Origin of the sequence: Pseudomonas sp. NBRC 111132 (assembly GCF_001320565.1) — a bacterium.
GTDB lineage: Bacteria > Pseudomonadota > Gammaproteobacteria > Pseudomonadales > Pseudomonadaceae > Aquipseudomonas > Aquipseudomonas putida_P.
On sequence record NZ_BCBI01000036.1, the window covers coordinates 1 to 57,671 of the forward strand.

A 57,671-nucleotide genomic window follows, 5' to 3' on the forward strand; every position below is an offset into this window, starting at 1 on the left:
ACATCACCAGCCTCGGCAGCGTCCCCGGGAACAGCTGCTCGAAGCCACTCATGGGCGGGCCAGGGCCAGTTCGGCGCGCATCTTGGCGATGACTTCCTGGTAGTCCGGGGCGTTGAAGATCGCCGAGCCAGCCACGAAGGTGTCAGCGCCAGCGGCAGCGATCTCGCGGATGTTGTTGACGTTCACGCCGCCGTCGATTTCCAGGCGGATATCACGGCCACTGGCGTCGATCAGCGCACGCGCTTCGCGCAGTTTGTCGAGGGTGCCGGGGATGAACTTTTGCCCGCCAAAGCCTGGGTTGACGCTCATCAGCAACACCATGTCGATTTTGTCCATCACATACTTCAGGGCGTCCAGGCTGGTGGCCGGGTTGAACACCAGGCCAGCCTTGCAACCACCGTCCTTGATCAGTTGCAGCGAACGGTCGATGTGCTGTGTGGCTTCCGGGTGGAAGGTGATGTAGGTGGCGCCGGCTTCGATGAAGTCGCCGATGATACGGTCGACGGGGCTGACCATCAGGTGCACGTCGATCGGCGCGGTGACGCCGTACTTGCGCAGGGCGGTGCAAACCATCGGACCAATGGTCAGGTTGGGGACATAGTGGTTGTCCATGACATCGAAGTGAACGATGTCTGCACCCGCAGCCAATACCTTGTCGACGTCCTCACCCAGGCGGGCAAAATCGGCGGAGAGAATGGAGGGGGCAATAGCGTAGGGCTGCATGGCGCACCTGTTGGCAGAATCACGGTGGCGCGCATTGTAACTCAGGGAAACGGATAGAGGCTGATTGGTATCAATCCATGTCGACCAGCTGTTTCAACCTGTACCGGCCTCTTCGTGGCTAACGCCGCGAAGAGGCCGGTACAGGCACCTCCTCATCAGGCCGGCTGTTGGGTCCTCAGCTTCTCGCTGCGCCCACGCAGCCACTCCAGGGTCAGCAGCAACACCACCGAGAAAGCAATCAGCAAGGTTGCCGCCGCAGCAATGGTCGGGCTGAGGTTTTCGCGGATACCGCTGAACATCTGCCGCGGCAGGGTCGCCTGCTCCGGCCCGGCCAGAAACAGTGTTACCACCACTTCGTCAAACGAAGTGGCAAAGGCGAACAGCGCGCCCGAGATAACACCGGGTGCAATCAGTGGCAGGGTCACTCGGCGGAAGGTCAGCAGCGGCGAGGCACCCAGGCTGGCCGCCGCGCGCACCAGGTTGTAGTTGAAGCCCTGCAAGGTTGCCGACACGGTAATGATGACGAACGGCACACCCAGCACCGCATGCACCAGAATCAGCGAGGTAAAACTGTTGCCCATGCCCAGTGGGGCGAAGAACAGGTAACTGGCGACCCCGATGATCACCACCGGGACCACCATTGGCGATATCACCAGCGCCATCACCAGCGACTTGCCGGGGAAGTCGCCACGGGTCAGCCCGATGGCCGCCAGGGTGCCGAACACCATGGCCAGCACCGTGGCCGCCGGGGCGACGATGATGCTGTTCTTCAACGCCCGCATCCACTCGGCCGAGCCGAAGAAGTCCTGATACCACTGCAGCGAGAAGCCCTGCAGCGGGTACACCAGGAAGCTGCCACTGTTGAACGACAGCGGCACGATCACCAGCACCGGCAAGATCAGGAACAGCAGGATCAAGCCACAAAGAATGCGCAGGCTATAGAACCAGACCCGTTCCACGGGCGACATGTATGGGCTCAGCATGACAGGCTCCTCAGCTCAGGCGCAGGCGGCTGGCGCCGACCAGCCAGCTATAGATCAAGTACAACAGCACAGTCGCCAGCAGCAGCAGCCCGCCCAGCGCGGTGGCCATGCCCCAGTTGATGCTGGTGTTGGTATAGAAAGCGACGAAGTAGCTGACCATCTGGTCGTTCGGGCTGCCGAGCAGCGCCGGGGTGATGTAGTAGCCGATGGCCAGGATGAACACCAGCAGGCACCCCGCGCCAACGCCGGCATAGGTCTGCGGGAAGTACACCCGCCAGAAGCTGGCGAACGGGTGGCACCCCAGCGAGATCGCCGCGCGCATATAGCTGGGCGAAATGCCCTTCATCACGCTGTACAGCGGCAGAATCATGAACGGCAGCAGAATGTGCACCATGGAGATGTACACACCGGTGCGGTTGAACACCAGTTCCAGCGGCTGGTCGATGATGCCCATGGCCATCAGCGCACTGTTGATCAGGCCGCCCGACTGCAGCAGCACGATCCACGCCGCCACCCGCACCAGGATCGAGGTCCAGAACGGCAGCAGTACCAAGATCATCAGCAGGTTGCTCTGGCGGGTCGGCAGGTTGGCCAACAGGTAGGCCAACGGATAGGCCAGCACAAGGCAGATGGCGGTAATCACCACACCCATCCACAGGGTGCGGGCGAAGATATCCAGGTAAATGGCCTGGTCCGGGGTGGCCTTGGCCAGTTCGCCAAGGTCGTCGATACGGTGGTCGACAGAGGCCAGCAGGTAAAAAGAAGTCACCGAACTGGTATTGCGGCGTATGGCCTGCCAGTAGGCCGGGTCGCCCCAACGCTCGTCAACGGCCTGCAAAGCGTCTTTGTAAGAGGCAGGCTCAGCCTTGAATGGCAGTGCCCGGGCTGTCTTGGTCAACAAGCTGCGGTAGCCAGCCAGCTCCATGTTCAAGCGCTTGGAAAGGTCGCCAAGGGTCTGGTTCTTGCGCGATTCGGCCAGGTCCTGGCTCAGTGCCTTGTACACATCCTCGCCCGGCAGGCTCTTGCCGTCCCACTGGGTGATGATGTCTACCGTGCGTGGCAAGCCACCGACCACTTCCGGGTTGCCGACGCTCTTGTACAGCAGCGCCGCGATCGGCACCAGGAACACCAGCAGAAGAAACAGCGCCAACGGCGCGATCAACGCCTGCGCCTTCCAGCGGTTGACCCGCTCGGCGTGTTTGAGGCGCTGCTTGAGACTTGGACCTGCGCCTTCTTTTAGGGGCACTGCAATGGCCATGGCGAACTCCGCGAAACAGGGAAACGGGGAGCGCGGACCCAGCGGCCAGCGCCCCTTTGATGCGCCTTACTTCTTCGCCGCCCAGGCGTTGAAGCGTTGCTCCAGCTGCTCGCTGTTGTCAGCCCAGAAGGCCACATCGATCTGCACCTGGTTGGCGATGTTTTCAGGCGTGGTCGGCATGTCCTTCTTCACGTCTTCCGACAGCAAGCTCACGGCCTTGGCGTTGGCCGGGCCGTAGGCGATGTTCTCGGAGTAGATCTTCTGCTGCTCGGGTTTGACGCTATAGGCAATGAATTTCTTGGCTTCTTCGGCGTTCTTGGCACCTTTAGGAATCGCCCAGGCATCAAAGTCGTAGATACCGCCGTTCCACACCACTTTGAGGTTGCTTTCCTTCTGCACAGCGGCAATACGGCCGTTGTAGGCAGAACTCATGACCACGTCACCGGAGGCCAGGAACTGCGGTGGCTGCGCGCCAGCTTCCCACCACTGGATGTTGGGCTTGAGTTCATCGAGCTTCTTGAAGGCGCGGTCCTGGCCTTCCTTGGTGGCCAGCACTTTGTAGACGTCCTTGGGCGCAACGCCATCGGCCATCAGTGCGAATTCCATCGTGTACTTGGCGCCCTTGCGCAGGCCACGCTTGCCCGGGAACTGCTTGGTGTCCCAGAAGTCGGCCCAGCTGGTGGGGGCGGTCTTGAGCTTGTCGGCGTTGTAGGCCATGACCGTGGACCATACGAAGAAGCCTACGCCGCAAGGCTGGATGGCCCCAGGTACATAGTCGGCGTCATCGCCGAACAGTGCCGGGTCGAGTTCTTCGAACATGCCCTCATCGCAACCGCGCGCCAACTCCGGCGACTCGACCTCTACCAGGTTCCACGACACGCTCTTGGTGTCCACCATCGCCTTGACCTTGGCCATTTCGCCGTTGTACTCGCCTGCGACGATCTTGCCATTACCCGCCTTTTCCCATGGCTCGTAGAACGCTTTGACCTGGGCAGCCTTGTTGGCGCCCCCGAACGAGATCACGGTGAGGTCCGCGGCCATGGCCTGGCCAGCGGCGAACAGCCCCAGGGCCAGGGCGGTCAGTTTCAACTGCTTGCGCATTATTATTCTCTCCACAGTACAGGGTTGGTGAAGCAATCCATCAATGGGCTTCGGCAATCGGATCGAGCGCGCGGGCGTGCTCCACCTCCCAGCCCAGCGGTACCACATCGCCCACGGCCAATGCCGGGTCGAGCTCGGCAATCGGCTGTTTCACGAAGAAGTCGCCCTTGCCGCAAACTTCCAGGCGCACCCGCACGTGGTCGCCCAGGTAAATGAACTCGGCCACCCGGCCAGAGAAGCGGTTGACGCAGCTTTCGCTGTGGCCGTTCAGGCGCACACGCTCCGGGCGAATCGACAGGGTTACCGGCTCGCCGGCCTGGCCGACGTTCACCGCCAGCGCCTCGACCCGTTCACCGCGCGGCAACTGCACCTGGCAGCGTTTGCCATCGCTGGCCAGCAGGGTGCCGTTGATGCGGTTGTTTTCGCCGATGAAGTTGGCGACGAAGGTATTGCAGGGCTCTTCATACAGCGTGCGCGGGTCGGCAATCTGCTGGATTTCGCCCTGGTGGAACACCGCCACGCGGTCGGACATGGTCAGCGCTTCGCCCTGGTCGTGGGTCACGTACACCACGGTCACACCCAGGCGCTGGTGAATGTGCTTGATCTCCATCTGCATGTGTTCACGCAGCTGCTTGTCCAGCGCACCAAGCGGTTCGTCCATCAGCACCAGCTGCGGCTCGAACACCAGCGCCCGGGCCAGCGCCACACGCTGTTGCTGGCCGCCGGACAGCTGGCCGGGGTAGCGTTTGGCGAAGGCATCGAGCTGGACCATGTTCAGCACGCGCTTGACCCGCTCGCTGATGTCGGTCTTGCTCAGGTTGCGCACGGTCAGCGGAAAGGCCAGGTTCTCGGCCACGGTCATATGCGGGAACAGCGCGTAGTTCTGGAACACCATGCCGATATCGCGCTTGTGCGGCGGCACGTTGTTGATCGAGCGCCCGGCCAGCTGGATTTCACCGGCGGTGGGGGTTTCGAAACCGGCCAGCATCATCAGGCTGGTGGTTTTACCGGAGCCGGACGGGCCAAGCAGGGTAAGGAACTCGCCCTTGCGGATATCCAGGTTGAGGTCTTTGACGATCAGCGACTCGCCGTCGTAGCTCTTCTGCACACCACGGAAGCTGACCAGCGTTTCGCTGGTTGCAGCGTTCGACTTCGCCTCGCTCATGCCTGCACCTTCTTGTTGGATGACTGCGTAGGCAAAAGAGTAGAAGAGGCGCAAGCGCCCGAAAATCGGGGGTGCTGAGAGAATGCCATCATCCGGATGGAAGATTCGCTGTAGGGATTGCCCTACAAAGATGACGCTTTCAGGACACTGCCGCAGTCCTTGCCGGAGCGGCCTTGTGCCGCGAAAGGGCTACGAAGCCCCCCCACAATTCAAGCGAAAGCGCTGAAACAAAGGGGCCGCTATGCGGCCCTTTCGCGACACAAGGCCGCTCTCACAAGGACTGCGAAACCACTCATTGTCGCAATCAGACCAGCTTGTGCTCCATGGCGTACTTCACCAGCTCCGCCAGCGAGTTCACCTTCAGTTTTTGCATCAAGCGCGCTTTGTGGGTGCTGATGGTCTTGCTCGACAGCGCCAGTTGCTGGGCAATGTCGTTGACGTTGGCGCCCTGAGCCAGGCGTTCGAACACCGAGAACTCCCGCTCCGACAGCAGCGTGTGCAATGGCCGAGACTCGGTCAGGCCCACTTCGAACACCATACGGTCGGCCAGCGACGGGTCGATATAACGCCCGCCACTCGCCACCCGGCGAATCGCGGTCAGCAACAGCGCCGGGTCGCTGTCCTTGGTGGCATAACCCGCCGCGCCAGCCTTCAACGCCCGCGCCGCCATCTGTGCCTCGTCGTGCATCGACAGCATCAGGATTGCCGGAGCGTCGTGCAACGCACGGATCCGCGGGATCGCTTCCAGCCCATTCACCCCCGGCATCGAGATATCCAGCAACACCACCTCGCACGGCGTGTGCCGCAGGGTTTCGAGCAACTGCTCGCCATTACCGGCCTCCCCCGCCACCTGCATGTCCTTGGCCAGGCCGATCAACTGCTTGATACCTTCACGGACAATGGTGTGGTCTTCGGCCACCAGCACTCGAATCACGCTCGCTCTCCTACTCCAACGGAATGGCCACGCTCAGGCTGGTGCCCTCGCCCGGTTGACTGTCCAGCGCCATGCTGCCACCCAACATCAGCACGCGCTCGCGCACACCCACCAGGCCAAACGAGGTGGGCCGGGGCTGGTCGCGGCAAAAGCCCTGGCCGTCGTCACTGACCGTCATGCGCAACTGACCGTCCTGGCGTACCAGCTCGATCTCCACGCTGTGCGCCTGGGCGTGACGCATCACGTTGGTCAGCGCCTCCTGCAGGATACGAAACAATCCAGTGGCCTTGGCATCGCTCAATGCTGGCAGATTATCCGGTACTTGCACCAGACAGGGGATTTGCGTGCGCGCCTCGAAGCGCCGCGCCTGCCATTCGATGGCCGAGGCAATACCGGCATCGAGAATCGGCGGGCGCAAAGCGGTGGCCACATCGCGCACCAGCTGGAACAGCTGCGCGATCAGGCGCTTCATGCTGCTCAGGCGTTCGTTAAGGCCTGGGTCCAGCTCGGCGAATGCCAGCTCGCACATCGACACTTCCAGCTTGAGCACGGTCAGCATCTGCCCCAGTTCGTCGTGCACTTCCCGGGCGATACGGGCCTTTTCTTCTTCACGCACGCTCTCCAGGTGGGCCGACAGTTCGCGCAGCTGCTCCTGAGATTTCGCCAGGGCCAACTCTGCCCGCTTGCCTTGGGTGATGTCCCACACCACACCGTCCCACACCACCTGGCCGTTGCCCAGGCGCCGAGTACTGGCCTTGATGTCGGCCCAGCGCTGTTCACCCTGGCGAGTGAGGATGCGCCCCTGCCAGGACCAGTCCTGGTCGCTGGCCAGGGCCAGGTCCTGTACCCGATGGTAATCGGCGCGGTCCTCGGGGTGCACCAGGTTGCGCAGGCCCATCTGCGGGTGCTGAATCTCGCTGGGCGCATAGCCCACCAGGGCCTCGCTGCCCTCACTGATATAGGGGAACTCCAGGTCGCCCTCGGCCGGGTCGCGCTCCAGACGAAACACCAGCCCCGGCACGTTACCGGCAATGCCCTTGAGCCGTGCCTCGCTCTCGCGCAAGGCCGCCAGGGCGCGGTGGCGCTCGGTGACGTCGGCGAGATAGACCACCAGATATTCGGAATCACGAAAGCGCAGAAAACTCAGCGACAGCTCCACCGGCAGCACGCTGTGATCGGCCCGCCGGCACTGCGCCTCGAACTGGCCGGTACCCCCTGCCCCCGTACGCGCGCCCTTCCACAGCTCCAACCAGCGGTCCATGTTCAGGCTTGGTTCGAAGGTACTCAGCGGCCGCTCCAGCAGCTCGCCCTCGGCATAACCCAGCATGCGCTCGGCAGCGTGGTTGGCGTAGCGCACGTGGCTGTCCCAATTGACCCAAAGGATACCCACCGTACTCTGGTCGATGGCGAACTGGCTCAAGCGCAACGCCTCTTCGCGCACCTGCCGTTCCACAAGGCTTTCTCGCGTGGCCAACAGGCTGCGCTCCAGCTGGCGCTGCTGCCGGCGTTGCCATAGCAATGTGGCCAACGCGCACAGCAGCAGCATGCCGAACAACAAGGCCAGGTTCTGCCAGAAGCCCGGCGATTCACTCAGCCGTGGGTATTTGGGCTGTAACCAACGCTGGTGCAGTTGTTCCAGCTCCTTGGCTGGCAGCGCTTGCAAGCCACGCTCCAATACATCGGCCAACAGTGGCCAGTCGCGCCGTGAACCAATGCGCAGCAATTGCGGCAGGCCGATATCGCCGACCACTGCCAGCTCACTGAACTCGCTTTCGCGTGACAGACGGCTGAGCTGCGCTTCATCCAGCACCGCAAAGGCGGCCTGGCCGCCTACCACCAGTTGCAGGGCCTCACGCTCGTTGGGCACCCCCTGCAGGTTGAGGTTGCTGTAGTTGGCGCGCAGGTAGTCCGCCAGCTGGCTGGGCATGCGCACGGCCACCCGCTGTTCGGCTTCGAGTTTTTCCAGCTCCACGGCCATGGCCCCGGTGCGCGGCCCCACCACCAGTTGCGGCACACGCATGTATGGGTCGCTGAACAACCACAGGCGCAGGCTGGCCGGCGTCTGCGTAAGCCCAGGGGCGAAGTCGATTTCGCCGCTCTGCAGGGCATGCTCCAGGCTGGCCTGGTCGCTGAAGTTGCGCCAGGTGAGGTCCAGCCGCAGCGCCTGCGCCAGGCTGCTCACCAGCTCTACGTTGGCCCCGTACAGTTGCTGCAAGCGCCGGTCGAACTGGGCGTACGGCACCTGCAGCACCAGGCCCACCCGCAGGCTGCGATGGGTATCCAGCCACTGCTGCTGAGCGGGCTCCAATACCACGGCGGGCGGCGCCTCGGGCCTGGCCAATGCAATCAAGGGCAGCCACAAACAGCCGATAACCAACAGGCGACGCACTCGCTTCATCTACACGCTCGTCTTGGCAAAGGCGGCCATGCAGCATGGCCGTCACGGGCAAATACTATTAGGCTGCCGGTATCATTCTGGCCTTGGGTTGACGCATGTCCACACTTTATCGCACGGGGCTGGCAGTGTGCTGCCTGGCTTCGCTCCTTCCACTCGGTGCCTTGGCCGCCGACGCCGAAAAACCACCCGCGACTACCGCGACGCCTGCTGTCGAGCCCCCACGCCCGCCCTTGCTGGAGCGCAGCCAGGAGGATGCCCAGGCGCTCGAAAGGCTAGTGCCCAAGGCCGAACAGCAGACCCTGCAGGCGGGCGCCGACAGCTTCCTGGCCCTGTGGAAGCCGGCCAACGACAGCGACCCGCAAGGGGCGGTGATCATTGTTCCCGGTGCTGGCGAAACGGCCGACTGGCCCAATGCAGTTGGCCCGCTGCGGCAAAAATTCCCTGATGTCGGCTGGCACAGCCTGAGCGTCAGCCTGCCAGATCTGCTCGCCGACAGCCCCCAGGCGAGGGTCGAAGCCAAACCCGCTGCCGAGCCAGAAAAAGCCAAGGGCGAAAGTGCTCCGGCCAAGGATGTACCTGCCGACGCCAATGCCAATATCGCCCAAGCCACCGCGGCCGATGCCGACGCGGCGCAAAACACTGACGCCGAACAGGCCAGCGAACAGGCCGACCCAGCCGACGCCGAGCGCATTTTCGCCCGCCTGGACGCCGCAGTGGCGTTTGCCCAGCAGCACAACGCACGCAGCATCGTGCTGATCGGCCATGGCAGCGGCGCGTACTGGGCAGCCCGCTACCTGAGCGAGAAGCAACCGCCGCAGGTACAGAAACTGGTGATGGTCGCCGCACAGACACCGGCTCGCGTGGAGCATGACCTGGAGAGCCTGGCGCCAACCTTGAAGGTGCCGACTGCCGATATCTACTACGTCACCCGCAGCCAGGACCGCAATGCAGCCGAGCAGCGCCTGCAGGCCAGCAAACGGCAGAAAGACAGCCAGTACCGGCAGTTGTCGCTGATTGCCATGCCGGGCAACAAGGCTGCGGAGCAAGAGCAGTTGTTCCGCCGCGTGCGAGGATGGATGAGCCCGCAGGGTTGAGCTGAAATCGACAGGGGTGCTTCGCCCCCCTTTCGCGACGCGAGGCCGCACAAGTGTGGGAGCGGCCTTGTGTCGCGATGGGCGGCAAAGCGGCCCCGTTTTTACAGCCCCCGCCGCTTGCGGATCATGGCATACGCCTGATGCAACTCACGGGTACGCTCGGTCGCTTCACGCACCTGCGCGTCGCTGGCACCGGTACCCGCCAGTTTGTCCGGGTGATGCCGACTGACAAGCCGACGATACGCCTGCTTGACCTTGTCACTATCGGTATCCGCCTCCACCGCCAGCAAGCGCAACGCTGCCGCATAGGTCATGGGGACGCCTTCGGCTGCCGTCGCCTTGCGCGGCTCGTACTCCAGCGACATGGCCTGCACCTGGCGCCTGCTCATGCCCAGCTTCTGCCCCCAGTCCAGCAACAACTCACGCTCCTTGTTGCCCATCTTGCCGTCGGCCCAAACCATGCGCCAACAGGCACGCAAGGTGCCTTCCGCGGCATGCGGCTGCTGGCGGATACGCCGCAGGTGCCCGCCCAGCCGGTCCTTGCCTGCCTTGCCGCGGTTGAACGCATTGATAGCGCGCAGCCGGGCTGCCTCGGCCAGGTCCAGGCGCACCATTTCCTGACGCGCCTGCTGGATATGCAGCTCACCCACCCGACCATCGCACTTGGCCAGGCGCCCGAGCATCACGAACAGCAACTCGTCGTCGCGCAAGGCCGAGCGCCCGCCCAGGCGTTCGCGCATATCGTCCCAGCCTTGCAAGCGCAGCCGGCGGTCCATGGCCTGCCCAAGCAGCGCACCGAGCAAGGCACCCGGTATGCTCGCGACAGCAAAGCCGGCACCTACACCAATCACCGTGCCTGGCCACCACATGTCAGGCGCGCTCGCCAATCAAACGCTCAACCTCGGCCAGGCGTTCGAGCGTACCGACATCCACCCAGTGCCCACGGTAGTGTTCGCCAGAGACCTTGCCGGCCGTCATGGCCTGGCGCAGCAACGGTGCCAGCTTGAAGGCGCCCGCCTGGCAACCATCGAACAACGCCGGGTGCAGCAGCGAAATGCCACTGAACGTCAAGGTGCCCGGCGCGTCGTCACCATCGACCACCCGCTCACCCACCAGACGGAAGTCACCGCGCCCGTGATGGCCAGGGTTGTCGACCAGCACCAGGTGAGCCAGGCCTTGCAGGGGAGCCTGCAGACGCGCGAAATCGTAATCGGTCCAGACATCGCCGTTCACCAACAGGAAAGGCGCATCACCCAGCAAAGGCAGGGCCTTGAAGATACCGCCGCCGGTTTCCAGCGGCTCACCTTCAGGTGAATAGCGGATGTTCAGGCCGAAGCGGCTGCCGTCACCCAGATGGTCTTCGATCTGCTGGCCGAGCCAGGCGTGGTTTATCACCACGTCAGTGACGCCCGCTGCCGCCAGGGCGCGCAGGTGGTATTCGATCAACGGCTGGCCGGCGACCGGGACCAACGGTTTGGGGGTGTGCAGGGTCAGCGGGCGCATGCGCTCGCCCTTGCCCGCTGCCAGGATCATTGCCTTCATGCACGCGCTCCGGCCTGCAACTGCGCAATCAGCTCACCCAGCTCCGCCAATTCGGGCCGGCGACCGATCACTTCATTTATATAGGCGAAGAAACGCGGCACGTCGCCCAGGTAACGCGGTTTGCCGTCGCGGTGGCAGATACGGGCGAAGATGCCGATCACCTTCAGGTGGCGCTGCACGCCCATCAGGTCACTGGCGCGCTGGAAAGCTTCGAACTCAGCGTGCACCGGGATGCCGGCAACCTGCGCCTGCTGCCAGTAGTCACGCAGCCAGGTCTCGACCCGCGCCTGCGGCCAACTGACAAAGGCGTCCTTGAACAGGCAGGTGATGTCGTAGGTGACCGGGCCATACACCGCATCCTGGAAATCCAGCACACCGGGGTTTGGGGTGCTCTGCATCAGGTTGCGCGGCATGTAGTCACGGTGCACCAGCACCTTGGGCTGGGCCAGGGCACTGTCGATCAGCAGCTGGCTGACGCGCTGCCAGGTGGCTTTCTGCGCTTCGCTCAAGGCCAGGCCAAGCTCACGCCCCACGTACCATTCGGGGAACAGCTCCACTTCGCGGCGCAGCAGGGCATCGTCGTAGCTGGGCAGCGGGGCGTCCATCGGCAAACGCTGGAATTTCAAAAGCGCATCGATGGCATCGGCGAACAGGCCATCGGCGTTGTCGGCATTGATGATGTCAAGGTATGTCTGAGTGCCGAGATCCCCAAGCAGCAGGAAGCCACGCTCCAGGTCCTGGGCGTGGATCAGCGGCACATGCACGTCGGCGCTGGCCAGCAGGTGGTCAATGGCGACGAACGGTCGGCAGTTTTCCTGCGGGGGTGGCGCATCCATGATCACGAAGCTGTGGCCAGCCCCCTGCCAGCGGAAGTAGCGGCGAAAGCTCGCGTCGCTGCTGGCAGACGTCAAGCTGCCTGCAGGCACTTCGCCCCAGGCATTGTTGCGGAAAAGTTCATTGAGCTGCTCTTCGAGCCAGACCGTCAGTTGTTGCAGGCGTACATCGTGTTCAGGCATTACAAGGGTCTCCGACGGCCCTAGCCGTCAAGCGGGTCATGCTTTATTATCCAGCATCTTTTTCAGACCATCGAGAGGCGTGCGGCCCCACACGCGGGCAGATGGCACGCAGGAAGCCCGGACTAATAAGATGGCATTGAAATCCCCCGCGTTTCGTAGAAAGTTTCCGTTGCTGGTAACCGGCGGTCTGCTGGCCCTGCAACCTCTGGCCACCTCATATGCAGTGGCAGCCGAACAGTTCGACTGCCAAGTGTCCGCCGCCGGTGGCTGGGACTGCAAGCCCAAGGCCCCAGTCAACAACCTGCCGCCACGCCCGGTGCACGAAGGTGCGGCCGTCAGCTCCGGCACTGAAGCCGCCAGCGAAGGCGAAACCGCGGACCGGCCGATGCTGGTTACCGAGGCCAAGGGCCGTGCCCTGAAGTCGCGCAGCGAAGACTACAGCCACCTGGACTGGGTGCCGCGTGAAAAGCTCACCGCCGCGCAGCTGGCCGAAACCGGCCCGTACTGCGGTGGCGCCTATGTCGAGCCAACCCGCCCGGGCATGGCCGACACCACGCCGAAGGATGAGTCGCCGACCTACATCAACGCCAAGGTATCCAAGTACCAGCAGGAGCAGCAGATCGCTACCCTCGCCGGTGACGTGGTGATGCGCCAGGGCAGCATGCAGGCCGAGGCCGACGAGGCCAACCTCTACCAGACCGAAAACCGTGGCGAGCTCAAGGGCAACGTCAAGATCCGTGACAACGGGTCGTTGGTGGTCGGTGACGAGGCGCAAATCCAGCTCGACACCGGCGAAGCCCAGGTCGACAACGCCGAATACGTGATGCACAAGTCGCACATCCGCGGCAGTGCCCTGTACGCCAAGCGTGGCGAAAACGCCATCATCCGCCTCAAGGACGGTACGTACACCACCTGCGAACCGGGCAGCAACGCCTGGCAGCTGAAGGGCAACAACATCACCCTGAACCCGGCCACCGGCTTCGGTACCGCGACCAACGTTACGCTGCGGGTCAAGGATTTCCCGGTGTTCTACACACCGTACATCTACTTCCCGATCGACGACCGTCGCCAGTCCGGCTTCCTGCCGCCATCGTTCAGCACCAGCAGCGACACCGGCTTCATGCTGGTCACGCCGTACTACTTCAACCTGGCGCCGAACTACGACGCCACGTTGTACCCGCGTTACATGGCCAAGCGCGGCCTGCTGATGGAAGGCGAGTTCCGCTACCTGACGCCTTCGAGCGAAGGCCAGTTCGGCGGTGCGTACCTGAACGACAAGGACGATGATCGTAAACTCCAGACGGATTACGAAGATCAGCGCTGGATGGTCAACTGGCAGCACAAGGGTGGCCTGGACGAGCGCCTGATGGCCGAGGTCGACTACACCGACATCAGCGACCCGTTCTACTTCCAGGACCTGGAGTCTGATCAGATCGGTGTGGAAAGCCGTGACCTGCTGAACCAGCAGGGTGCTTTGACCTATCGTGGCGACAGCTACACCGCGCGTTTGAACGTGCATGCCTACGAAATGGCCACTATCTCGCAGATCACGCCGTATGATCGTCTGCCGCAAGTCACCCTCAACGGTATGCTGCCGTACCACCCGGGTGGTTTCGACTTCAGTTACGACACCGAAGCCGTGCGCTTTGATCGCGACTTGAAGACTGGTCCGGTCTTCAACAAGGATGGGGTGCTTGACACCACCGCTGGTACCAATGGCCAACGTCTTGATGAGAACATCTTCGGTCTCGCAAGGGCTAACGGTACCCGCCTCAACGTTGCACCTTCCATCAGCTTACCGATGGATGCCAGCTATGGTTACCTCAAGCCTAAGCTGACTTACATGTACACCCATTACGACCTGGACCTGGATAGCGAAGGCAAAAGCGACCTGGCCAATGCCTCGCAAGCCACCCGCGACCTACGCGGTGATTTCTCGAGCACCCAGAACCGCGATATCCCGATCTTCAGTGTCGACAGCGGCTTGTACTTTGACCGCAACACATCTCTGTTCGGTACGAACTACAAGCAGACCCTCGAACCGCGCCTGTTCTATCTCTATGTTCCGTACAAGGATCAGATGGACATTCCGCTGTTCGACTCAGGCGAAAGTCTGTTCAGCTATGACTCGTTGTTCCGCGAGAACCGCTTCAGTGGCACAGACCGCATCGGGGACGAGAACAAACTTTCGCTGGGGGTAACCACCCGCTGGATCGAAGAAAACGGCTTCGAACGCCAGAACTTCAGCATTGGCCAGGCGTACTACTTCAAGGACCGCAAGGTCCAGCTGCCAGGTATCGACTACCGTACCCGCAAAGACTCGCAGTCCGACGTTTCTCCATACGCGCTGATGTACAACTACTTCTTCAACCGCGACTGGCGCTTCAACTCGGACTTCAACTGGGACCCAGACAGCCGCAGCACCCGCTCGGGCAGCGCGATGTTCCACTACCAGCCTGAAGACAACCCGAACAAGGTGGTCAACGTCGGTTATCGCTACCGTAACGACACCATTGCCTACGACTCCCAGACCGGTACTTGGAAAGTGGGCGGTGGCGACTACGGCACCCCAGGTAGCCCGAACTACATCAAGGACTACTACAAGATCCAGCAGCATGACTTCTCGGTCATCTGGCCGATCGTTCCGCAGTGGAGCGTCATCGCTCGCTGGCAGCATGACTACAACCGCAACCGCACCCTGGAAGCCATGGGCGGTTTCGAGTACGACAACTGCTGCTGGAAGCTGCGCCTGATCAACCGCTACTGGATCGATTACGACGACTTCAGCCAAGCCCTCCCGGCGAACGAAAAAGGCGACCACGGTGTCTTCCTTCAGATCGTCCTGAAAGGCCTCGGTGGCGTAGTTGGCAACAAGGTCGAGTCTTTCCTCGACCAAGGCATTCAAGGTTACCGTGAACGTGAAGACCAAGCTTATTGATCGTCTGCGCCCAGTGTTGCTGGGCGCCGCTTTGCTGAGTGGCGCGGTGCATGCCGCGGTACAACCTCTTGATCGCGTGGTGGCCATCGTCGACAACGACGTGGTCATGCAAAGCCAGCTGGACCAGCGCGTCCACGAGGTGCAGCAAACCATCGCCAAGCGTGGCGGCGGCGTGCCACCCACTGGCGCCCTGGAACAGCAGGTACTGGAACGCCTGATCGTCGAGAACCTGCAACTGCAGATCGGCGAGCGCTCCGGCATCCGCATCACCGACGAGGAACTGAACCAGGCCATCGGCACCATCGCCCAGCGCAATGGCATGTCGCTGGACCAGTTCCGCGCCGCCCTGGCCCATGACGGCCTGTCGTTCGACGACGCTCGCGAGCAGGTCAAGCGCGAGATGATCATCAGCCGTGTACGCCAGCGCCGCGTGGCCGAGCGTATCCAGGTGTCGGAGCAGGAAGTGAAGAACTTCCTCAACTCCGACATGGGCAAGATGCAGATGTCGGAAGAGTACCGCCTGGCGAACATCCTCATCCCTACCCCGGAAGCCGCCAACTCGGATGATATCCAGAAGGCTGCGCGCAAGGTCGGTGACGTGTACCAGCAGCTGCGCCAGGGCGCCGACTTCGGCCAGATGGCGATTGCCAACTCGGCCAGCGAAAACGCCCTGGAAGGCGGCGAGATGGGCTGGCGTAAAGCCGGCCAGCTGCCACCTGACTTCGCCAAGATGCTCAGCAGCATGCCGGTGGGTGAGATCACCCAGCCCATTCGTATCCCCAACGGCTTCATCATCCTCAAGCTGGAGGAGAAGCGCGGTGGCAGCGAGAACGTGCTGCGTGACGAAGTGCATGTACGCCACATCCTGATCAAGCCAAGCGAGATCCGCAGCGAAGCAGCCACCGAGCAACTGGCCGAGCGCCTGTACGACCGCATCAAGAACGGCGAAGATTTCGGCGAGCTGGCCAAGAGCTTCTCGGAAGACCCAGGTTCTGCGCTCAACGGCGGCGACCTCAACTGGGTAGACCCGAACAGCCTGGTACCGGAGTTCCGTGAACAGATGGCCAACGCCCAGCAAGGCGTCGTGACCAAACCGTTCAAAACCCAGTACGGCTGGCACGTTCTGGAAGTGCTGGGCCGCCGCGCCACCGACAGCACTGAGCAGGCACGTGAGCAACAGGCCCTGAGCGTACTGCGCAACCGCAAGTACGACGAAGAGCTGCAAACCTGGCTGCGCCAGATTCGCGACGAAGCCTACGTTGAAATCAAGCTGCCTGGCGCTGACCAGGCCGCCCAGTGAAGCCCCTGCGCTTCGCCGTCACGCCCGGCGAGCCGGCCGGCATAGGTCCCGACCTGTGCCTGCTGCTCGCCGCAGACGCCCAGCCTCATCCCCTGATCGCCATCACCAGCCGTGACCTGCTCGCCGAGCGGGCCACGCAGCTGGGGCTGGCCGTCAACCTGCTGTCAGTAGCCCCAGGCCAATGGCCTGAGCAGCCGGCGCCAGCCGGTAGCCTGTACGTTTGGGATACCCCCCTGGCAGCGCCCGTAACATCAGGCCAGCTCGACAAAGCCAACGCCGCGTTCGTGCTGGAAACCCTGACCCGCGCGGGCCAAGGCTGCCTGGACGGGCACTTCGCCGGGATGATCACCGCCCCGGTGCACAAGGGTGTGATCAATGAAAGCGGTATCGCCTTTTCCGGGCATACCGAGTTCCTTGCCGAACTGACCCATACCGCGCAAGTGGTGATGATGCTGGCGACCCGTGGCCTGCGCGTGGCGCTTGTAACCACGCACCTGCCGCTGCGTGATATTGCCGACGCCATCACAGCCGAGCGCATCGAACGTGTAACCCGTATCCTGCATGCCGACATGCGCGACAAGTTCGGCATTGCCAACCCGCGTATTCTGGTGTGTGGCCTCAACCCGCATGCGGGCGAGGGCGGCCACCTGGGCCGCGAGGAAATCGACATCATCGAGCCGACCCTGGCCCGCCTGCGCACCGAAGGCATGGACCTACGCGGGCCGCTGCCGGCCGATACCCTGTTTACCCCCAAATATCTGGAGCACTGCGATGCGGTGCTGGCGATGTACCACGACCAGGGCCTGCCCGTACTCAAGTACAAAGGCTTCGGCGCTGCAGTGAACGTGACCCTGGGCCTGCCGATCATCCGTACATCGGTCGATCACGGCACCGCCCTGGACCTGGCCGGCACCGGCAAGGTCGACACCGGCAGCCTTTGCGTCGCGCTGGAAACCGCCTACCAGATGGCCGAGAACCGACCATGAACGAGCAATACCAACACCGGGCGCGCAAGCGCTTCGGCCAGAACTTCCTGCACGACGCCGGCGTCATCGACCGCATCCTGCGTGCCATCAACGCCAAGGCCGGCGAACACCTGCTGGAAATCGGCCCGGGCCAGGGCGCCCTGACCGAAGGCCTGCTGGGCAGCGGCGCACAACTGGACGTGGTGGAGCTGGACAAGGACCTGGTACCGATCCTGCAGCACAAGTTCGCTGATCGCGGCAACTTCCGCCTGCACCAGGGCGACGCCCTGAAGTTCGACTTCAACCAGCTGGGCGTGCCGCCACGCAGCCTCAAGGTAGTGGGCAACCTGCCCTACAACATCTCCACCCCGCTGATCTTCCACCTGCTCAGCCATGCCGGGCTTATCCGCGACATGCACTTCATGCTGCAGAAGGAAGTGGTCGAGCGCATGGCAGCCGGCCCTGGCGGGGGTGACTGGGGGCGCCTGTCGATCATGGTGCAGTACCACTGCCGCGTGGAGCACCTGTTCAATGTCGGCCCTGGCGCCTTCAACCCACCGCCAAAAGTCGATTCAGCCATCGTCCGCCTGGTGCCGCACGAAGTGCTGCCCCACCCGGCCAAGGATGCGAAGCTGCTGGAGCAGGTGGTACGCGAGGCGTTCAACCAGCGTCGCAAAACCCTGCGCAACACCATGAAGGGCCTGCTCGACAGCGCGGCCATCGAGGCCGCTGGTGTGGATGGCAGCCTGCGTCCTGAACAGCTGGACCTGGCAGCCTTCGTGCGCCTGGCCGACCAACTGGCTGATCAGCAAGCCTGATATCACCTGTACCGAGCTCTTCGCGGTTAAACCCGCGAAGAGACCGGCACCGACAACAGAAAACCCCAAGCCCCTGCACCGCTGGCCCTCGCCCCTCCCAATGGCCTAGACTGCGTTATTGCGTCAGTTCGCCCAAGGCCCTTGCATGTCCGACCCCCGCTATCAAATCGACGTCAGCGTCGTGACCCGCTACCTGAAAGAACAATCCGACCCCGAAAACAGTCGTTTCGCTTTCGCCTACACCATTACCGTGCAGAACAACGGCTCGCTCAAAGCCAAGCTGCTGTCACGCCACTGGCTGATCACCAACGGTGACGGCGAAGTCGAGGAAGTGCGCGGTGCCGGCGTGGTCGGCCAACAGCCCAACATCGACCCGGGCCAGAGCCACACCTACAGCAGCGGCGCCGTCATCAGTACCCGCGTGGGCACCATGCAGGGCAGCTACCAGATGTTTGCCGAAGACGGTAAACGCTTCGACGCCGAGATCGCCCCGTTCCGCCTGGCGGTACCGGGGGCGCTGCACTGATGGCCACTTACGCCGTCGGCGACCTGCAGGGCTGCCTGCAGCCACTCAAGTGCCTGCTCGAGCGCGTCAGCTTCAACCCCGCCGTCGACCGCCTGTGGCTGGTCGGCGACCTGGTCAACCGCGGCCCTGAGTCACTGGAAACCCTGCGCTTCCTCTACTCGATCCGCCAGTCACTGGTCTGCGTGCTGGGCAACCATGACCTGCATCTGCTGGCCGCCTGGCACAACGTAGAGCGCCTCAAGAAAAGCGACACCCTGCGCGAAATCATCGAAGCGCCGGACGCCGACCCGCTGTTTGACTGGCTGCGCCAGCAGAAGCTGCTGCATTACGACGAGGCACGCGGCATCGCCATGGCCCACGCCGGCATTCCACCACAGTGGACGCTCGGCCAGGCCCTTGGCTATGCGGCCGAGGTGGAAGAAGCGCTACGCGATGATAGCCGCCTGAAGCTCTACCTGGACGGCATGTACGGTAACGAGCCGAACAAGTGGAGCAAGAACCTCACCGGTGTCGAGCGCCTGCGGGTCATCACCAACTACCTCACGCGCATGCGCTTCTGCACCGCCGAGGGCAAGCTTGACCTCAAGAGCAAGGAAGGCCTGGGTACCGCGCCCAAGGGTTACAAGCCCTGGTTTGCACACAAGGGCCGTCGCTCGCGGCACGTGACAATCATCTTCGGCCACTGGGCCGCCCTCGAAGGCCGCGTCGACGAACCGGGCATCATTGCCCTGGACACCGGCTGCGTGTGGGGCGGCGCCATGACCCTGTACAACGTCGACAGTGGCGAATACCACCGCTGCGATTGCGCCGACGACGGCACCCTGCGCCAACCGGCACAACCCACTACACTCAACGACCACACCTGAAGGAAGTAGTACCCATGAGCGAATTCAAGCGCATCCCTCCCGAGCAGGCCTTGGAGCTTCGCAAGCAAGAAGGTGCGGTTGTCGTCGACATTCGCGACGCACAAGCCTTCGCTGCCGGCCATATCACCGGTGCCCGGCACCTGGATAACCATTCGGTCGCCGATTTCATCCGCGGCGCCGACCTCGACGCCCCGACCCTGGTGGTCTGCTATCACGGCAATTCCAGCCAGAGCGCTGCCGCCTACCTGGTCGGCCAGGGCTTCTCCGACGTTTACAGCGTGGACGGCGGCTTCGAACTGTGGCGCGCCACCTACCCGGCCGAGACCGCCCAAGGCGCCGCCGAATAATTTTTTCATTTTTCCCGCAGCCCGCGCCCCGTGCGGGCTGGCGGGTTATCTGACGAACGGTAGTTGGTAACTTCTGCCCTCCTCGCCCCTTGACCTTGCAGATAACCAACTACGCTTAAGCTCAGGCCATCCAAAAAAGGGGAGAGCCGGTACACCGGCGTGCGGGTCATCGGTAGCGTTACAGGGTGTTCTGGGGGGTATACAGCAATCGGCGAACCCGGTTGCATGCCAGCATCAGCTGACTGATCCGGCGTCGTCTCCACGTATCGAGCGAGGTGACGTCATGAGTATTTTTAGCCACTTCCAACAACGTTTCGAGTCTACGCGCCAGGAAGAACTCTCGCTGCAGGAGTACCTCGAGCTGTGCAAAGGGGATCGCAGTGCCTACGCATCGGCGGCCGAACGGCTGTTGCTGGCCATCGGTGAGCCAGAGCTGATCGACACCTCTACCAACTCCAGGCTGTCGCGAATCTTCTCCAACAAGGTTATCCGCCGCTATCCGGCCTTTGCCGACTTCCATGGCATGGAAGAGTGCATCGACCAGATCGTGTCGTACTTCCGCCACGCCGCCCAAGGCCTGGAAGAGAAGAAACAAATCCTCTATCTGCTGGGCCCGGTAGGCGGCGGCAAGTCGTCGCTGGCGGAAAAGCTCAAGCAGCTGATGGAAAAGGTGCCGTTCTATGCGATCAAGGGCTCGCCGGTATTCGAGTCACCGCTGGGACTGTTCAACGCTACCGAAGATGGGGCCATTCTCGAGGAAGAGTTCGGTATCCCACGGCGCTACCTGAATACCATCATGTCGCCTTGGGCCACCAAGCGCCTGCAGGAGTTCGGCGGCGATATCTCCAAGTTCAAGGTGGTGAAACTCTACCCGTCGATTCTCAACCAGATCGCCATTGCCAAGACCGAACCCGGCGACGAGAACAACCAGGACATCTCTGCCCTGGTCGGTAAGGTGGATATCCGCAAGCTTGAAGAATACCCACAGAACGACGCCGATGCTTACAGCTACTCGGGCGCACTGTGCCGGGCCAACCAGGGCCTGATGGAATTCGTCGAAATGTTCAAGGCGCCGATCAAGGTGCTGCACCCCTTGCTCACCGCTACCCAGGAAGGCAACTACAACAGCACCGAGGGCCTGGGGGCGATTCCCTATACCGGCATCCTGTTGGCGCACTCCAACGAATCGGAGTGGCATACCTTCCGCAACAACAAGAACAACGAAGCGTTCATCGACCGTATCTACATCGTCAAGGTGCCGTACTGCCTGCGCGTCAGCGATGAAATCAAGATCTACGACAAACTGCTGGTCAACAGCTCGCTGTCCAAGGCTCATTGCGCACCGGATACGCTCAAGATGCTGGCCCAGTTCACGGTGCTTTCACGCCTGAAAGAGCCAGAGAACTCCAACATCTACTCGAAGATGCGTGTCTACGACGGAGAAAACCTCAAGGATACCGATCCGAAGGCCAAGTCGATCCAGGAATACCGCGACTCGGCAGGCGTTGACGAGGGCATGAACGGCCTTTCCACTCGCTTCGCCTTCAAGATCCTCTCCAAGGTGTTCAACTTCGACCCACACGAAATTGCCGCCAACCCAGTGCACCTGCTGTACGTGCTGGAGCAGCAGATCGAGCAGGAACAGTTCCCGGCCGAGGTGCGCGAACGCTACCTGCGCTACCTGAAGGAATACCTGGCGCCGCGCTACATCGAGTTTATCGGCAAGGAAATCCAGACAGCCTACCTGGAGTCCTACAGCGAATACGGCCAGAACATCTTCGACCGCTACGTGCTGTATGCCGACTTCTGGATCCAGGACCAGGAATACCGCGACCCGGAAACCGGCGAGATCCTCAACCGTATCGCCCTCAACGAGGAGCTGGAGAAGATCGAGAAACCGGCCGGCATCAGCAACCCGAAAGACTTCCGCAACGAGATCGTCAACTTCGTACTGCGCGCACGCGCCAACAACAACGGCAAGAATCCAAGCTGGCTGAGCTATGAAAAGCTGCGGGTGGTGATCGAGAAGAAAATGTTCTCCAACACCGAAGACCTGCTGCCTGTCATCAGCTTCAACGCCAAGGCCAGCAAAGAGGATCAGAAGAAACACAACGACTTCGTCACCCGGATGGTGGAGCGTGGTTACACCGACAAACAGGTACGTCTGCTGTCGGAATGGTACCTGCGGGTCAGGAAATCGCAATAAAGCGGCAAGCTACAAGCCGCAAGCTTCAAGCTGCCTAGCGCCGAGCGCAAGCCCGGCGCTGTAGCTTGCAGCAGCGGTGGCTGCTCTTTCCTGCAGCCAGAAGCTTGTGGCTTGCAGCTGCTCCCAGCTACCGGAGGGACCATGAGCTACGTTATAGACCGACGCCTGAACGGCAAGAACAAGAGCACGGTCAACCGCCAACGCTTCCTGCGGCGGTACCGCGAACACATCAAGAAAGCCGTCGAAGAGGCGGTGAGCCGCCGTTCCATCATGGACATGGAACACGGCGAGCAAATCAGCATTCCCGGCCGCGACATCGACGAGCCGGTGCTGCACCATGGTCGCGGGGGCAAACAGACCATCGTGCACCCTGGCAACAAGGAATTCACCGCCGGTGAACACATCCCGCGCCCGCAAGGCGGTGGAGGTGGCGGCGGCGGTCGCGGTAAAGCGGGCAACTCCGGCGAGGGCATGGACGAATTCGTCTTCCAGATCACTCAGGAAGAGTTTCTCGAATTCATGTTCGAGGACCTCGAGCTGCCCAACCTGGTCAAGCGTCACCTGACGGGCGCCGACACCTTCAAGACCGTGCGCGCCGGTATCGCCAACGAAGGCAACCCGTCGCGTATCAACATCGTGCGCACCCTGCGTTCGGCCCACGCCCGGCGCATCGCCCTGACCGGCAGCAGCCGCGCCCTGTTGCGTGAAGCGCAAAAGGAACTGGACCGCCTGCGGGTCGAAGAGCCAGACAACTTCACCGATATCCAGGAAGTCGAACAGGAAATCGAACGCTTGAAGGCGCGCATCAACCGCCTGCCCTTCCTCGATACCTTCGACCTCAAGTACAACCTGCTGGTCAAACAACCCAACCCCAGCTCGAAGGCGGTGATGTTCTGCCTGATGGACGTATCCGGCTCGATGACCCAGGCCACCAAGGACATCGCCAAGCGCTTCTTCATCCTGCTGTACCTGTTCCTCAAGCGTAACTACGACCGCATCGAAGTGGTGTTCATTCGCCATCACACCAGTGCCCGTGAAGTCGATGAGGAAGAGTTCTTCTACTCGCGGGAAACCGGCGGCACCATCGTCTCCAGCGCCCTGAAGTTGATGCAGGAGATCATGGCCGAACGCTACCCGGCCAGCGACTGGAACATCTACGCCGCACAAGCCTCCGACGGCGACAACTGGAACGACGACTCGCCGATCTGCCGCGACATCCTCTCCAAGCAGATCATGCCGCATGTGCAGTACTACACTTACGTTGAGATCACCCCCCGTGAACACCAGGCGCTGTGGTATGAATACGAGCGCATCGGCGAAGCCTACCCCGACACGTTCGCCCAGCAGCAGCTGGTATCGGCCGGCGACATCTACCCGGTCTTCCGTGAACTCTTCCAGCGCAGGTTAGCCACATGACCGCCAGAGCACAGAGACGCCAACCCATTTCCACCGGGTCCGAGTGGACGTTCGAGCTGATCCAGACCTACGACCGGGAAATCAGCCGCCTGGCCGAGCGTTACGCCCTGGACACCTACCCCAACCAGATCGAGGTCATCACAGCCGAGCAGATGATGGACGCCTACGCCTCGGTCGGCATGCCGCTGGGCTATCACCACTGGTCCTACGGCAAGCAGTTCCTCAGTACCGAAAAGTCCTACAGTCGCGGCCAGATGGGCCTGGCCTACGAGATCGTGATCAACTCCGACCCGTGCATCGCCTACCTGATGGAAGAAAACACCATGTGCATGCAAGCACTGGTGATCGCTCACGCCTGCTATGGCCATAACAGTTTTTTCAAAGGCAATTACCTGTTCCGCACCTGGACTGACGCCAGTTCGATCATCGACTACCTGGTGTTCGCCAAGCAGTACATCGCCCAATGCGAAGAGCGCCACGGCATCGATGCGGTGGAAGACCTGATAGACTCCTGCCACGCGCTGATGAACTACGGCGTCGACCGCTACAAGCGGCCTTACCCTATTTCCGCCGAGGAGGAGCGGCGCCGGCAACAGGAGCGCGAAGAGCACCTTCAGCGCCAGATCAACGACCTGTGGCGGACAATTCCGAAAAGCGCGGAAAAGGGCAACGACCGCGATGATGGGCGCTTCCCCGCCGAACCGCAGGAAAACATCCTGTACTTCATCGAAAAGAACGCGCCGTTGCTCGAACCTTGGCAGCGTGAAGTGGTGCGCATCGTGCGCAAGATCGCCCAGTACTTCTACCCGCAGCGCCAGACCCAGGTGATGAACGAAGGCTGGGCAACCTTCTGGCATTACACCCTGATGAACGACCTGTACGACGAGGGGCTTATCACCGAAGGCTTCATGATGGAGTTTTTGCAGTCGCACACCAGCGTGGTGTTCCAGCCCGGTTTCGACAGCCCCTACTACAGCGGCATCAACCCCTATGCTTTGGGGTTCGCGATGTACACCGACATCCGCCGCATGTGCGAAAACCCGACCGAGGAAGATCGCCACTGGTTCCCCGACATTGCCGGCAGTGACTGGCTTTCTACCATCAAGTTCGCTATGAGCAGCTTCAAGGACGAGAGCTTCATCCTGCAGTACCTGTCGCCCAAGGTAATGCGCGACCTGAAGCTGTTCAGCATCCTCGATGACGACCAGCGCGACGACCTACTGGTACCTGCCATTCATGACGAAGCCGGCTACCGGGTGATTCGTGAGCAGCTGGCAGCGCAATACAACCTGGGCAACCGTGAGCCGAACGTGCAGATCTGGAGCGTCGACCGTCGCGGCGACCGCTCACTGACCCTGCGCCACCAGCAACATAACCGCAAACCACTGGGCGACTCGACCGATGAAGTGCTCAAGCACCTGCATCGCTTGTGGGGCTTCGATATTCACCTGGAGACCGTACAGGGCGAGCAAGTGATGAAAACCCACCACATGCCCCCGCGCGGCGAGCACGGCGAAAGCGCCGACTATGGCCGCATGGACCTGGCCGTTATCCACCATCTCTGATGCAACCCCATAACTGCCGACAGGTTATCCTGTCGGCAGTTATGGAGAGCTGCACATGCACATCTACAAAGTCGGCGGCGCCGTGCGCGACCGCCTGCTCGGCCGCCCGGTCAGCGATATCGACTGGCTGGTGGTTGGCGCTACCGTCGAAGAAATGCTTGCCAAGGGCTACCGGCCGGTCGGTGCCGATTTCCCGGTGTTCCTGCACCCGAAAACCGGCGAGGAGTACGCCCTGGCGCGCACCGAGCGCAAGAGTGGGCGCGGCTACGGTGGGTTTACCTTTCATGCCAGTCCCGACGTCACCCTGGAAGAAGACCTGATCCGCCGCGACCTCACCATCAATGCGATGGCTGAAGATGAAGCGGGCACGGTGTACGACCCCTACCATGGCAAGGACGATCTCGATCAACGCCTTTTGCGCCATGTTTCCCCGGCATTCGCCGAAGATCCTCTGCGCGTACTACGCGTCGCGCGCTTTGCTGCTCGTTATGCGCCTCTGGGTTTCCGGGTTGCCGACGAGACCCTGGAACTGATGCGCCAGATCAGTGCCTCAGGCGAACTGCAGGCACTGACCGCCGAGCGCAGCTGGAAGGAAATCGAGCGCGCGCTGATGGAGGCTCGCCCCCAGGTGTTCTTCCAAGTGCTGGGCGCTTGCGGCGCCCTGCACGAGCTACTGCCTGAGCTTGTCGACGATACACAGGCCCTGGCGGCGCTGGAGCAAGCCGCAGCGCACGAACAGCCGCTGCACGTGCGCTGGGCCTGCCTGTTGCGAGGGCTGGCACCGGCGCCAATCAAAACCGTCAACCAGCGCCTCAAGGCACCACGGGAATGCCAGGAACTGGCCTTACTTACCGGAGAGTGCCTGGCGCAGGGTAACCAGGCGCAGGAGCTACCAGCCACGGCACTGCTGGAGCTGTTGCAGAAATTCGATGTGTACCGGCGACCGCAGCGGTTCGAGGATTTCATTGTCGTGTGCGAGATGGCGGCGCTGGGCGATGGCAAGTCGAGTTATCCACAAGCCGATTATCTGCGTGGCGCAGCAGCAGCGGCGCGAGCGGTGGATGTGAAGCCGCTGGTGCAAGCCGGGCTGACGGGCCAGGCGCTGGGCGAAGCGCTCAAGCGTGAGCGGCTGAAGGCTGTCGAGGCTTACAAACGCAGTTGACCAGCGCGGTACCTGTGGGAGCGGGCGCGCCCGCGAAGAACCCAATGCGGTGGATGGCACCGGCTATGCCGGTGTTCGCGGGCACGCCCGCTCCCACAATGACCGCGAAAGCCGTTAGTTAGATAGGCGTCAGCTGCAACCCGCGCCACTCGAAGGCTACCGGAGCCAGCACCTGATCGATCTGCGCCTCCTGCCATAACTGCGCCATGCCCTTGCCCGCCCCCGGATGTACCAGTTCGGGGGCCAGCAGCGACAGCGGCCACAACACAAAAGCGTTTTTCAAGATCTCGGCGCGAGGCAGCACCAGTCCGTCGAAAGTACCGTGCAAATCGTCATACATCAGCACGTCGATATCCAGTGGCAAGCCTTTGCGGTCCGGGGCATAGCGGCCGTTGTCGGCCTCGATGAACTTCAGTCGACGGTCCAGCTCGATCAACGGCAACGCGGTTTTGCCGGTCACCACGAAGTTGATGAACGGCCCGCTCTTGATCCCCACCGCCTGGCTTTCGAACGCCGGCGAGCAATGCATGTCCGTCAGGATACCGGCCAACGCATCGAGCCCGGCGCACAAATGCGCTTCACGGTCGATGTTGCTGCCGAGCCCCAGGTAAACCGTGCTCAGAGACATCCGCGCTCGATCTCCACGCCTACACCACCACGGGCCGCCGGCACCGCACCCGGTTTGGTCAGCTTCAACCGTACCCAAGGGATGTGGAATTCCTCCATCAGCGTTGCCACCAGGCGCTCGGCAAAGGTTTCCACCAGCTCGAAACGGGCCTGCTCGGCGAACGCCTGGATGCGTGCCGAGACACTGGCGTAGTCCAGCGCCAGGTTCAGGTCGTCACCGGCGGCAGCCGGGCGGTTGTCCCAGGCAAAGCTCAGGTCCAGGCGCAAGCACTGGCGAATATCCCGCTCCCAGTCATAGGCACCGATGACGGTATCGACTTCCAGGCCTTCGATGAACACTCTGTCCAAGCACTTCTCTCCACAGCACGACAAGGGCGACTGGCGCCGTTAGAATCGGGGCGTCCTCGCCCGGAATAGTTAGCATGTTTTGGTTACTGGCGTTGCTCGCCTACCTGCTCGGCTCGCTGTCCTTCGCCATTGTCCTCAGCCGCCTTTCAGGCAGCCCGGACCCGCGTTCCAGCGGCTCAGGCAATGCCGGCGCCACCAATATGCTACGCCTGGCAGGCCGTAAACTGGCGATCCTGACCCTGCTTGGCGACCTGTGCAAGGGCCTTTTGCCGGTATTGCTCGCCCGCGCTGCCGGGCTGGACCTGCATGCGCAGGCCTGGGTGGGCGTGTGCGCGGTGCTGGGCCATCTGTTCCCCCTGTACTTCCGTTTCCAGGGCGGCAAAGGCGTGGCGACAGCTGCCGGCATGCTCATGGGCCTGTATTTCCCGGCCGCACTGCTGGCTATCGGTGCCTGGCTGCTGACCTTCTACCTCACCCGCACCAGCTCGCTGGCGGCACTGATCGCCACACCACTGACGTTGCCATTGCTGGCCTGGCGCGAGCCCGAGGCCCTGCTGCCGATCACCGTGCTGACAGCGATGATCGTGTGGCGCCACCGTAAAAATCTGCGCGACCTGTTTGCAGGGCGCGAACGGCACTTCTGAACCTTCGGCGGTAAACCTTACAGTGGTGGCAACTGCTCCATCGGCCAGCGTGCCTGCACGCTGATCGCCAGGTCCTGCTGCTGCCCGGCCAACAGTCGCTGGCAACCGGCATAGGCGATCATCGCGCCATTGTCGGTACAGAACTGTGGGCGCGCGTAGTACACATTGCCCTTCATTCCGGCCAGCATCTCTTCCAGCGAGGCACGCAGCGCTTTGTTGGCACTCACGCCACCAGCGATGACCAGGCGCTTGAGGCCAGTCTGCTTGAGGGCTCGCTTGCACTTGATGGTCAAAGTTTCCACCACCGCCTGCTGGAATGCCAGGGACACGTCGCAACGGGTTTGCTCACCGTCGTCGCCAGCATTCTTGCATTGCTGCCAGGTGTTGAGGGCGAAAGTCTTGAGGCCGCTGAAGCTGAACTCAAGACCCGGACGATCGGTCATCGGCCTTGGGAAAACGAAGCGGCCAGGTACGCCCTGCTCTGCGAGGCGCGCGATTTCCGGGCCGCCTGGGTAATTGAGGCCGATCAACTTGGCGGTCTTGTCGAACGCCTCGCCGGCAGCGTCGTCCAGGCTCTCGCCCAGCAGTTCGTACTGGCCGATGCCATCGACCCGAACCAACTGCGTGTGACCACCGGAAACCAACAAAGCGACGAACGGAAACTCGGGTGGGTTTTCTTCCAGCATGGGCGCCAGCAGGTGGCCTTCCATGTGGTGCACACCTATCGCCGGGATGTCCCAGGCAAAGGCCAACGCCTGGGCGCAGGAAGCCCCGACCAGCAAGGCACCGACCAGGCCAGGGCCCGCGGTATAGGCGATGGCGTCGATCTCGGTGGCGACGCAGCCAGCCTCGTCCAGCACCTGGCGAATGAGCGGCAGCATGCGCTTGACGTGATCACGCGAGGCAAGCTCGGGCACTACGCCGCCGAACACGCGGTGCAGGTCGATCTGGCTGAACAGTGCGTCGGCCAACAAACCGCGTTCACTGTCGTATAATGCGACGCCAGTTTCGTCGCAGGATGTTTCCAATCCCAGTACTAGCATGGGTTCGTCCCTTGTGGGGGGCTGAATTCGAAGCCGCGCATGATAGTCCCCGTGTCGGATGCCGACCAGCGGTTTTCGATCAGAGGCTTTGCATTCCTGCTTGCTAAGGGTTAACATCCGCAACCCTTGAAAACCGACGTTCTCCAGCACACCTTTGTTTTGCCAGGAGCACGTCTACCCCGGTAATGAATTAAGGTAGCCCTGGATGCCAGCCGTCAAAGTTAAAGAGAACGAACCCTTCGACGTAGCTCTGCGTCGTTTCAAGCGCTCCTGCGAAAAAGCCGGTGTACTGGCTGAAGTTCGTAGCCGCGAGTTTTACGAGAAGCCGACCGCCGAGCGTAAGCGTAAAGCAGCTGCTGCTGTTAAGCGTCACGCCAAGAAAGTTCAGCGCGAACAGCGCCGCGCCGTTCGTCTGTACTAATACAGGCGTTCAACGCAAAGCTTCTGCCCTGCCCGGCTAACCGCCGGGCGATGGCAGTGGTCGCTTCACACTTGAGCAGCTAGCTCAAGGCCCTGCACAAGCTTCATGCGAACTGCTCATGGGCAACCTGCCTGAAACGTCAGAGCTGGTCTTTCTTGCTGTATGACCAGACGTGCACGTCCGACTGACGGGCCCTTAGGGGCTGGCGACGAGCACACACCCCCTCGCACTTCCCCAAGCAACACTCGCCCCATTCGGCGCGTGAGCGATTAGACTTGCCAGTTGCCAGATGACGAGACTGCCATGGCCGGGCTGATTCCCCAGAGCTTCATTGACGACCTTATCAACCGCCTCGACATTGTCGACGTGGTGAGTTCGCGCGTCCAACTGAAAAAAACCGGCAAGAACTACTCCGCCTGCTGCCCGTTCCACAAGGAAAAGACCCCTTCCTTCACGGTCAGCCCCGACAAGCAGTTCTACTACTGCTTCGGCTGCGGCGCCGGTGGCAACGCCCTGGGTTTCGTCATGGACCACGACAACCTGGACTTCCCCCAGGCCGTCGAGGAGCTGGCCCGCGCCGCTGGCATGGAAGTGCCCCGCGAACAAGGCCGCCGCGACCAGAAGCCGCGCCAGCCCACCGATTCGCCGCTGTACCCGCTACTGGACGCTGCCTCGGAGTTCTACCGCCAGGCCCTGCGCAACCACCCGACCCGCAAGGCGGCGGTGGATTACCTCAAGGGCCGCGGCCTGTCCGGCGAGATTGCCCGCGATTTCGGCCTGGGTTTTGCCCCGCCCGGCTGGGACAACCTGCTCAAGCACCTGGGTGCCGACACCCTGCAGCAGAAAGTGATGATCGATGCCGGCCTGCTGATCGAGAACGCCGAAAGCGGCAAGCGCTACGACCGTTTCCGCGACCGGGTGATGTTCCCGATCCGCGACAGCCGCGGGCGCATCATCGCCTTCGGCGGCCGGGTACTCGGCGACGACAAGCCCAAGTACTTGAACTCCCCTGAAACCCCGGTGTTCCACAAGGGCCAGGAGCTGTACGGGCTGTACGAGGCACGCAAGCACAACCGCAACCTCGACGAAATCATCGTCGTCGAGGGCTACATGGACGTCATCGCCCTGGCCCAGCAAGGCCTGCGCAATGCCGTGGCCACCCTCGGCACCGCCACCAGCGAAGAGCACCTCAAGCGCCTGTTCCGCGTGGTGCCCAGCGTGTTGTTCTGCTTCGACGGCGACCAGGCCGGGCGCAAGGCCGCCTGGCGCGCACTGGAATCGGCCTTGCCGAACCTGCAAGATGGCCGCCGCGCACGTTTTCTGTTCCTGCCCGAAGGCGAGGACCCGGACAGCCTGGTACGCGCCGAAGGCACCGACGCCTTCATGGCCCGTATCAACCAGCACGCCCAGCCGCTGGCCGATTACTTCTTCGAGCAACTGAGCGTCGAAGCCGACCCACGCTCGCTGGAAGGCAAGGCACACATGGCGACCCTGGCGGCACCGTTGATCGAAAAGATCCCTGGCGCCAACCTGCGCCAGCTCATGCGCAACCGCCTGAAGGAAATCACCGGCCTCGACCCGCAGCAGGTCGAGCAACTGGCGCAACAAGCACCCACGGTTAGCAGCGTGCCGGACTACGACCCTGGCTACGACTACGACGCCATGGCCAGCTACACCCCCGATTACGGCGACATGCCGCAACACGACTTCGCCCCCGTTCATCAGGAGCAGGCCTGGAAGCCCAACAAGGGCAGCGGCAAGAAGCCATGGAGCGACAAGCCCTGGGACAAGAACCGCAAGGGTGGCAAGCCGTGGCAACAACGTGACGAAGCGCCACCCCGCGTGCCGGCGCCGGTCGAGCCACCAACCCTGGCCGCCCTGCGCACCCTTCTGCACCACCCGCTGCTGGCCGGCAGGGTAGAAGATGCCAGCCACTTCGCCGACGAAGAACACCTGTACAGCCAGCTGCTGGTGGCATTGATCGAAGCCGCACAGAAAAATCCTGGGCTAAGCTCAATGCAGTTGATCGCACGCTGGCATGGCACCGAGCAGGGTCGCCTGTTGCGGGCCCTGGCGGAAAAGGAATGGCTGATCGTGGCCGACAACCTTGAACAACAGTTTTTCGACACTATAACTAGCTTGTCCGCCCGCCAACGCGAGCGCAGCCTGGAACAACTGCTCAGGAAATCACGTCAAAGCGAATTGACCAGCGAGGAAAAAACCCAGCTCCTCGCCCTGCTGAGCCGGAATGTTCCCGCACAAACGCCGACCTCATCTGGCGCGTGAGGCCCATGCTCGGGTATAATCCTCGGCTTGTTTTTTGCCCGCCAAGACCTTCAGTGGATAGGGTGTTATGTCCGGAAAAGCGCAACAGCAGTCTCGTATCAAAGAGTTGATCACCCGCGGTCGTGAGCAGGGCTACCTGACTTACGCGGAGGTCAACGACCACCTGCCTGAGGATATTTCAGATCCGGAACAGGTGGAAGACATCATCCGCATGATCAACGACATGGGGATCAACGTATTCGAGAGTGCTCCGGATGCGGATGCCCTTCTGTTGGCGGAAGCCGACACCGACGAAGCCGCGGCCGAAGAAGCCGCTGCTGCGTTGGCGGCCGTTGAAACCGATATCGGCCGCACGACCGACCCGGTGCGCATGTACATGCGCGAAATGGGTACTGTCGAGCTGCTGACCCGTGAAGGCGAGATCGAAATCGCCAAGCGTATCGAGGAAGGCATTCGTGAAGTCATGGGCGCCATCGCCCACTTCCCGGGCACTGTCGATTACATTCTCGGCGAATATGACCGCGTCACCACCGAGGGTGGCCGCCTGTCGGACGTTCTCAGCGGCTACATCGACCCTGACGACAACATTGCCGCGCCGACCGAAGAAGTGCCGATCCCAGGCACCAAGGCCGCTGCTGCGAAGGAAGAGTCCGACGACGAAGAGGAAGAGTCCGAAAGCGGTGACGACGAGGAAGAGGCCGAGAGCGGCCCAGACCCAGTAGTCGCGGCTCAACGCTTCGGTGCGGTATCCGATCAACTTCAGGCAACCTCCAAGGTCCTGAAGAAAAACGGTCGTGGCCACAAGGAAAGCATCGAGGCCCTTCAGGCCCTGGCTGACCTGTTCATGCCGATCAAGCTTGTACCGAAGCAGTTCGAGGTACTGGTCGAGCGTGTACGTGACGCCCTGAACCGTCTGCGCCAGCAAGAACGCGCCATCATGCAGCTGTGCGTCCGTGACGCCCGCATGCCGCGTGCCGACTTCCTGCGCATGTTCCCGAGCAACGAAACCGACCAGACCTGGAGCGGTGACCTGGCCAAGCGCAACACCAAGTGGGCTGCTGCCCTGGGTGAAAAGGACGCTGCCATTGTCGCTTGCCAGCAGAAACTGATCGACCTTGAGACCGAAACCGGCTTGACCGTTGCCGAGATCAAGGAAATCAACCGTCGCATGTCGATCGGTGAAGCCAAGGCCCGCCGCGCCAAGAAAGAAATGGTCGAGGCGAACCTGCGTCTGGTGATCTCCATCGCCAAGAAGTACACCAACCGTGGCCTGCAGTTCCTCGACCTGATCCAGGAAGGCAACATCGGCTTGATGAAAGCGGTGGACAAGTTCGAATACCGCCGCGGCTACAAGTTCTCGACCTATGCCACCTGGTGGATCCGTCAGGCGATCACCCGCTCGATCGCCGACCAGGCACGCACCATCCGTATTCCGGTGCACATGATCGAGACGATCAACAAGCTCAACCGTATTTCCCGCCAGATGCTGCAGGAAATGGGTCGCGAACCGACCCCGGAAGAGCTGGGCGAGCGCATGGAAATGCCTGAGGACAAGATCCGCAAGGTACTGAAGATCGCCAAAGAGCCGATCTCCATGGAAACCCCGATCGGTGACGACGAAGATTCGCACCTGGGCGACTTCATCGAGGACTCGACCATGCAGTCCCCGATTGACGTGGCCACGGTCGAAAGCCTCAAGGAAGCCACCCGCGACGTGCTCTCGGGCCTGACCGCACGCGAAGCCAAGGTGCTGCGCATGCGTTTCGGTATCGACATGAACACCGACCACACCCTCGAAGAGGTGGGCAAGCAGTTTGACGTAACCCGTGAGCGGATTCGTCAGATCGAAGCGAAGGCGTTGCGCAAACTGCGCCACCCGACTCGCAGCGAGCACCTGCGCTCCTTCCTCGACGAGTGATGACAAAACCCCGGCCCAGGCCGGGGTTTTTCTTTAGCGGCCCGTAACATAAAGCCCGCCTTCCACAGCACACCCGCCGCAATGCCCGTCTACACTCGACTTCAGACCACCTGAATGCGAGGCTGCCATGCCCTTGAAGCCGGCCATTCTGTTGCTGCTCCTGATTTTATGGAACACAACGGCCGGCGCCCTGACCCTGACAGATGAGGAGAAAGCCTGGCTGGCTGCTCACCCGCAGTTGAGCCTGGGCGTAGACGCCTCTTGGCCACCGTTCGAGTTTCGCGACCAGGAGGGCCGGTACCAGGGATTGGCCGCCGATTACATCGCCACGATCCAGCAGCGCCTGGGCGTGACACTCAAACCGGTCGAACCCAGCAGCTGGACCGAGGTACTGGCACAGGCACGGGAAAGCCGCATCGACCTGCTGCCCGGCATCATGTCCACCCCCGAACGCCAGGGCTATCTGGCCTTCACCCGCCCGTACCTCGACTTCCCCATTGTCATCCTGGCCCACAAAGGCGGCGCACAACCACGCAAGCTGGATGACCTGTACGGCCTGAAAATCGCCGTGGTCGAGAACTACGCCCCGCACGAGCTGCTGCGCACCCACCACCCCGACCTCAACCTGGTGGCGCTGCCCAATGTCAGCTCCACGCTGCAGGCCCTGGCCACCGACCAGGTGGACGCCGTGGTCGGCGACCTGGCCTCCAGTATCTGGAGCCTGCGCCAGCTCAAACTCGACGGCCTGTACGTCAGCGGCGAAACACCCTACCGCTACCAGCTGGCGATGGCCGTCCCCCGCGACAAGGCCGTGCTGGTCGGTATTCTCGACAAAGTGATGGCCGACATGAGCAGCAGCGAAATCAGCCAGATCCAGCAGCGCTGGGTGGGCAATGTAGTCGACCAGCGGATGTTCTGGTCTGACCTGCTGGTATATGGCTTGCCAACGGTGCTGTTGCTGATGGCCGTGCTGGCCGTGGTCATCCGCATCAACCGCCGCCTCAGCTCGGAAATTTCCAGGCGCATCGCCCTGGAGCAAGAGCTGCGCAGCAGCGAATACCACTACCGAGGCCTTGTAGAGAGCCTGTCAGCCATCGCCTGGGAAGCCGATGCCAACGACTTCACCTACAGCTACGTTTCACCGCATGCCGAAGACCTGCTCGGCTACCCCTTGAGTGACTGGCTCCGGCCCGGCTTCTGGCGCAGCATCCTGCACCCGGAGGACGCCCTCTGGGCCCAGGCGTACTGCGACAGCGAAACCGCAGCGGGACGCGACCACAGCCTGGACTACCGAGTGATCCGCGCCGACGGCCAGCCCCTTTGGGTACGCAACATCGTCAGCATGATCGAACACGGCCACCAACCGGTGATGCGCGGCCTGATGATCGACATCAGCGAAACCAAGCACACCGAGGACGCCCTGCGCCTGTCCGAGCAGAAGTTCGCCTCGGTGTTCCAGCAATGCCCAGACATCCTGCTGATCGCCCGCCACAGCGATGGCTGCCTTCTGGAGGTGAACGAAGCCTTCGAAGAGCAGATCGGCCTGACCCAAAGCCAGGTGATTGGCCGTACCGCCACCGACCTGAACCTGTGGGGCGTCGAAGGCAGCGGCCTACGAGTGCTCGAACACCTGCACCAGGGCGGCATCCGCAACCTGGAAATGAGTTTCCGCCGCAGCAATGGCCAGCTGTTCACCGGCCTGACCTCGGCCGAAACCTTCGAACTCGACGGCACCCCCGCGCTGGTAGTGGCGGTGCGCGACATCAGCCAGCTCAAGGAAACCCAGCAACAGTTGCAAACCTCGGAAGAGAAATTCGCCAAAGCCTTCCACGCCTCCCCCGACGGTCTGCTGCTGTCGCGCCAGAGCGACGGTCTACTGCTGGAGGTGAACGAGGGCTTCTGCCGCCTGACCGGCTATGACCTCAACCCGACCATCGACCAGACCTCGCTGGACCTGGGCATCTGGGTAGACCTCAACGAGCGCAAGCGCCTGGTTGAGCAGCTCAACCGCGACGGCTTCGTGCGTGATTTCACCTGCCACATCCGCCGCAGCGACGGGCAGATCCGCCTTTGCGAGCTGTCCGCCCGGCCCCTGCCGATTACCGGCGTCGACTGCATGCTGACCATCGCCCGCGACATCACCGAGCGCCACCTGATGCAGGAAAAACTGCAGCTGGCCGCCACCGTGTTCGAGAACACTGCCGAAGGCGTACTGATCACCGACATTGACCAGCACATCAGTGCTGTCAACCGCGCCTTCAGCGAAATCACCGGCTACAGCGAAATCGAAGCCCTCGGCCAGACCCCGCGCCTGCTCGCGTCCGGCCAGCACGACAGCGCCTTCTATGCGGCCATGTGGCACCAGCTGACCGACGAAGGGCACTGGCAGGGCGAGATCTACAACAAGCGCAAGAACGGCGAGCTTTACCCAAGCTGGCTGACCATCAGCGCCGTGCGCAACAGTGAACGCGAGATCACTCACTTCGTGGCGGTTTTCGCAGACATCTCCAGCATCAAGCACGCCCAGGCCAAACTCGACTATCAGGCCCACCATGACCCGCTGACCGGCTTGCCCAACCGCGCCCTGTTCGAGAACCGCCTGCAGGCTGTACTCACCTGCGCGCAAGTCTCCAACCGCCAGGGCGCGGTACTGTTCCTCGACCTCGACCGTTTCAAGCACATCAACGACAGCCTCGGCCACCCAGTCGGCGACCTGCTGCTTAAAGGCATCGCCCAGCGCCTGAAGGAGCAGGTGCGCGACGTCGACACCGTGGCCCGACTGGGCGGCGACGAGTTCATCATCCTGCTACCCGGCCTGCACAAGCCCAGCGACGCCAGTACCATCGCCAACAAGCTGCTGGCCTGTTTCGCCGCGCCGTTCCAGGCCGGTGAACACGAGTTCTTCACCAGCGCCAGCATCGGCATCAGCCTGTATCCACAGGACGGCACCGACGTTGCCACACTGATCCGCAACGCCGACGCCGCCATGTACCGCTCCAAGGCCAAAGGCCGCAACCGCGTCGAAGCCTACACCCGCGACCTCACCGCCCAGGCCAGCGAGCGCATCGCCTTGGAGCATGAACTGCGCCGCGCCGTCGAACGCAACGAAATGAGCCTGTGCTTCCAGCCCAAGCTCAGCCTCAAGACCCAGAAGCTGGTAGGCGCCGAGGCGCTGATCCGCTGGAGCCACCCAACCTTTGGGGAGGTGCCACCAGAGCACTTCATCCACCTGGCGGAAGAGAATGGCACCATTCTCCAGCTCGGTGACTGGGTTCTGGAGCAAGCCTGCCGACAGATGCAGGCCTGGAAACAGCACTACCAACCCTTCGGCCCGCTGTCGATCAACCTTGCCGGCGCCCAGCTGCGCCACCCGCACCTGGCCCGGCGCATCGAACAGTTGCTAAAGCACTACCAGCTAAAGGCCGGTGACCTACAGCTGGAAATTACCGAGAACTTCATCATGAGCCAGGCAGAAGAGGCCCTGGCCGTGCTGTACCAGTTGAAGAAACTGGGCGTGCAACTGGCTATCGATGACTTCGGCACCGGCTATTCCTCGCTGAGCTACCTCAAGCGCCTGCCGCTGGATATTCTCAAGATCGACAAGTCGTTCATCCGCGGCCTGCCCGACGACCCACACGATGCCGCCATCGCCCGCGCGATCATTGCCCTTGGCCGCAGCATGCAGCTGACGATCATTGCCGAAGGCGTGGAAAACCAGGCCCAGCAGCGTTTTCTGGCAGCGGAAGGGTGTGAGCAGATCCAGGGCTACATCGTCAGCCTGCCGCTGCCACCAGACGAGTTCGCGGCCGCGTTCCTTCGCATAGCACTATCAGATCTTTCAGATGGCACAGGTGCGAAACCCTCGTTATAATCCGGCCACTTACTGAGGGCCTATAGCTCAGTCGGTTAGAGCAGAGGACTCATAATCCTTTGGTCCACGGTTCGAGTCCGTGTGGGCCCACCAGATACGACAAAGCCGCGCAAATGCGCGGCTTTTTCATGCCTATCGATCAGCCGAGCAATTACGCTCTTCAATGCATCGCCTGCCCCAACCAAACCCGTTGAGTGCGGAGGTGCGACAAAGCACGCCATTTGCCGGCGCCTGCTGCTCGCGCGCAAAGCCCATTGAGTCGCATCACTCATCCCGCGCTGGAAAACCCCGCATCTCGACCTGTCGCGGGTTGTAGAAGGTCATGCCAGCCGGAATATCCCGCGTAACCAGCGACATAGCGCCAATCACCACGTCGTCGCCAATATCGATGCGATCGGCAACAATGCAGCTATTGGTGCCCATGCTCACATTGTCGCCAATGCGCAGCGTGTATTCCTCCAGGCCAAGGGTCTTGATGCCGATCGAGCAGTTCTGCCGGATGAAGAAATTGCGCCCGATGCGCACGTGCCGGGTGATCACTACCCCCGGTAGGTGCGCGATGCGCAGGCCGGGCGCGATGTGTGCACCTATATCGATGTCCACGGCGTACTTGAGGTTTAGCCGCTGTTGCATGCGCCGGGCGTGACGCCGTGCCAGGCCACCATGGGCGTCGAGGTACTGGGCCAGGCGGTAGGCAAAGAGAAAACGCAGTTTGTTGTCCTTGCGGGCGCGGCGCAGCACGTTGAACAGCAAACTGATACGGCGTCCGGGCCTTTTCTTGTTGGAGACTTCCAGTCGCCAGCATTCGAGCAGGTGGTCGAGGTTCACACTGAGGTTCTCGTTGGACTAGCGCTTCATCATGCCGAAGGCAAAGTCATCGGGCCAGCCTGGTCAGCTGTGACGGCCCTTGCCCTCATCGGCATTGGCTGGCTAGGCTAGCGGGCCAACCGCAGAGACTCGCCATGTCGGATTCCCGCTCCATCACGCTGGATGAGATCGATCGCCAGCTGATTGCCCTGTTGCAGATCAACGCCCGCGAAAGCGTCGCCACCCTCGCCCGCCAGCTGGGCATCGCCCGCACCACGGTCAACTCGCGCCTGGAACGGCTGGAGAAGAACAAGGTCATTTCCGGCTATGGCGTACGCCTGGGCCAGAGTGTGATAGGCGGCGGGCTGCAGGCGTACGTGGGGATCAAAGTACAGCCACGTTCCGGCAAGGAAGTTGTGCGGCGCCTGAGTGCCATGGGGCAGGTGCAGCAGCTGTGTGCGGTGAGCGGAGAATTCGACTACGTGGCCTGGCTGCGTACCGACTCGCCCGAGCAGCTTGACCAGTTGCTCGACCAGATCGGCAGTGTCGACGGCGTGGAGAAGACCACCACGTCGATCATTCTCAGTAGCAAGGTAGATCGCGGGCAGCCGCTCTGATTTCTAAGTCGTCGTAATGCACATAAAGTATGTTATTCCGACGAAACAAAATACATTCAGACACCACTCTGCGCCTTAATTACGAAAATCTCACGCCCTAAAATGACCCCCAGGCATCTCCTATACTCAGGCTCCGCTCCCCGCGCAGCCTCTCTGGCAAGGTCACTTCATGAACAAGAAAAACCGCCACCCCGCCGACGGCAAGAAGCCGATCACCATCTTCGGCCCGGACTTCCCGTTCGCCTTCGACGACTGGTTGGAGCACCCCGCGGGCCTGGGCAGCATTCCAGCTGATCGCCAGGGTGAAGAAGTAGCCATCATAGGTGCCGGTATCGCCGGCCTGGTGGCGGCCTACGAGTTGATGAAGCTGGGCCTCAAACCGGTGGTGTACGAGGCTTCCAAGCTGGGTGGCCGGCTGCGCTCGCAAGCCTTCAACGGCACCGATGGGATCATCGCCGAGTTGGGTGGCATGCGCTTCCCGGTGTCGTCCACGGCCTTCTATCACTACGTAGACAAGCTGGGCCTGGAAACCAAGCCTTTTCCCAACCCGCTGACTCCGGCCTCGGGTAGCACGGTGATCGACCTGGAAGGCCAGACCTACTACGCCGAAAAAACCAGCGACCTGCCCAAGCTGTTTCATGAAGTGGCCGATGCCTGGGCTGATGCGCTGGAAAGCGGCGCCCAGTTCGCCGAAATCCAGCAAGCCATCCGCGACCGCGACGTACCGCGCCTGAAGGCACTGTGGAACAAGCTGGTGCCGCTGTGGGACGACCGCACCTTCTACGACTTCGTCGCCACCTCGCGCTCGTTTGCCAAGCTGAGCTTCCAGCACCGCGAAGTGTTCGGCCAGGTTGGCTTCGGCACCGGTGGCTGGGATTCGGACTTCCCCAACTCGATGCTGGAAATTTTCCGCGTGGTGATGACCAACTGCGACGACCACCAGCACCTGGTGGTCGGCGGTGTGGAACAAGTGCCGCAAGGCATCTGGCGCCATGTACCGGAGCGCTGCGTGCATTGGCCGCAGGGCACCAGCCTGAGCACGTTGCACGGCGGCGCGCCGCGTACCGGGGTCAAACGCATTGCCCGCGCTTCCGATGGACGCCTGGCGGTCACCGACAACTGGGGCGACACCCGCCACTACAGCGCGGTACTCGCCACCTGCCAGACCTGGCTGCTGACCACCCAGATCGACTGCGAGGAATCGCTGTTCTCGCAAAAAATGTGGATGGCCCTGGACCGCACCCGCTACATGCAGTCGTCGAAGACCTTCGTCATGGTCGACCGGCCGTTCTGGAAGGACAAGGACCCGGAAACCGGCCGCGACCTGATGAGCATGACCCTCACCGACCGGCTTACCCGCGGCACTTACCTGTTCGACAACGGTGACGACAAGCCGGGGGTGATCTGCCTGTCCTACGCCTGGATGAGCGATGCGCTGAAGATGCTGCCGCACCCGGTGGAAAAGCGCGTGCAGCTGGCCCTGGATGCGCTGAAGAAGATCTACCCGAAAACCGACATCGCAGGGCACATCATCGGCGACCCGATCACCATTTCCTGGGAAGCCGACCCGCACTTCCTTGGCGCTTTCAAGGGGGCGTTGCCAGGCCACTACCGCTACAACCAGCGCATGTACGCGCACTTCATGCAGCAGGACATGCCCGCCGAGCAGCGCGGCATCTTCATTGCCGGTGACGACGTGTCGTGGACCCCGGCCTGGGTGGAAGGCGCGGTGCAAACGTCGCTGAATGCGGTGTGGGGTATCATGAACCACTTCGGTGGCCACACCCACCCGGACAACCCCGGCCCAGGCGACGTGTTCGACGAAATCGGCCCGATCGCCCTGGCAGACTGAGACAAGGAGGCACCATGCGCATCGCTCTGTTCCAGGGTGCCCCCAAGCCACTGGACGTGCCCGGCAACCTGCAACGGCTGCGCCACCAGGCGCAGCTGGCGGCCGAACGCGGCGCGCAGTTGCTGGTGTGTCCGGAAATGTTCCTGACGGGCTACAACATCGGCCTGGCCCAGGTCGAGCGCCTGGCTGAAGCCGACGATGGCCCGGCGGCGATGGCGGTGGTAGAGATCGCCCAGGCGCAGCGCATCGCTATCGTCTATGGCTACCCCGAGCGCGGCGACGACGGGGCAATCTACAACAGCGTACAGTTGATCGATGCGCATGGCCGCAGCCTCAGCAACTACCGCAAGACCCACCTGTTCGGTGACCTGGACCGCTCGATGTTCAGCCCAGGCGCCGACCTGTCCCCGGTGGTGGAATTTGACGGTTGGAAAGTCGGCCTGCTGATCTGCTACGACATCGAGTTCCCGGAGAACGCTCGGCGCCTGGCGCTCGATGGCGCAGAGCTGATACTGGTGCCGACCGCGAACATGACGCCGTACGACTTTACCTGCCAGGTGACCGTGAGGGCGCGGGCGCAGGAGAACCAGTGTTACCTGGTGTATGCCAATTATTGCGGTGCGGAAGACGAGATTCACTACTGCGGGCAGAGCAGCCTCATCGGGCCGGATGGCAGTGTGCTAGCCATGGCCGGGCAGGATGAATGCCAGTTGTTGGCGGAGCTTGAACATGATCAGGTGGTGCAGGGGCGCTTGGCGTTTCCTTATCTGAACGATTTGCGCCAGGAACTTCACCTGCGTAAAGGCTGATAGCCCTTTCGCGGGCCCGCTACACAAATGGGTTAGCATGGACAGCAGCAACCGGAGCCCCCATGCCTGACGCCACCCGCCACCTCACCCTCGCCAACGGCCTGCAGCTTACCCTGCGCCATGCCCCGCGCCTGAAGCGCGCGGCCGCCGCATTGCGGGTGCACGCGGGTAGCCATGACGCGCCGGGGAAATGGCCAGGGCTAGCCCACTTTCTCGAGCACCTGTTCTTCCTCGGTACCCCGCGCTTCCCCCTGGACGATGGCCTGATGCGCTACGTGCAGGCCCTCGGTGGCCAGGTCAACGCCAGTACCCGTGAACGCACCACCGATTTTTTCTTCGAAGTCCCGCCTAATGCCTTGGCCGCAGGCCTCGAGCGCCTGTGCCAGATGCTGGCCGAGCCTGACCTGGGCATCGCGCGCCAACGCCGCGAGCGCGAAGTGATTCACGCCGAGTTCATCGCCTGGTCGCGCAACCCACAGGCCCAGCAGCAATTCGCCTTGCTGCAGACGCTGTCGCCCGCTCATCCGCTGAGCGCTTTTCATGCCGGCAACCGATACACCCTGGCCCTGCAGGACCCAGCCTTCCAGCAAGCGCTTGGGGGCTTTCACCGGTGCTTTTACCAAGGCGGCCAGATCGTCTTGAGCCTGTGCGGCCCGCAACCGCTGGTTGAACTGGAGCAACTGGGCCGGCAGCATGCTCAGCAGTTCGCCACGGGCACGCGAGTACCGCACCTTCAGCCACCGCCCCTGTCGGCGGCGACCATGCCACTGACCTTTAACCACGAGCACCTTCCGGCAGGTACCGAGCAGGCGCTGGAACTGCTGATTGCCTGCCTGAATGACAGCCGCCCAGGTACCTGGCTGGGTACGCTGCGCGAGCGGGGCTGGCTGCAAGGCTTCAAGGCCGAAAAGCTGTATGCCTTCGCCGGGCAGTTGCTGTGGCACCTGGACCTGAAGCTCAGCGCCGACGCCTGCCCAGATGAAGCCAATGACCTGCTGCACGGCTGGTTCAATTTCATCCGACAAGCCGATCTCGCACAGCTGAACCGTGACTTCGGCTTGCTGCAGCACAGCGGCGAACGCAGTGCCAGCGCACTTGAACTGGCCCGCCGGGACAGTACCGGGTTGCCGTTCAGCCAGTTGGATACACAAGGTTTGCAGGCCCTTCGTGCCCTGCTGGATGACCTGCCATGCAGCAATCATGGGCAATGGCAGATACCCACGGTCGAGCCGTTACTGATGGCTGACTTACCCACCGCCTTGGCGCAGCCTCTACCGAACGCACTGACGATCAGTGACCAGCTCCCCGGCACCCGCCAATATGCGGCACTCTACTTACGTTGGCACGTGCCTTCGCCTGTGCGCCAGCGCTTGCAGGGTGTGCTTGAACAGGCCCTCGCGCCGCTGCAGGACCGATGTGAACGCGCCTCGGTGCAACTGCAGTACACCACCGCAGGGGAATACTGGCAGTTGCGCTGCGCCGGGCTGCCGGCCGCGGTGTTGCGCGCAGTGCCGCAGGCCTTGGCTTTGATGCTCACCCCCCCTGCCAGCTGCTGGCTGCCCAGCGCGGCGCCGCCCCCGGCACTGATCCCTATCAGGGCCTTGCTCAAGCAACTGCCAGACACGGTGCTGCATACCCCGCCCACAGCGGCACCGGCCGGCACGCTGAAACAGCAGCAACTCGACAGCCTGTGGCAGCACGCAAATTGGCATGGCCTGGCTGCGGGCTTCGACGATGCCGCGCTGAACGCCTTGGCTACCGCGTTGCAGCACTGCCCCGGGCAAGGCGCACGGCCTGGCTCCCTGCCCACATGGGCCAACCGTCGCTGGCAGCATGCCGAAGTGGCTGGCAGCGAATATGCCCTGCTGCTGTTCTGCCCGCTGCCTCCCGCCAGCGAAGCCGCAGGCCGCCTGCTAGCGCAACTGCTGCAGGGGCCGGTTTACCAACGCCTGCGGGTAGAGTTGCAACTCGGCTACGCGGTGTTCAGCGCCTTTCGTCAGGTCGAGGGGGTCGGCGGTCTACTGTTCGGCGTGCAGTCCCCCCACACCGGCCAAGCGCAGGTCCTCGACCACCTGCTCGCCCTGTTGCGCCAGGGTGTCACCCTGGACCCGGCCGCCCGCCAAGCCCTGGCCGAGCAATTCGACGAGCCCGCCATGGCCAATGCCGACGTCGCCGAATGGGCGTGGCAGACACACCTGGCTACACAACCCGGCAGGCTGGATGCACTGCGCAGGGCTATCCTGAACACGCGGCAGACGGATCTGGACCACCTGCTGAGCAACCTGCTCGACACAGGTTCCACTTGGCTATGCCTGGCCAACGCTGCCGCGCCAAACCCTTCCTGGCAAGGCGCTGCACGATGATTGTTACGCGAACTGCAACGGCGCTTTTCGAATAATTAACCTTTCGGTACAAATTTTTCTTGTAAGATAGCGCAATCCCAGTTTCAGGGAACTGCCGACGCGTGGCGGTACCCAAGTAGTAGCTGAGCATCCCAACCCTCATCCGGAAGGAGTAATTCCATGTGGACCAAACCTGCATACACTGATCTGCGTATCGGCTTCGAAGTCACCATGTACTTCGCTAACCGCTAAGCCCGGCTTAGGGTTTCACGCCTCGGCCTGCCGGGGCGTTTTCGTTTTTCCGATCCGGTTTTTTGCATAGAGAGTGGCCATGTACATCCAGGTTCTCGGCTCCGCCGCCGGTGGCGGGTTCCCACAGTGGAACTGCAACTGCGTCAACTGCAAGGGCTACCGTGACGGCACCCTGCGCGCCACGGCACGCACCCAGTCGTCCATCGCCCTGTCCGACGACGGCGTGCATTGGGTTCTGTGCAATGCCTCGCCCGACATCCGCGCCCAACTGCAGGCCTTTGCGCCCATGCAACCGGCCCGGGCCCTGCGCGACACCGGCATCAACGCCATCGTCCTGCTGGACAGCCAGATCGACCACACCACTGGCCTGCTCAGCCTGCGCGAAGGTTGCCCGCACCAAGTGTGGTGCACCGACATGGTCCACCAGGACCTGACCACCGGTTTCCCGCTGTTCAACATGCTCAGCCACTGGAACGGTGGCCTGCAGTGGAACCGCATCGAGCTGGAAGGCAGCTTCGTCATCGAGGCCTGCCCCAACCTCAAGTTCACCCCCTTCCCCCTGCGCAGCGCTGCACCGCCGTACTCGCCGCACCGTTTCGACCCGCACCCAGGCGACAACCTGGGCCTGTTGGTCGAGGACACTCGTACCGGCGGCAAGCTGTTCTACGCCCCAGGCCTGGGCCAGGTCGACGGCAAGCTGTTGGCGATGATGCACGACGCCGACTGCCTGCTGGTCGACGGCACCCTGTGGGAGGACGATGAAATGCAGCGCCGTGGTGTCGGCACCCGCACCGGCCGCGAGATGGGCCACCTGGCGCAAAATGGCCCTGGCGGCATGCTCGAAGTGCTGGACGGCTTCTCGCGCCAGCGCAAAGTGCTTATCCACATCAACAACACCAACCCGATTCTCGATGAAGACTCCCCCGAGCGCGCCGAAGTCCTGCGCCGCGGTGTGGAAGTTGCCTTCGACGGCATGAGCATCGAGTTGTAAGGAGGCCCGATGAGCGACGCACTGCCCATGTCCCCTGCCGAATTCGAGCAGGCTCTGCGCGCCAAAGGCGCCTATTACCACATCCATCACCCGTACCATGTGGCGATGTACCAAGGCCGCGCCACCCGCGAGCAGATCCAGGGCTGGGTGGCCAACCGTTTCTACTACCAGGTCAACATCCCGATGAAGGATGCCGCGATCCTGGCCAACTGCCCGGACCGCGAAGTGCGCCGAGAGTGGATCCAGCGCCTGCTCGACCACGACGGCGCACCCGGCGAGGACGGTGGCATCGAAGCCTGGCTGCGCCTGGGCCAGGCCGTCGGCCTCGACCCCGACCAGCTGCGCTCCCAGGAGCTGGTACTGCCCGGCGTACGCTTTGCCGTGGACGCCTACGTCAACTTCGCCCGCCGCGCCAGCTGGCAGGAAGCCGCCAGCAGCTCGCTGACCGAACTGTTTGCCCCACAAATCCACCAGTCGCGGCTGGACAGTTGGCCACAGCACTACCCGTGGATCGACCCGGCCGGCTACGAGTACTTCCGCACCCGCCTTGGCCAGGCCCGGCGCGACGTGGAGCACGGCCTGGCGATTACCCTGCAGCACTACACCACCCGCGCGGGCCAGGAGCGTATGCTGGAGATCCTGCAGTTCAAGCTGGATATCCTCTGGAGCATGCTCGACGCCATGAGCATGGCCTACGAGCTGAACCGCCCGCCTTATCACTCCGTCACCCAGGACCGGGTGTGGCACAAGGGGATCACCCTATGAGTCTTGATCGCAATCAAGTGCCGAACTGGCGCCCCGGCTACCGCTTCCAGTACGAGCCGGCGCAAAAGGGCCATGTGTTGCTGTACCCCGAGGGCATGATCAAGCTCAACGAAAGCGCCAGCCTGATCGGTGGCCTGATCGACGGCCAGCGTGACGTGGCAGCGATCATCAGCGAACTCGAACAGCAATTCCCCGATGTCCCGGAAGTGGCCGATGACATCGAGCAATTCATGGAGGTGGCCCGTGCCGAACACTGGATCGTCCTCGCCTGAGTTGCCGCCTACGCCTGCGGTCGGCCTGCCGCTGTGGCTGCTGGCCGAGCTCACCTACCGCTGCCCGCTGCAGTGCCCGTACTGTTCCAACCCGCTGGACTTCGCCGCCCAGGGCCAAGAGCTGAGCACCGAACAGTGGTTCAAGGTGATGGCTGAAGCACGGGAAATGGGCGCCGCGCAAATCGGCTTCTCTGGCGGTGAACCGCTGGTGCGCCAGGATCTTGCCGAGCTGATTGGCGAGGCTCGCAGGCTGGGTTACTACACCAACCTGATCACCTCGGGCATTGGCCTGACCGAGGCGCGCATCGCCGATTTCAAGAAGGCCGGCCTGGACCATATCCAGATCAGCTTCCAGGCCAGCGACGAGCAGGTGAACAACCTGCTGGCTGGCTCGAAGAAGGCCTTTGCACAAAAGCTGGAAATGGCCCGCGCGGTGAAAGCCCACGGTTACCCGATGGTGCTCAACTTCGTCACCCATCGGCACAACATCGACAAGATCGACCGCATCATCGAGCTGTGCATTGCCCTGGAGGCCGACTTCGTCGAGCTTGCCACCTGCCAGTTCTACGGCTGGGCGCACCTCAACCGCCTGGGCCTGCTACCGACTCGCGCGCAGCTCGAGCGGGCAGAACGCATCACCAACGAATACCGGGACAAACTCAAGGCCGAGGGCAACCCGTGCAAGCTGATCTTCGTTACCCCAGACTACTACGAAGAACGCCCCAAGGCCTGCATGAATGGTTGGGGCAACCTGTTCCTCACCATCACCCCGGACGGCACCGCCCTGCCCTGCCACGGCGCGCGCCAGCTGCCGGTGCAATTCCCCAATGTGCGCGAGCATGACTTGCACCATATCTGGTACGAGTCGTTCGGCTTCAATCGCTTCCGTGGTTATGAGTGGATGCGCGAACCGTGCCGCTCCTGCGACGAGAAAGAAAAGGACTTCGGCGGCTGTCGCTGCCAGGCCTTCATGCTGACCGGCGATGCCAGCAACGCCGACCCGGTATGCGCCAAGTCGGCCGACCACGGCATCATCCTCAAGGCCCGCGAGGAGGCAGAAACCGCCCAGCTCGCCATTGAACAGATGACCTTCCGCAATGATCGAAACTCACGTGTCATCGCCCGCGGCTGAATTCAGCGCGGCCCAGGCGGTGGCCGCCGGCACCGACTTCGCCGAACTCAAAGTCAGTGCCGACGGGCTGTTCTGGATCGAATTTCGCCCGGCCGATGGTGCTTGCCGTATCTGGCACTGGCTGCACTACCAGGCCCGCTGCCTGACGCCAGATGGTTTCAGCGTGCGCAGCCGGGCCTACGAGTATGGCGGTGGCAGCTTCTGCCTGGGTGGCGACGGGTTGGTGTTCGTCAACGAAAAGGACCAGCAGGTCTACACCCAGCCGCTGGACGATTTGCTACCGCGTGCTCTGACCCGCGATGCCAGCTGCCGCTATGGCGATGTGCAGTGGCACGACAGCCAGGTGCTGGCCGTCGAGGAGCGCCATGCCGAGCAGGTGGAGCATCGCCTCGTCGCTTTGGGCGAAAGCCGCCGTGAGGTACTCGCCGAGGGTGCCGATTTCTACGCCGCACCCACCGTGAGTGCCGATGGCCAACGCCTGGCGTGGATCGAATGGGACCGCCCTGCACAGCCCTGGACCGTGACCCGCCTGATGAGCCGCACACGGGATGCCAGCGGCCACTGGGGGCCGCCGCAGTGTGTAGCCGCCGCTGACGAATCGCTGCAACAACCACGCTTCGATGCCGAAGGCCGGCTCTACTGCCTATCCGACCGCAACGGCTTCTGGCAGCCCTGGGGAGAGGTCGAGGGTCACTGGCAAGCCTTGCCCGCCAAGTCGGCGGACCATGCAGCAGCGCCTTGGCAGTTGGGCACCTGCACCTGGCTGCCACTGGGGCCGCAAAGCTACCTGGCCAGCTGGTTCCAGGATGGCTTCGGGCAATTGGGGCTGCGTGGCGAAGATGGCCGCATGGCGCGGTTTGCCAGTGCTTATACTCGTTTTCGCAACCTGGCCATGGATGCCGAACACCTCTATGCCATTGCCGCCTCGCCTATCAGCCCGCCGGCAGTGATTGCCATCGACCGCGGCAACCACGAGGTCCGTGTGCTGGCCGGTGGTGCCGAGGTGCTACCGGCAGGGCGCATCAGCCTGCCGCAGCCCATCCACTATGGCAGTGACGGCGAGCAGGCCCATGGCTTCTTCTACCCGCCAGTGCAGTCGCAAGGCGCCGCACCGCTGGTGGTGTTCGTCCATGGTGGGCCGACTTCGGCCTGTTACCCCGTGCTCGACCCACGCATCCAGTACTGGACCCAGCGCGGCTTTGCCGTGGCCGACCTGAACTACCGGGGCAGCACCGGCTATGGCCGGGAGTACCGCCAGGCACTGCACCTGCGCTGGGGCGAAAGCGATGTGGCCGATGCCTGCGCAGCGGTCGAATACCTGGCGGCTCAGGGCTGGGTCGACAAACACAAGGCGTTCATCCGCGGCGGCAGCGCCGGTGGCTATACCACCTTGTGCGCCCTGGCATTCCATGATGTGTTCCGTGCCGGCGCCAGCCTGTACGGGGTCAGCGACCCGGTGGCCCTGGGCCGTGCCACCCACAAGTTCGAGGGCGACTACCTGGACTGGCTGATCGGCGACCCGCAGCAGGACGCCGAGCGTTATCGCCAGCGCACGCCTTTGCTGCATGCAGGGCAGATCAAGGTGCCGGTGATTTTCTTCCAGGGCGAGCTGGATGCGGTGGTGGTGCCGGAACAGACCCGCGCGATGCTGGCGGCGTTGCAGGCTAACGGGATCGAGGCTGAGGGGCACTTCTATGCCGGAGAGCGACATGGGTTCCGCAAAGCGGAGAACCTGGCGCATGCATTGGAAGAAGAGTGGAAATTCTATTGCCGGGTGTTGAAGCACTGAGAGTTTGGGGCCGCTTTACGGCCCCGGAAAACCTCATCGCTTGGCGATGATATAGACCGCGTGCACGATCCCCGGAATGTAACCCAGCAAGGTCAGCAGGATATTCAGCCAGAATGCTCCGCCGAACCCCACCTGCAGAAACACACCCAGCGGTGGCAGAAGGATGGCGATAATGATGCGGATAAAGTCCATGCGAGTCTCTCCTGAAGGGTTACATCAAAGACTAGCCGCGCGCCACAGAGGTTCCACAGGCAAAAAAAAACGCCCCGGGCCGAATGAAACAGGCCAGGGGCGATGCGCAGGAACGCCAGACGGTTCGTAGAATTCTCGGTCTTGCTAAACAGCTACGCCGGCATCTCGCGGCGGGCCTGCTGCTGGGCATGCAGGCGGGCAAAGGCGCGGGCCAGGCGCAACAGCATTTCATCGATGTTGCCCTTGCTCACAGTCAGCGCTGGCGAAAAACGCACTACATCCGCTTGTGGTGCATTGAGCAGCAGGCCTTCGTACAGGGCGGCCGCCACCAATTCGCGGGCCAGGTTTTCTTTCAGTTGCAAGGCCCACAGCAGGCCTTGCCCGCGCACTTCGCCCTGGCCATAGCGCCCGGCCAGGCGGCTTAAGCCTTCACGCAGGTGGCGGCCGTTGTCCTGCACCTGAGCGAAGAAGCCAGGCTCCAGCACGGTGCCCAGCACAGCCAGGCCGGCGGCGCACATCAGCGCATTGCCGTGGTGGCTGCCTTCCAGTTCACCAGGCTCGGCGCAGCACGCCGTGCCCCGGGCCAGCAAGGCGGCCAGCGGCACGCCACCGCCCAGGCCCTTGCCCAGGGTGATGATGTCGGCGCGCACGCCATAGGTCTCTTCTGCCAGCAGCGCACCACAGCGGCCAATACCGGTCTGCACCTCATCGAGGATCAGCAGGATGCCCAGTTCGCGGCAGAGCGTTTCCACGCCCTTGAGGTATTCCTGGGTAGCCGGAATAACGCCCGCCTCGCCCTGGATCGGCTCCAGCATGATTGCCACGGTGCGCGAGTCCACCGCCGCGTGCAGCGCCGCCAAGTCATTGAACGGCACCTTGCTGAAACCGGGCAGGCCCGGTTCGCAGCGATTGCACGGCAGCGGGTCGGATGCTGACAGCGCACCCAGGCTGCGGCCATGGCAGGCCTGGCTGGCGGTGATGATGTGATAGGCACCGTTGCGGTGCAGCTGGCCCCACTTGCGCGCCAGCTTGATCGCACCTTCGCAGGCCTCGGCACCGCTGTTGAGCAGGTAGGCCTGGTCACTGCCGGTGCTTTGGCACAGGCGATTGACCAGGTCCAAAAGGCCGCGGCTGTGGAAACCCGAGCCTGGGTTGATCAGCGCCTGGGCCTGGTTACCCAATGCCTTTACCAGCACACTGGGGCTATGGCCCAGGCTGTTGACCGCGCCGCCTTGGGTGAAGTCCAGGTAGGCGTGCCCTTCGTTGTCCCACAACCAGGAGCCCTGGCCACGCACGAATACCTGCGCCGCACGCTCGGCACTGGGCATCAGGCGATCACGCGACAGCTCGGAAGCTTGCGGCACGATCACCGGCGCACGCTTAGGCTCGGCGACGGCGGCAGGGGCCGAGCGGCGCAGGTTGAACAGGTTCATCAGGGCTCCAACCAATCACGGTAAAGGGCGGCACGGTGCGGTCTTGTCGCCGACACTCGATATTTTGCCTTGCCTATCAAAAGTGTTTTTCATCCGGGGTAACAATCGACCTATTCATCGCTGTAACCCTTTGGAATACGGCGATAGACTAGGCTTCACAAGGGTTTTCGACCATTTCGTTTTTCCAGCATTTTTGATAAGCGTTACTTATGGATTTCCGCCAACTGCGTTATTTCGTCGCGGTGTATGAAGAAGGCCACGTGGGCCGTGCCGCCGAACGCCTGTCGCTGTCCCAGCCTGCGCTTTCCCAACAGATCCGTCAGCTGGAGCACAGCCTCGACCTGAGCCTGTTCGAGCGCAGCAACAAGCGCCTGCTACCGACCCTGGCCGCCCACACCCTGTACAACCATGCCTTGCCGTTGCTCGACGGCCTGCAGCGTGCTCACGAGGCCATGCGCAATTTCAAAGGCCAGTCGCTGCGTACCTTGGCCATCGGTGTGCTGCAAACCGTGCGCCCCAGCCTGGTACCGCAGCTGCTTGAACGGCTGCGCAAGGCTCAGCCTCATCTGGTGGTGCAGATTTACGAATTGTCAGGGCTGGAGATCGAGCGGCGCTTGCTCAACGGCAGCCTGGACATCGGTATCAGCTACCTGCCGCCGCGCCAGCCAGGGCTGCATGGCCTGCTGCTGTACGAAGATGAGTTGCAACTGGTGATCCCCGATACCCACCCATTGAAGGACTTCAAGAAGGTGTCCATCCGCCAGGCCGCCGAGCTGCCCATGCTGATGTTGGGCGAGGAGTTCCAGATCCGACAGATCTGGCAGGCGCAGCTGGCCAGTCAGGGCCGACGGCCGCAGGTACAGGCCGAGATGAACAACATGGCGGGGATTCTCGACAGCCTGGCGCACACGGCGCTGGCCACTATTCTGCCGGGGCGGGCCAAGGAGGCCGCCGAAGATGACCAGGGGCTGCTGTGGAAGCCGTTGAGCGAGCCGCGCGTGCCGCTGAAGGTTGGCCTGGTGTTCCGCGATGCCCAGCGCCAGCAGGCCTCTGTGGAGTTGTTGCGCACGCTGCTGGAGGAAGAGACCGATGCCCGCCTTTTGGGGGCGTCACCGCTGGATGTGCTGGCCTGAAAAAACGCGCACAAAGAAAACCCCGCCGAAGCGGGGTTTTCCAGACTGTTTCCCTGTGACATCCGTATCGCCCCGCCATCCTGGCAGGTGGTCCTTCGTCGTCTTCCTTGATCTGTCCTTTGCGCTTCCTGCGCAACGTCCATGTGGTAAAGATTAACCGTGGATCCAATCTGAGACCAGTGGTGAAAAGTCACCACGTCGTGTAGGAAAAAGCTTACAAAGAGGACCTATTCCCAGACACACCGGGAATTGGGGCTGCTGCGCAGCCCATCGCGACACAAGGCCGCTCCTACAAGGACCGCATAAGCCTTGCGCCCTGTAGGAGCGGCCTTGCGTCGCGATGGGCCGCAAAGCGGCCCCAAGATCTGTCAGAACTGCTCAGCATCCAGCAGGTACAGCGACTCACTCCCCGCCTTCACCGAAGCCACCAGCGAATCCACCCGTGGCAGCAAGCGCGCAAAGTAGAACCGCGCAGTCCCCAGCTTGCCCGAGTAGAACGCCTCATCGCCCTCACCCGCCTTGGCCGCCCGCGCCATCAGTGCCCACATGTAGCCATACGCGACATAGCCAAAAGCATGCAGGTACTCGACCGAAGCCGCGCCAATTTCATTCGGGTTACCTTTGGCCTGTTCCAGCACCCATTCGGTCAACCCGTCGAGCTGGTCGAGGCAGACCGCCAAAGGCTTGGCAAATTCGTCTAGTGCGCCATCTGCGCTGGCAATGAACTGGCGAATCTCGTCGGAGAACAAGCGGTAGTACGCCCCACCGCTGGCCACCACCTTGCGCCCCATCAGGTCCAACGCCTGGATACCGTTGGTGCCTTCGTAGATCTGCGTAATACGCACATCACGCACCAGCTGCTCCTGGCCCCACTCACGGATATAGCCATGCCCGCCGAATACCTGCTGGCCGTGCACCGCGCACTCCAGGCCCAGGTCGGTGAGGAACGCCTTGGCCACCGGCGTCAGCAGTGCCACCAGCTCTTCGCTGCGTTTGCGTACGTTGGCGTCTTCGCTGTACTTGGCACTGTCCAGCTGCATGGCCACGTAGGTGGAGAAGGCGCGGCCACCCTCGATCAGCGCCTTCATGGTCAACAGCATGCGGCGCACGTCTGGATGGACAATGATCGGGTCGGCGGCCTTGTCCTTGGCTTGCGGGCCGGTCGGGGCGCGGCTCTGCAGGCGGTCGCGGGCGTACTCCACGGCGTTCTGGTAGGAGCGTTCGGCCGAGGCCAGGCCCTGGATGCCAACACCCAGGCGCTCGTAGTTCATCATGGTGAACATGGCCGCCAGGCCCTTGTTCGGCTCACCGACGATGTAGCCGACCGCCTCGTCGAAGTTCATCACGCAGGTAGCCGAGGCCTGGATGCCCATCTTGTGCTCGATCGAACCGCAGGTGGCCGGGTTGCGCGCGCCGAGGCTGCCGTCCTCATGGACCAGGAACTTCGGCACCAGGAACAGCGAAATGCCTTTTGGCCCCGCCGGTGCATCTGGCAGCTTGGCCAACACCAGGTGGATGATGTTCTCGGTCAGGTCGTGCTCGCCACCGGTGATGAAGATCTTGGTGCCGCTGACCTTGTAGCTGCCATCAGCCTGGGGCTCGGCCTTGGTGCGGATGATGCCCAGGTCGGTACCGGCATGTGGCTCGGTCAGGCACATGGAACCTGCCCACACACCGGCGTACATGTTCGGCAGGTATTTTTCCTTCAAGGCTTCGCTGGCGTGGGCGTTGATCGACAGGCAGGCGCCAGCGGTCAGCATCGGGTACAGGCCGAAGGCCAGGCTGGAAGCGTTGACCATTTCCTCGACCTGCGCCGAGATGGCCTTGGGCATGCCCATGCCACCGAACAGCGGATCGCCGCCCACGCCCACCCAGCCGCCTTCGGCATAGGTGTTGTAGGCCTCGATGAAGCCAGCTGGGGTGCGCACTGCACCATTGTCCCAGTGGCAGCCCTCTTCATCGGCGGCGCGGCTAAGCGGCGCGATGGTTTTGGCGGTGACTTTGCCGGCTTCTTCCAGCACGGCCATGGCCGTGTCGGCGTCGACAACCTCGGCCAGCGCGGGCAATTGCGCCCACTGCTCGGCCACGTTGAAGACTTCATTCAGTACGAAGCGCATGTCGCGCAGGGGCGCTTTATAGTCAGCCATGACAACCTCTCGCTAGTCGGGTCGGGGCGGTCTCGGGGAACCGCGACACTGGGGTTACTGGCAGTGTAACCGAACAACTTTTACGAGACATAGGGTCATCACTCGACCATACAGTCTTATTCGGTCACGCCGTCCGCACGGCCCCACGCTGCGATTGTTGCCCATGCACCATGACACAATTGCGCCCCGCACCTTTGGCGCTGTATAGCGCCTGGTCGGCGGATTTGAGCACCGCCTCGGGGTTGCGATGATCGGCATGGCGCTCGGCCACGCCAATACTGATGGTGACCGAGACCGTGCCGCCGCCACTGCCAGCGCGGCGCTGACGCCCGGCCGTATCGTCCTGCGGGCGGTTATGCTGGTCGCGCAGATGCATCACGTAGTTGGCGATGACTTCACGCACGGCTTCCACATGCGGTACGCATTCTTCGGCGGTCTTGCCAGCGAAGACCAGGGCGAACTCCTCGCCACCATAACGGTAGGCGCGACCACCGCCGGTGACCTTGGACAAGCGGCTGGCGACCAGGCGCAGCACCTGGTCGCCCACATCGTGGCCGTGGGTGTCGTTGAATTTCTTGAAGTGGTCGACATCGGTCATGGCGATCACATAGTTGCGCCCCAGGCGCTGCATGCGTTCGTTCAGCGCACGACGCCCCGGCAGGCCGGTCAGCTCATCGCGAAAAGCCATCTGATAAGCCTCGTGCGCCACGGCTGCGGCGATCATCAGCATCACCTGGCTGCACATGATGTTCAGGGTAAACGGCAGGATGAAGGTTTGCGGCAGCATCCAGAAAATGCCCAGCAGGCCCGTTATCAACGCGGCGTGCAGCGGCCGTGGTGCGCGCAGGTATTGCACCACCAGCAGAATGAACACGCCGATGAACAAGGGGTATACCATCTGAATCAGGCTCATCCACTGGCCATGCAAGGCCGGCCAGCGAATTTCAGCCAACCAGGTCAGCAATGCCTCTGGGTAGCTTTGCTCCAGGGCTACTGCCACGCTGCCCACGGCAAACAGCACGGCACCACGGGCCACCAGGTCCTGCAGCAGGTGAGTGCGTTCCTGCCACGCGCCATACAGCCCGAACAGCGCCGGCAGCAGCAGGCACACCAGGTGGAAGATTACCGCTGCGTCCTCGCGCACGCGGCCATGGTCACGGTAGAAGTCGGTCTGGGTGTCGAGCAGGAAGTAGGCGATGTACACCGTAAGCATCATGAACAGCTCACGCTGGCGGCGGTACACCGCGCAGTAGGCGCCGCCCAGCAGCAGAACCAAGGTAGGCAAGACATTGAACAGCGATGTGAAAAAGACGCTGAGGTCTCTCACATAGGCTGCGGCGAGCCCTGCCAGCAACAGGAACAGCGAAGGCAGGAAGTGGCTTGCGCGAACAGCGTTAAGACGAAACAAGGGTAATCTCCAACCCGGCAGATCAATAATGGCATTGTGCCCCTACTTCATCGGCAGTGCACATGAACAGTTGAATTCAGTTCAGACACAAGGCCACGCCTACACAGGATTCGCAGTAGCACCCCAAAAGCAAAAAACCCGCCTGCCGGTGAAGGCAGGCGGGTTTTTGGTACAGCCGATGGATCAGTACGACAAGCCGAAGTGCTCTTCGTCCATTGCCATCAGGTTGTTGGCACCCGACAGCATGGTCGCCACATGGGTACGGGTACGCGGCAGGATGCGCTGGAAGTAGAAGCGCGCAGTCTGCAGCTTGGCCGTGTAGAACGCCTCTTCGCTGGTGCCTGCAGCCAGTTTCTCAGCCGCCAGGCGGGCGATGTCGGCCCAGAAGTAGGCCAGGCAGGCGTAGCCGGAATACATCAGGTAATCGACCGAGGCCGCACCGACTTCTTCGCGGTCCTTCATGGCGGCCATGCCCACTTTCATGGTCAGCTCGCCCCACTCCTTGTTGATGGCCGCCAGCGGTTCGACGAACTCTTTGACCGCTTCGTTGCCTTCCTGCGCCTGGCAGAACTTGTGCACGATCTTGGTGAAACCCTTCAGTGCTTCACCCTGGGTCATCAGCACTTTACGGCCCAGCAGGTCGAGGGCCTGAATACCGGTGGTGCCTTCGTACAACATGGAGATACGGCTGTCGCGCACGTTCTGCTCCATGCCCCACTCGGCGATGAAGCCGTGGCCGCCGTAGATCTGCACGCCGTGGTTGGCGGCTTCGAAGCCGACTTCGGTCATGAACGCCTTGGCGATCGGGGTCAGGAACGCCAGCAGGGCATCGGCCTTCTTGCGCTCTTCTTCGTCCTGGCTGTACTTGACGATGTCCACCTGCTTGGCAGTGAAGTACACCATGGCGCGGTTGCCTTCGGCGAAGGCCTTCATGGTCAGCAGCATGCGGCGCACGTCCGGGTGGACGATGATCGGGTCGGCAGCCTTGTCCGGTGCTTTCGGGCCGGTCAGGGAGCGCATCTGCAGGCGCTCGCGGGCGTACTTCAGGCCACCCTGGAACGCCACTTCGGCGTGGGCCAGGCCTTGCAGCGCGGTACCCAGGCGAGCCGTGTTCATGAAGGTGAACATGCAGTTCAGGCCTTTGTTGGCCGGGCCGATCAGGTAGCCCGTGGCAGCATCGAAGTTCATCACGCAGGTAGCGTTACCGTGGATGCCCATTTTGTGTTCGATGGAGCCGCAGCTCACGCCGTTGCGCTCACCCACGCCGCCTTCGGCGTTAGGCAGGAACTTCGGCACGATGAACAGCGAAATGCCTTTGGTGCCAGCCGGTGCGTCCGGCAGGCGGGCCAGGACGATATGGACGATGTTGTCGGCCATGTCGTGTTCACCGGCCGAAATGAAGATCTTGGTGCCCGACACTTTGTAGCTGCCGTCGGCCTGTGGTTCGGCCTTGGTGCGCAGCATGCCCAGGTCGGTACCGCAGTGGGGTTCGGTCAGGCACATGGTGCCGGTCCACTCACCGGACACCAGCTTGGTCAGGTAGGTCTCTTGCTGCTCATGGGTGCCATGCGCAGAAATGGTGTTCATCGCGCCATGCGAAAGGCCTGGGTACATGCCCCACGACCAGTTCGAACCACCGACCATTTCGCTCAGGGCCAGGCCCAGCGATTCCGGCAGGCCCTGGCCGCCATGTTCTACGTCATGCGCCAGGCTCGGCCAGCCGCCTTCGACGAACTGCTCGTAGGCCGCTTTGAAGCCGGTCGGGGTTTTAACGCCCGATTCGCTCCAGGTACAGCCTTCCTGGTCACCCACACGGTTCAGCGGCGACAGCACTTGTTCACAGAACTTCGCACCTTCTTCGAGGATCGCGTCGACCATGTCGGGCGTGGCGTCCTGGCAGCCCGGCAGGCTCTGATAGTGCGCCTCATAGCCAAGCAGCTCGTCGCGAACGAAGCGGATATCACGCAAGGGGGCTTTGTAATCAGGCATTGCGATGAACCTCTGGGTCAGTTCTGTGGGGGTGACCAGCTCTTGGCGGCCGTCTATCAAACAGTTGTTTGAAACTTACGTTTAGCACCGCGTTCTGTCAAGGTTGGACTATGGTGCCATTTACGCCGCGAAAAATGGCAAATATGCCATCGCATGACAAAAACCCCTGTGGGAGCGGGTTTACCCGCGAATAGGCCCGCCCAGAAAACAGAGGTATCTGGTCAAACGCATTCGTGGGCAAACTCGCTCCCACAGGGGTG

47 protein-coding genes and 1 tRNA gene are annotated in these 57,671 nt (G+C 62.4%); 29 read left to right on the plus strand and 19 right to left on the minus strand.

Annotated elements, in window-relative coordinates:
• Nucleotides 1-48: 48 nt before the first annotated feature.
• The 7 genes from rpe to APH35_RS17565 form a co-directional block, all read right to left on the minus strand.
• Nucleotides 49-723, minus strand: a complete 675-nt coding sequence (gene rpe / locus APH35_RS17535; protein ID WP_003255539.1) for a ribulose-phosphate 3-epimerase — start codon at nt 721-723, stop codon at nt 49-51.
• A 155-nt stretch (nt 724-878) separates the two neighbouring features.
• Nucleotides 879-1,706 carry an ABC transporter permease gene (locus APH35_RS17540; RefSeq protein ID WP_003260880.1) on the minus strand — a complete coding sequence of 276 codons (828 nt, stop codon included), beginning with the start codon at nt 1,704-1,706 and terminating at the stop codon, nt 879-881.
• A 10-nt stretch (nt 1,707-1,716) separates the two neighbouring features.
• A complete protein-coding gene (locus APH35_RS17545; protein ID WP_012270210.1) occupies nt 1,717-2,964 on the minus strand; it encodes an ABC transporter permease in 1,248 nt (415 codons plus the stop codon).
• Between the two features lie 66 nt (nt 2,965-3,030).
• Nucleotides 3,031-4,065: an ABC transporter substrate-binding protein gene (locus tag APH35_RS17550; protein WP_012270209.1), complete on the minus strand. Its 1,035-nt coding sequence runs from the start codon at nt 4,063-4,065 to the stop codon at nt 3,031-3,033.
• A gap of 40 nt (nt 4,066-4,105) precedes the next feature.
• Nucleotides 4,106-5,230, minus strand: coding sequence for an ABC transporter ATP-binding protein (locus APH35_RS17555; RefSeq protein ID WP_012270208.1), 1,125 nt, complete (start codon nt 5,228-5,230; stop codon nt 4,106-4,108).
• A gap of 304 nt (nt 5,231-5,534) precedes the next feature.
• Complete coding sequence (locus tag APH35_RS17560; RefSeq protein WP_060515201.1) at nt 5,535-6,164, minus strand: response regulator; 630 nt, start codon at nt 6,162-6,164, stop codon at nt 5,535-5,537.
• Between the two features lie 10 nt (nt 6,165-6,174).
• The gene (locus APH35_RS17565; protein ID WP_060494200.1) at nt 6,175-8,562 is read right to left on the minus strand and encodes a PAS domain-containing sensor histidine kinase; all 2,388 of its coding nucleotides are present in this window, start codon (nt 8,560-8,562) and stop codon (nt 6,175-6,177) included.
• Between the two features lie 95 nt (nt 8,563-8,657).
• Between APH35_RS17565 and APH35_RS17570 the strand changes: the two genes are divergently transcribed.
• On the plus strand, nt 8,658-9,656 hold the full coding sequence (locus APH35_RS17570; RefSeq protein ID WP_012270206.1) for an alpha/beta hydrolase family protein: 999 nt from the start codon (nt 8,658-8,660) through the stop codon (nt 9,654-9,656).
• A gap of 101 nt (nt 9,657-9,757) precedes the next feature.
• On the opposite strand, the gene APH35_RS17575 is transcribed toward APH35_RS17570, so the two are convergent.
• Genes APH35_RS17575 through APH35_RS17585 form a run of 3 tightly spaced genes read right to left on the minus strand, consistent with a single transcriptional unit; the run spans nt 9,758 to nt 12,214 of the window.
• Nucleotides 9,758-10,525 carry a TerB family tellurite resistance protein gene (locus tag APH35_RS17575; protein WP_012270205.1) on the minus strand — a complete coding sequence of 256 codons (768 nt, stop codon included), beginning with the start codon at nt 10,523-10,525 and terminating at the stop codon, nt 9,758-9,760.
• 1 nt (nt 10,526) lies between these two features.
• Nucleotides 10,527-11,198: an N-acetylmuramate alpha-1-phosphate uridylyltransferase MurU gene (gene murU, locus APH35_RS17580; protein ID WP_060494198.1), complete on the minus strand. Its 672-nt coding sequence runs from the start codon at nt 11,196-11,198 to the stop codon at nt 10,527-10,529.
• The gene (locus APH35_RS17585) at nt 11,195-12,214 is read right to left on the minus strand and encodes an aminoglycoside phosphotransferase family protein (RefSeq protein WP_012270203.1); all 1,020 of its coding nucleotides are present in this window, start codon (nt 12,212-12,214) and stop codon (nt 11,195-11,197) included. The genes murU and APH35_RS17585 overlap by 4 nt, the downstream gene beginning before the upstream one ends.
• A 130-nt stretch (nt 12,215-12,344) precedes the next feature.
• Between APH35_RS17585 and APH35_RS17590 the strand changes: the two genes are divergently transcribed.
• The 11 genes from APH35_RS17590 to APH35_RS17640 all read left to right on the plus strand — a co-directional run bounded on the left by APH35_RS17590 (nt 12,345) and on the right by APH35_RS17640 (nt 26,323).
• Nucleotides 12,345-15,152, plus strand: coding sequence for an LPS-assembly protein LptD (locus APH35_RS17590; RefSeq protein ID WP_060515202.1), 2,808 nt, complete (start codon nt 12,345-12,347; stop codon nt 15,150-15,152).
• Complete coding sequence (gene surA / locus APH35_RS17595; protein WP_041166352.1) at nt 15,133-16,452, plus strand: peptidylprolyl isomerase SurA; 1,320 nt, start codon at nt 15,133-15,135, stop codon at nt 16,450-16,452. The genes APH35_RS17590 and surA overlap by 20 nt, the downstream gene beginning before the upstream one ends.
• Nucleotides 16,449-17,438, plus strand: coding sequence for a 4-hydroxythreonine-4-phosphate dehydrogenase PdxA (gene pdxA, locus APH35_RS17600; protein WP_060515203.1), 990 nt, complete (start codon nt 16,449-16,451; stop codon nt 17,436-17,438). Before surA ends, pdxA begins: the two co-directional genes overlap by 4 nt.
• Nucleotides 17,435-18,235, plus strand: coding sequence for a 16S rRNA (adenine(1518)-N(6)/adenine(1519)-N(6))-dimethyltransferase RsmA (rsmA, locus tag APH35_RS17605; RefSeq protein WP_012270199.1), 801 nt, complete (start codon nt 17,435-17,437; stop codon nt 18,233-18,235). The genes pdxA and rsmA overlap by 4 nt, the downstream gene beginning before the upstream one ends.
• Before the next feature lie 145 nt (nt 18,236-18,380).
• Nucleotides 18,381-18,761 (plus strand): Co2+/Mg2+ efflux protein ApaG, encoded by a 381-nt coding sequence (gene apaG, locus APH35_RS17610; RefSeq protein WP_012270198.1) that lies wholly within the window; start codon nt 18,381-18,383, stop codon nt 18,759-18,761.
• Nucleotides 18,761-19,627: a symmetrical bis(5'-nucleosyl)-tetraphosphatase gene (locus tag APH35_RS17615; RefSeq protein WP_012270197.1), complete on the plus strand. Its 867-nt coding sequence runs from the start codon at nt 18,761-18,763 to the stop codon at nt 19,625-19,627. The genes apaG and APH35_RS17615 overlap by 1 nt, the downstream gene beginning before the upstream one ends.
• 14 nt (nt 19,628-19,641) lie before the next feature.
• Nucleotides 19,642-19,974 (plus strand): thiosulfate sulfurtransferase GlpE, encoded by a 333-nt coding sequence (glpE, locus tag APH35_RS17620; RefSeq protein ID WP_060494195.1) that lies wholly within the window; start codon nt 19,642-19,644, stop codon nt 19,972-19,974.
• A gap of 283 nt (nt 19,975-20,257) precedes the next feature.
• A complete protein-coding gene (locus APH35_RS17625; RefSeq protein WP_012270195.1) occupies nt 20,258-22,180 on the plus strand; it encodes a PrkA family serine protein kinase in 1,923 nt (640 codons plus the stop codon).
• A 141-nt stretch (nt 22,181-22,321) separates the two neighbouring features.
• Entirely contained in the window at nt 22,322-23,596 is a 1,275-nt protein-coding gene (locus APH35_RS17630) for a YeaH/YhbH family protein (RefSeq protein WP_012270194.1), read from the plus strand.
• Nucleotides 23,593-25,161, plus strand: a complete 1,569-nt coding sequence (locus APH35_RS17635; RefSeq protein ID WP_012270193.1) for a SpoVR family protein — start codon at nt 23,593-23,595, stop codon at nt 25,159-25,161. The genes APH35_RS17630 and APH35_RS17635 overlap by 4 nt, the downstream gene beginning before the upstream one ends.
• Nucleotides 25,162-25,216: 55 nt before the next feature.
• Nucleotides 25,217-26,323, plus strand: coding sequence for a multifunctional CCA addition/repair protein (locus tag APH35_RS17640; protein ID WP_012270192.1), 1,107 nt, complete (start codon nt 25,217-25,219; stop codon nt 26,321-26,323).
• 118 nt (nt 26,324-26,441) lie between these two features.
• Here the strand turns inward: APH35_RS17640 and folK are convergent, their stop codons facing one another.
• Together folK and folB are read right to left on the minus strand one after the other, a co-directional pair.
• Nucleotides 26,442-26,951, minus strand: coding sequence for a 2-amino-4-hydroxy-6-hydroxymethyldihydropteridine diphosphokinase (folK, locus tag APH35_RS17645; protein WP_060494194.1), 510 nt, complete (start codon nt 26,949-26,951; stop codon nt 26,442-26,444).
• The gene (folB, locus tag APH35_RS17650) at nt 26,942-27,298 is read right to left on the minus strand and encodes a dihydroneopterin aldolase (RefSeq protein ID WP_004375185.1); all 357 of its coding nucleotides are present in this window, start codon (nt 27,296-27,298) and stop codon (nt 26,942-26,944) included. Before folB ends, folK begins: the two co-directional genes overlap by 10 nt.
• A gap of 74 nt (nt 27,299-27,372) precedes the next feature.
• Between folB and plsY the strand changes: the two genes are divergently transcribed.
• A complete protein-coding gene (gene plsY, locus APH35_RS17655; RefSeq protein ID WP_012270190.1) occupies nt 27,373-27,942 on the plus strand; it encodes a glycerol-3-phosphate 1-O-acyltransferase PlsY in 570 nt (189 codons plus the stop codon).
• A gap of 17 nt (nt 27,943-27,959) precedes the next feature.
• Here the strand turns inward: plsY and tsaD are convergent, their stop codons facing one another.
• A complete protein-coding gene (tsaD, locus tag APH35_RS17660) occupies nt 27,960-28,985 on the minus strand; it encodes a tRNA (adenosine(37)-N6)-threonylcarbamoyltransferase complex transferase subunit TsaD (protein WP_012270189.1) in 1,026 nt (341 codons plus the stop codon).
• A 205-nt stretch (nt 28,986-29,190) separates the two neighbouring features.
• Here tsaD and rpsU point away from each other — a divergent pair, with 205 nt between their 5' ends.
• From rpsU to APH35_RS17685, 5 genes are all read left to right on the plus strand, one after another.
• Nucleotides 29,191-29,406: a 30S ribosomal protein S21 gene (gene rpsU, locus APH35_RS17665; protein ID WP_003255575.1), complete on the plus strand. Its 216-nt coding sequence runs from the start codon at nt 29,191-29,193 to the stop codon at nt 29,404-29,406.
• Between the two features lie 303 nt (nt 29,407-29,709).
• On the plus strand, nt 29,710-31,692 hold the full coding sequence (gene dnaG, locus APH35_RS17670; RefSeq protein ID WP_060515204.1) for a DNA primase: 1,983 nt from the start codon (nt 29,710-29,712) through the stop codon (nt 31,690-31,692).
• A gap of 67 nt (nt 31,693-31,759) precedes the next feature.
• Nucleotides 31,760-33,610, plus strand: a complete 1,851-nt coding sequence (rpoD, locus tag APH35_RS17675) for an RNA polymerase sigma factor RpoD (RefSeq protein ID WP_012270187.1) — start codon at nt 31,760-31,762, stop codon at nt 33,608-33,610.
• A gap of 127 nt (nt 33,611-33,737) precedes the next feature.
• Entirely contained in the window at nt 33,738-37,481 is a 3,744-nt protein-coding gene (locus APH35_RS17680) for a bifunctional diguanylate cyclase/phosphodiesterase (protein WP_012270186.1), read from the plus strand.
• 16 nt (nt 37,482-37,497) lie between these two features.
• Nucleotides 37,498-37,574: transfer RNA gene (locus tag APH35_RS17685), tRNA-Ile, on the plus strand.
• A 171-nt stretch (nt 37,575-37,745) separates the two neighbouring features.
• Here the strand turns inward: APH35_RS17685 and APH35_RS17690 are convergent.
• On the minus strand, nt 37,746-38,309 hold the full coding sequence (locus tag APH35_RS17690) for a serine acetyltransferase (RefSeq protein WP_060515205.1): 564 nt from the start codon (nt 38,307-38,309) through the stop codon (nt 37,746-37,748).
• A 134-nt stretch (nt 38,310-38,443) separates the two neighbouring features.
• Between APH35_RS17690 and APH35_RS17695 the strand changes: the two genes are divergently transcribed.
• The 10 genes from APH35_RS17695 (at nt 38,444) to APH35_RS17735 (ending at nt 49,109) form a co-directional block, all read left to right on the plus strand.
• Nucleotides 38,444-38,905 (plus strand): Lrp/AsnC family transcriptional regulator, encoded by a 462-nt coding sequence (locus tag APH35_RS17695; protein WP_012270181.1) that lies wholly within the window; start codon nt 38,444-38,446, stop codon nt 38,903-38,905.
• Between the two features lie 169 nt (nt 38,906-39,074).
• The gene (locus tag APH35_RS17700) at nt 39,075-40,757 is read left to right on the plus strand and encodes a flavin monoamine oxidase family protein (RefSeq protein ID WP_060515206.1); all 1,683 of its coding nucleotides are present in this window, start codon (nt 39,075-39,077) and stop codon (nt 40,755-40,757) included.
• A gap of 14 nt (nt 40,758-40,771) precedes the next feature.
• The gene (locus APH35_RS17705; protein ID WP_012270179.1) at nt 40,772-41,566 is read left to right on the plus strand and encodes a carbon-nitrogen hydrolase family protein; all 795 of its coding nucleotides are present in this window, start codon (nt 40,772-40,774) and stop codon (nt 41,564-41,566) included.
• Between the two features lie 62 nt (nt 41,567-41,628).
• Entirely contained in the window at nt 41,629-43,929 is a 2,301-nt protein-coding gene (gene pqqF, locus APH35_RS17710; RefSeq protein WP_060515207.1) for a pyrroloquinoline quinone biosynthesis protein PqqF, read from the plus strand.
• 159 nt (nt 43,930-44,088) lie between these two features.
• Nucleotides 44,089-44,160 (plus strand): pyrroloquinoline quinone precursor peptide PqqA, encoded by a 72-nt coding sequence (gene pqqA, locus APH35_RS28420; protein ID WP_003243383.1) that lies wholly within the window; start codon nt 44,089-44,091, stop codon nt 44,158-44,160.
• 79 nt (nt 44,161-44,239) lie between these two features.
• Nucleotides 44,240-45,151: a pyrroloquinoline quinone biosynthesis protein PqqB gene (gene pqqB, locus APH35_RS17715; RefSeq protein ID WP_012270177.1), complete on the plus strand. Its 912-nt coding sequence runs from the start codon at nt 44,240-44,242 to the stop codon at nt 45,149-45,151.
• Nucleotides 45,152-45,160: 9 nt separating this feature from the next.
• Nucleotides 45,161-45,916 (plus strand): pyrroloquinoline-quinone synthase PqqC, encoded by a 756-nt coding sequence (pqqC, locus tag APH35_RS17720; protein ID WP_012270176.1) that lies wholly within the window; start codon nt 45,161-45,163, stop codon nt 45,914-45,916.
• Nucleotides 45,913-46,188, plus strand: a complete 276-nt coding sequence (pqqD, locus tag APH35_RS17725) for a pyrroloquinoline quinone biosynthesis peptide chaperone PqqD (protein ID WP_012270175.1) — start codon at nt 45,913-45,915, stop codon at nt 46,186-46,188. The genes pqqC and pqqD overlap by 4 nt, the downstream gene beginning before the upstream one ends.
• Nucleotides 46,160-47,320, plus strand: coding sequence for a pyrroloquinoline quinone biosynthesis protein PqqE (gene pqqE, locus APH35_RS17730; RefSeq protein WP_012270174.1), 1,161 nt, complete (start codon nt 46,160-46,162; stop codon nt 47,318-47,320). The genes pqqD and pqqE overlap by 29 nt, the downstream gene beginning before the upstream one ends.
• On the plus strand, nt 47,286-49,109 hold the full coding sequence (locus APH35_RS17735) for a S9 family peptidase (RefSeq protein WP_060493148.1): 1,824 nt from the start codon (nt 47,286-47,288) through the stop codon (nt 49,107-49,109). The genes pqqE and APH35_RS17735 overlap by 35 nt, the downstream gene beginning before the upstream one ends.
• Nucleotides 49,110-49,142: 33 nt before the next feature.
• On the opposite strand, the gene APH35_RS28425 is transcribed toward APH35_RS17735, so the two are convergent.
• Nucleotides 49,143-49,301: a YqaE/Pmp3 family membrane protein gene (locus tag APH35_RS28425; protein WP_003177654.1), complete on the minus strand. Its 159-nt coding sequence runs from the start codon at nt 49,299-49,301 to the stop codon at nt 49,143-49,145.
• Nucleotides 49,302-49,453: 152 nt separating this feature from the next.
• Nucleotides 49,454-50,734, minus strand: a complete 1,281-nt coding sequence (locus APH35_RS17740; RefSeq protein ID WP_012270172.1) for an aspartate aminotransferase family protein — start codon at nt 50,732-50,734, stop codon at nt 49,454-49,456.
• A gap of 209 nt (nt 50,735-50,943) precedes the next feature.
• On the opposite strand from APH35_RS17740, the gene APH35_RS17745 reads away from it, so the two are divergent.
• Nucleotides 50,944-51,867, plus strand: a complete 924-nt coding sequence (locus APH35_RS17745) for a LysR family transcriptional regulator (RefSeq protein WP_012270171.1) — start codon at nt 50,944-50,946, stop codon at nt 51,865-51,867.
• A 368-nt stretch (nt 51,868-52,235) separates the two neighbouring features.
• On the opposite strand, the gene APH35_RS17750 is transcribed toward APH35_RS17745, so the two are convergent.
• From APH35_RS17750 to APH35_RS17760, 3 genes are all read right to left on the minus strand, one after another.
• Entirely contained in the window at nt 52,236-54,014 is a 1,779-nt protein-coding gene (locus APH35_RS17750) for an acyl-CoA dehydrogenase C-terminal domain-containing protein (RefSeq protein ID WP_060515208.1), read from the minus strand.
• A 124-nt stretch (nt 54,015-54,138) separates the two neighbouring features.
• Entirely contained in the window at nt 54,139-55,422 is a 1,284-nt protein-coding gene (locus APH35_RS17755) for a GGDEF domain-containing protein (RefSeq protein ID WP_012270169.1), read from the minus strand.
• A gap of 183 nt (nt 55,423-55,605) precedes the next feature.
• Complete coding sequence (locus APH35_RS17760; RefSeq protein ID WP_012270168.1) at nt 55,606-57,411, minus strand: phenylacyl-CoA dehydrogenase; 1,806 nt, start codon at nt 57,409-57,411, stop codon at nt 55,606-55,608.
• Nucleotides 57,412-57,671: the final 260 nt, after the last annotated feature.

Excerpts from the sequence above, each read along its gene's own strand:
- rpe (WP_003255539.1), bottom strand. The coding sequence starts at position 723 with ATGCAGCCCTACGCTATTGCCCCCTCCATTCTCTCCGCCGATTTTGCC.
- APH35_RS17540 (WP_003260880.1), bottom strand. The coding sequence starts at position 1,706 with ATGCTGAGCCCATACATGTCGCCCGTGGAACGGGTCTGGTTCTATAGC.
- APH35_RS17545 (WP_012270210.1), bottom strand. The coding sequence starts at position 2,964 with ATGGCCATTGCAGTGCCCCTAAAAGAAGGCGCAGGTCCAAGTCTCAAG.
- APH35_RS17550 (WP_012270209.1), bottom strand. The coding sequence starts at position 4,065 with ATGCGCAAGCAGTTGAAACTGACCGCCCTGGCCCTGGGGCTGTTCGCC.
- APH35_RS17555 (WP_012270208.1), bottom strand. The coding sequence starts at position 5,230 with ATGAGCGAGGCGAAGTCGAACGCTGCAACCAGCGAAACGCTGGTCAGC.
- APH35_RS17565 (WP_060494200.1), bottom strand. The coding sequence starts at position 8,562 with ATGAAGCGAGTGCGTCGCCTGTTGGTTATCGGCTGTTTGTGGCTGCCC.
- APH35_RS17570 (WP_012270206.1), top strand. The coding sequence starts at position 8,658 with ATGTCCACACTTTATCGCACGGGGCTGGCAGTGTGCTGCCTGGCTTCG.
- APH35_RS17575 (WP_012270205.1), bottom strand. The coding sequence starts at position 10,525 with ATGTGGTGGCCAGGCACGGTGATTGGTGTAGGTGCCGGCTTTGCTGTC.
- murU (WP_060494198.1), bottom strand. The coding sequence starts at position 11,198 with ATGAAGGCAATGATCCTGGCAGCGGGCAAGGGCGAGCGCATGCGCCCG.
- APH35_RS17585 (WP_012270203.1), bottom strand. The coding sequence starts at position 12,214 with ATGCCTGAACACGATGTACGCCTGCAACAACTGACGGTCTGGCTCGAA.
- APH35_RS17590 (WP_060515202.1), top strand. The coding sequence starts at position 12,345 with ATGGCATTGAAATCCCCCGCGTTTCGTAGAAAGTTTCCGTTGCTGGTA.
- rsmA (WP_012270199.1), top strand. The coding sequence starts at position 17,435 with ATGAACGAGCAATACCAACACCGGGCGCGCAAGCGCTTCGGCCAGAAC.
- apaG (WP_012270198.1), top strand. The coding sequence starts at position 18,381 with ATGTCCGACCCCCGCTATCAAATCGACGTCAGCGTCGTGACCCGCTAC.
- APH35_RS17615 (WP_012270197.1), top strand. The coding sequence starts at position 18,761 with ATGGCCACTTACGCCGTCGGCGACCTGCAGGGCTGCCTGCAGCCACTC.
- glpE (WP_060494195.1), top strand. The coding sequence starts at position 19,642 with ATGAGCGAATTCAAGCGCATCCCTCCCGAGCAGGCCTTGGAGCTTCGC.
- APH35_RS17625 (WP_012270195.1), top strand. The coding sequence starts at position 20,258 with ATGAGTATTTTTAGCCACTTCCAACAACGTTTCGAGTCTACGCGCCAG.
- APH35_RS17630 (WP_012270194.1), top strand. The coding sequence starts at position 22,322 with ATGAGCTACGTTATAGACCGACGCCTGAACGGCAAGAACAAGAGCACG.
- APH35_RS17635 (WP_012270193.1), top strand. The coding sequence starts at position 23,593 with ATGACCGCCAGAGCACAGAGACGCCAACCCATTTCCACCGGGTCCGAG.
- APH35_RS17640 (WP_012270192.1), top strand. The coding sequence starts at position 25,217 with ATGCACATCTACAAAGTCGGCGGCGCCGTGCGCGACCGCCTGCTCGGC.
- folK (WP_060494194.1), bottom strand. The coding sequence starts at position 26,951 with ATGTCTCTGAGCACGGTTTACCTGGGGCTCGGCAGCAACATCGACCGT.
- plsY (WP_012270190.1), top strand. The coding sequence starts at position 27,373 with ATGTTTTGGTTACTGGCGTTGCTCGCCTACCTGCTCGGCTCGCTGTCC.
- tsaD (WP_012270189.1), bottom strand. The coding sequence starts at position 28,985 with ATGCTAGTACTGGGATTGGAAACATCCTGCGACGAAACTGGCGTCGCA.
- rpsU (WP_003255575.1), top strand. The coding sequence starts at position 29,191 with ATGCCAGCCGTCAAAGTTAAAGAGAACGAACCCTTCGACGTAGCTCTG.
- dnaG (WP_060515204.1), top strand. The coding sequence starts at position 29,710 with ATGGCCGGGCTGATTCCCCAGAGCTTCATTGACGACCTTATCAACCGC.
- rpoD (WP_012270187.1), top strand. The coding sequence starts at position 31,760 with ATGTCCGGAAAAGCGCAACAGCAGTCTCGTATCAAAGAGTTGATCACC.
- APH35_RS17680 (WP_012270186.1), top strand. The coding sequence starts at position 33,738 with ATGCCCTTGAAGCCGGCCATTCTGTTGCTGCTCCTGATTTTATGGAAC.
- APH35_RS17695 (WP_012270181.1), top strand. The coding sequence starts at position 38,444 with ATGTCGGATTCCCGCTCCATCACGCTGGATGAGATCGATCGCCAGCTG.
- APH35_RS17700 (WP_060515206.1), top strand. The coding sequence starts at position 39,075 with ATGAACAAGAAAAACCGCCACCCCGCCGACGGCAAGAAGCCGATCACC.
- APH35_RS17705 (WP_012270179.1), top strand. The coding sequence starts at position 40,772 with ATGCGCATCGCTCTGTTCCAGGGTGCCCCCAAGCCACTGGACGTGCCC.
- pqqF (WP_060515207.1), top strand. The coding sequence starts at position 41,629 with ATGCCTGACGCCACCCGCCACCTCACCCTCGCCAACGGCCTGCAGCTT.
- pqqB (WP_012270177.1), top strand. The coding sequence starts at position 44,240 with ATGTACATCCAGGTTCTCGGCTCCGCCGCCGGTGGCGGGTTCCCACAG.
- pqqC (WP_012270176.1), top strand. The coding sequence starts at position 45,161 with ATGAGCGACGCACTGCCCATGTCCCCTGCCGAATTCGAGCAGGCTCTG.
- pqqD (WP_012270175.1), top strand. The coding sequence starts at position 45,913 with ATGAGTCTTGATCGCAATCAAGTGCCGAACTGGCGCCCCGGCTACCGC.
- APH35_RS17735 (WP_060493148.1), top strand. The coding sequence starts at position 47,286 with ATGATCGAAACTCACGTGTCATCGCCCGCGGCTGAATTCAGCGCGGCC.
- APH35_RS28425 (WP_003177654.1), bottom strand. The coding sequence starts at position 49,301 with ATGGACTTTATCCGCATCATTATCGCCATCCTTCTGCCACCGCTGGGT.
- APH35_RS17740 (WP_012270172.1), bottom strand. The coding sequence starts at position 50,734 with ATGAACCTGTTCAACCTGCGCCGCTCGGCCCCTGCCGCCGTCGCCGAG.
- APH35_RS17745 (WP_012270171.1), top strand. The coding sequence starts at position 50,944 with ATGGATTTCCGCCAACTGCGTTATTTCGTCGCGGTGTATGAAGAAGGC.
- APH35_RS17750 (WP_060515208.1), bottom strand. The coding sequence starts at position 54,014 with ATGGCTGACTATAAAGCGCCCCTGCGCGACATGCGCTTCGTACTGAAT.
- APH35_RS17760 (WP_012270168.1), bottom strand. The coding sequence starts at position 57,411 with ATGCCTGATTACAAAGCCCCCTTGCGTGATATCCGCTTCGTTCGCGAC.